Origin of the sequence: Brevibacterium sp. 50QC2O2, from assembly GCF_024580675.1 — a bacterium.
Lineage (GTDB): Bacteria > Actinomycetota > Actinomycetes > Actinomycetales > Brevibacteriaceae > Brevibacterium > Brevibacterium moorei.
On record NZ_JANIJZ010000016.1, the window covers coordinates 1 to 57,671 of the forward strand.

General features: G+C 67.3%; 50 protein-coding genes. 28 read left to right on the plus strand and 22 right to left on the minus strand.

The annotated features are described in order from the left end of the window. Window positions 1–1,124 (plus strand): HNH endonuclease signature motif containing protein (locus NQ038_RS12370; protein WP_257062700.1); only part of this gene is annotated, 1,124 nt, incomplete at its 5' end. Between the two features lie 228 nt (window positions 1,125–1,352). On the opposite strand, the gene NQ038_RS12375 is transcribed toward NQ038_RS12370, so the two are convergent. Beyond that, window positions 1,353–2,987 (minus strand): cation acetate symporter, encoded by a 1,635-nt coding sequence (locus tag NQ038_RS12375; RefSeq protein ID WP_257062702.1) that lies wholly within the window; start codon window positions 2,985–2,987, stop codon window positions 1,353–1,355. 1 nt (window position 2,988) lies between these two features. Next, window positions 2,989–3,366 (minus strand): DUF485 domain-containing protein, encoded by a 378-nt coding sequence (locus NQ038_RS12380; protein WP_257049145.1) that lies wholly within the window; start codon window positions 3,364–3,366, stop codon window positions 2,989–2,991. Between the two features lie 241 nt (window positions 3,367–3,607). Here NQ038_RS12380 and NQ038_RS12385 point away from each other — a divergent pair, with 241 nt between their 5' ends. The 4 genes from NQ038_RS12385 to gatB are packed head-to-tail and all read left to right on the plus strand — an operon-like array spanning window position 3,608 to window position 8,076. After that, the gene (locus NQ038_RS12385; protein ID WP_257062705.1) at window positions 3,608–4,696 is read left to right on the plus strand and encodes an LLM class flavin-dependent oxidoreductase; all 1,089 of its coding nucleotides are present in this window, start codon (window positions 3,608–3,610) and stop codon (window positions 4,694–4,696) included. 37 nt (window positions 4,697–4,733) lie between these two features. Beyond that, window positions 4,734–5,042, plus strand: coding sequence for an Asp-tRNA(Asn)/Glu-tRNA(Gln) amidotransferase subunit GatC (gatC, locus tag NQ038_RS12390; RefSeq protein ID WP_257057355.1), 309 nt, complete (start codon window positions 4,734–4,736; stop codon window positions 5,040–5,042). A 2-nt stretch (window positions 5,043–5,044) separates the two neighbouring features. Further along, entirely contained in the window at window positions 5,045–6,562 is a 1,518-nt protein-coding gene (gene gatA / locus NQ038_RS12395; protein WP_257062706.1) for an Asp-tRNA(Asn)/Glu-tRNA(Gln) amidotransferase subunit GatA, read from the plus strand. Window positions 6,563–6,594: 32 nt separating this feature from the next. Continuing rightward, window positions 6,595–8,076, plus strand: a complete 1,482-nt coding sequence (gene gatB, locus NQ038_RS12400; RefSeq protein WP_257062707.1) for an Asp-tRNA(Asn)/Glu-tRNA(Gln) amidotransferase subunit GatB — start codon at window positions 6,595–6,597, stop codon at window positions 8,074–8,076. Window positions 8,077–8,169: 93 nt separating this feature from the next. On the opposite strand, the gene NQ038_RS12405 is transcribed toward gatB, so the two are convergent. The 4 genes from NQ038_RS12405 to pdxS form a co-directional block, all read right to left on the minus strand. Beyond that, window positions 8,170–9,426 carry an ATP-binding protein gene (locus NQ038_RS12405; protein ID WP_257062708.1) on the minus strand — a complete coding sequence of 419 codons (1,257 nt, stop codon included), beginning with the start codon at window positions 9,424–9,426 and terminating at the stop codon, window positions 8,170–8,172. Window positions 9,427–9,639: 213 nt separating this feature from the next. Continuing rightward, a complete protein-coding gene (locus tag NQ038_RS12410) occupies window positions 9,640–10,029 on the minus strand; it encodes a DUF6069 family protein (protein WP_257062709.1) in 390 nt (129 codons plus the stop codon). Between the two features lie 134 nt (window positions 10,030–10,163). Continuing rightward, window positions 10,164–10,790 carry a pyridoxal 5'-phosphate synthase glutaminase subunit PdxT gene (pdxT, locus tag NQ038_RS12415; protein WP_257062710.1) on the minus strand — a complete coding sequence of 209 codons (627 nt, stop codon included), beginning with the start codon at window positions 10,788–10,790 and terminating at the stop codon, window positions 10,164–10,166. Next, on the minus strand, window positions 10,787–11,749 hold the full coding sequence (gene pdxS / locus NQ038_RS12420) for a pyridoxal 5'-phosphate synthase lyase subunit PdxS (protein ID WP_257049154.1): 963 nt from the start codon (window positions 11,747–11,749) through the stop codon (window positions 10,787–10,789). Before pdxS ends, pdxT begins: the two co-directional genes overlap by 4 nt. 95 nt (window positions 11,750–11,844) lie before the next feature. Between pdxS and NQ038_RS12425 the strand changes: the two genes are divergently transcribed. Beyond that, window positions 11,845–13,473: a PLP-dependent aminotransferase family protein gene (locus tag NQ038_RS12425; RefSeq protein WP_257062713.1), complete on the plus strand. Its 1,629-nt coding sequence runs from the start codon at window positions 11,845–11,847 to the stop codon at window positions 13,471–13,473. Between the two features lie 109 nt (window positions 13,474–13,582). Here the strand turns inward: NQ038_RS12425 and NQ038_RS12430 are convergent, their stop codons facing one another. Beyond that, on the minus strand, window positions 13,583–14,542 hold the full coding sequence (locus NQ038_RS12430; RefSeq protein ID WP_257062714.1) for a hypothetical protein: 960 nt from the start codon (window positions 14,540–14,542) through the stop codon (window positions 13,583–13,585). Between the two features lie 157 nt (window positions 14,543–14,699). Here NQ038_RS12430 and NQ038_RS12435 point away from each other — a divergent pair, with 157 nt between their 5' ends. Further along, window positions 14,700–15,785, plus strand: coding sequence for a hypothetical protein (locus NQ038_RS12435; protein WP_257062716.1), 1,086 nt, complete (start codon window positions 14,700–14,702; stop codon window positions 15,783–15,785). A 15-nt stretch (window positions 15,786–15,800) separates the two neighbouring features. Here NQ038_RS12435 and def read toward each other — a convergent pair whose 3' ends face one another. After that, complete coding sequence (def, locus tag NQ038_RS12440; RefSeq protein ID WP_257062717.1) at window positions 15,801–16,376, minus strand: peptide deformylase; 576 nt, start codon at window positions 16,374–16,376, stop codon at window positions 15,801–15,803. Between the two features lie 295 nt (window positions 16,377–16,671). On the opposite strand from def, the gene cysK reads away from it, so the two are divergent. The 7 genes from cysK (at window position 16,672) to NQ038_RS12475 (ending at window position 22,653) form a co-directional block, all read left to right on the plus strand. Continuing rightward, window positions 16,672–17,604, plus strand: a complete 933-nt coding sequence (gene cysK / locus NQ038_RS12445) for a cysteine synthase A (protein ID WP_257062719.1) — start codon at window positions 16,672–16,674, stop codon at window positions 17,602–17,604. 1 nt (window position 17,605) lies between these two features. Beyond that, on the plus strand, window positions 17,606–18,286 hold the full coding sequence (gene epsC, locus NQ038_RS12450; protein WP_257062720.1) for a serine O-acetyltransferase EpsC: 681 nt from the start codon (window positions 17,606–17,608) through the stop codon (window positions 18,284–18,286). Between the two features lie 195 nt (window positions 18,287–18,481). Beyond that, the gene (locus NQ038_RS12455) at window positions 18,482–19,684 is read left to right on the plus strand and encodes an LLM class flavin-dependent oxidoreductase (protein WP_257049163.1); all 1,203 of its coding nucleotides are present in this window, start codon (window positions 18,482–18,484) and stop codon (window positions 19,682–19,684) included. Continuing rightward, window positions 19,684–20,331 (plus strand): NAD(P)H-dependent oxidoreductase, encoded by a 648-nt coding sequence (locus NQ038_RS12460; protein WP_257049165.1) that lies wholly within the window; start codon window positions 19,684–19,686, stop codon window positions 20,329–20,331. Before NQ038_RS12455 ends, NQ038_RS12460 begins: the two co-directional genes overlap by 1 nt. Further along, window positions 20,309–20,845 (plus strand): MarR family winged helix-turn-helix transcriptional regulator, encoded by a 537-nt coding sequence (locus NQ038_RS12465; RefSeq protein WP_257049167.1) that lies wholly within the window; start codon window positions 20,309–20,311, stop codon window positions 20,843–20,845. The genes NQ038_RS12460 and NQ038_RS12465 overlap by 23 nt, the downstream gene beginning before the upstream one ends. Window positions 20,846–20,881: 36 nt before the next feature. Further along, the gene (locus NQ038_RS12470) at window positions 20,882–21,823 is read left to right on the plus strand and encodes a 2-hydroxyacid dehydrogenase (protein WP_257049169.1); all 942 of its coding nucleotides are present in this window, start codon (window positions 20,882–20,884) and stop codon (window positions 21,821–21,823) included. Window positions 21,824–21,861: 38 nt separating this feature from the next. Continuing rightward, window positions 21,862–22,653, plus strand: a complete 792-nt coding sequence (locus tag NQ038_RS12475) for a hypothetical protein (protein WP_257062721.1) — start codon at window positions 21,862–21,864, stop codon at window positions 22,651–22,653. Window positions 22,654–22,714: 61 nt separating this feature from the next. Here the strand turns inward: NQ038_RS12475 and NQ038_RS12480 are convergent, their stop codons facing one another. The 3 genes from NQ038_RS12480 to NQ038_RS12490 form a co-directional block, all read right to left on the minus strand. Beyond that, window positions 22,715–23,770, minus strand: a complete 1,056-nt coding sequence (locus NQ038_RS12480) for a 2,3-butanediol dehydrogenase (RefSeq protein WP_257049172.1) — start codon at window positions 23,768–23,770, stop codon at window positions 22,715–22,717. Between the two features lie 288 nt (window positions 23,771–24,058). Then, the gene (locus NQ038_RS12485) at window positions 24,059–25,330 is read right to left on the minus strand and encodes an NAD(P)/FAD-dependent oxidoreductase (protein ID WP_257049173.1); all 1,272 of its coding nucleotides are present in this window, start codon (window positions 25,328–25,330) and stop codon (window positions 24,059–24,061) included. After that, window positions 25,311–25,907 carry a hypothetical protein gene (locus tag NQ038_RS12490; RefSeq protein WP_257062722.1) on the minus strand — a complete coding sequence of 199 codons (597 nt, stop codon included), beginning with the start codon at window positions 25,905–25,907 and terminating at the stop codon, window positions 25,311–25,313. The genes NQ038_RS12485 and NQ038_RS12490 overlap by 20 nt, the downstream gene beginning before the upstream one ends. A 94-nt stretch (window positions 25,908–26,001) precedes the next feature. Between NQ038_RS12490 and NQ038_RS12495 the strand changes: the two genes are divergently transcribed. Next, entirely contained in the window at window positions 26,002–27,744 is a 1,743-nt protein-coding gene (locus tag NQ038_RS12495) for an ABC transporter ATP-binding protein (RefSeq protein WP_257049176.1), read from the plus strand. Further along, window positions 27,741–29,555 (plus strand): ABC transporter ATP-binding protein, encoded by a 1,815-nt coding sequence (locus NQ038_RS12500; RefSeq protein ID WP_257062723.1) that lies wholly within the window; start codon window positions 27,741–27,743, stop codon window positions 29,553–29,555. Before NQ038_RS12495 ends, NQ038_RS12500 begins: the two co-directional genes overlap by 4 nt. A 12-nt stretch (window positions 29,556–29,567) precedes the next feature. Here NQ038_RS12500 and NQ038_RS12505 read toward each other — a convergent pair whose 3' ends face one another. After that, complete coding sequence (locus NQ038_RS12505; protein WP_257049178.1) at window positions 29,568–30,812, minus strand: methyltransferase domain-containing protein; 1,245 nt, start codon at window positions 30,810–30,812, stop codon at window positions 29,568–29,570. Between the two features lie 306 nt (window positions 30,813–31,118). Here NQ038_RS12505 and NQ038_RS12510 point away from each other — a divergent pair, with 306 nt between their 5' ends. From NQ038_RS12510 to NQ038_RS12540, 7 genes are all read left to right on the plus strand, one after another. Beyond that, window positions 31,119–32,993: an acetolactate synthase large subunit gene (locus NQ038_RS12510; RefSeq protein WP_257062724.1), complete on the plus strand. Its 1,875-nt coding sequence runs from the start codon at window positions 31,119–31,121 to the stop codon at window positions 32,991–32,993. Further along, window positions 32,990–33,499 (plus strand): acetolactate synthase small subunit, encoded by a 510-nt coding sequence (gene ilvN, locus NQ038_RS12515; RefSeq protein ID WP_257049180.1) that lies wholly within the window; start codon window positions 32,990–32,992, stop codon window positions 33,497–33,499. Before NQ038_RS12510 ends, ilvN begins: the two co-directional genes overlap by 4 nt. Window positions 33,500–33,608: 109 nt before the next feature. Then, on the plus strand, window positions 33,609–34,640 hold the full coding sequence (gene ilvC, locus NQ038_RS12520) for a ketol-acid reductoisomerase (RefSeq protein WP_257049181.1): 1,032 nt from the start codon (window positions 33,609–33,611) through the stop codon (window positions 34,638–34,640). Window positions 34,641–34,782: 142 nt separating this feature from the next. Further along, entirely contained in the window at window positions 34,783–35,472 is a 690-nt protein-coding gene (locus NQ038_RS12525; RefSeq protein ID WP_257049182.1) for a cysteine hydrolase family protein, read from the plus strand. A gap of 171 nt (window positions 35,473–35,643) precedes the next feature. Beyond that, window positions 35,644–35,919, plus strand: coding sequence for a DUF3311 domain-containing protein (locus NQ038_RS12530; protein WP_257049183.1), 276 nt, complete (start codon window positions 35,644–35,646; stop codon window positions 35,917–35,919). Continuing rightward, complete coding sequence (locus NQ038_RS12535; protein ID WP_257062725.1) at window positions 35,916–37,484, plus strand: sodium:solute symporter; 1,569 nt, start codon at window positions 35,916–35,918, stop codon at window positions 37,482–37,484. The genes NQ038_RS12530 and NQ038_RS12535 overlap by 4 nt, the downstream gene beginning before the upstream one ends. Before the next feature lie 42 nt (window positions 37,485–37,526). Then, window positions 37,527–38,288 carry a hypothetical protein gene (locus NQ038_RS12540; RefSeq protein WP_257049185.1) on the plus strand — a complete coding sequence of 254 codons (762 nt, stop codon included), beginning with the start codon at window positions 37,527–37,529 and terminating at the stop codon, window positions 38,286–38,288. On the opposite strand, the gene NQ038_RS12545 is transcribed toward NQ038_RS12540, so the two are convergent. From NQ038_RS12545 to NQ038_RS12560, 4 genes are read right to left on the minus strand one after another with little or no spacing between them, the layout of a single operon-like run. Next, window positions 38,285–39,910, minus strand: a complete 1,626-nt coding sequence (locus NQ038_RS12545; protein WP_257057317.1) for an ABC transporter ATP-binding protein — start codon at window positions 39,908–39,910, stop codon at window positions 38,285–38,287. The two genes, NQ038_RS12540 and NQ038_RS12545, sit on opposite strands and share 4 nt — an antisense overlap. A 5-nt stretch (window positions 39,911–39,915) precedes the next feature. Continuing rightward, on the minus strand, window positions 39,916–41,604 hold the full coding sequence (locus tag NQ038_RS12550; RefSeq protein WP_257049187.1) for an ABC transporter substrate-binding protein: 1,689 nt from the start codon (window positions 41,602–41,604) through the stop codon (window positions 39,916–39,918). Further along, window positions 41,601–42,611 (minus strand): ABC transporter permease, encoded by a 1,011-nt coding sequence (locus tag NQ038_RS12555; protein WP_257049188.1) that lies wholly within the window; start codon window positions 42,609–42,611, stop codon window positions 41,601–41,603. The genes NQ038_RS12550 and NQ038_RS12555 overlap by 4 nt, the downstream gene beginning before the upstream one ends. Next, on the minus strand, window positions 42,608–43,660 hold the full coding sequence (locus NQ038_RS12560) for an ABC transporter permease (protein ID WP_257049189.1): 1,053 nt from the start codon (window positions 43,658–43,660) through the stop codon (window positions 42,608–42,610). Before NQ038_RS12560 ends, NQ038_RS12555 begins: the two co-directional genes overlap by 4 nt. A gap of 162 nt (window positions 43,661–43,822) precedes the next feature. Between NQ038_RS12560 and NQ038_RS12565 the strand changes: the two genes are divergently transcribed. Next, window positions 43,823–45,118, plus strand: a complete 1,296-nt coding sequence (locus NQ038_RS12565; protein ID WP_257062726.1) for a GNAT family N-acetyltransferase — start codon at window positions 43,823–43,825, stop codon at window positions 45,116–45,118. 111 nt (window positions 45,119–45,229) lie between these two features. Here the strand turns inward: NQ038_RS12565 and NQ038_RS12570 are convergent, their stop codons facing one another. The 3 genes from NQ038_RS12570 to NQ038_RS12580 form a co-directional block, all read right to left on the minus strand. After that, window positions 45,230–45,790, minus strand: a complete 561-nt coding sequence (locus NQ038_RS12570) for a hypothetical protein (protein ID WP_257062727.1) — start codon at window positions 45,788–45,790, stop codon at window positions 45,230–45,232. Between the two features lie 131 nt (window positions 45,791–45,921). Next, window positions 45,922–48,606: an ABC transporter permease gene (locus NQ038_RS12575; protein WP_257062728.1), complete on the minus strand. Its 2,685-nt coding sequence runs from the start codon at window positions 48,604–48,606 to the stop codon at window positions 45,922–45,924. Further along, window positions 48,603–49,364, minus strand: coding sequence for an ABC transporter ATP-binding protein (locus NQ038_RS12580; protein WP_373456823.1), 762 nt, complete (start codon window positions 49,362–49,364; stop codon window positions 48,603–48,605). Before NQ038_RS12580 ends, NQ038_RS12575 begins: the two co-directional genes overlap by 4 nt. A gap of 329 nt (window positions 49,365–49,693) precedes the next feature. Between NQ038_RS12580 and NQ038_RS12585 the strand changes: the two genes are divergently transcribed. Next, a complete protein-coding gene (locus NQ038_RS12585) occupies window positions 49,694–49,945 on the plus strand; it encodes a PLD nuclease N-terminal domain-containing protein (RefSeq protein ID WP_257062729.1) in 252 nt (83 codons plus the stop codon). Between the two features lie 132 nt (window positions 49,946–50,077). Here NQ038_RS12585 and NQ038_RS12590 read toward each other — a convergent pair whose 3' ends face one another. Both NQ038_RS12590 and NQ038_RS12595 read right to left on the minus strand, forming a co-directional pair. Further along, complete coding sequence (locus tag NQ038_RS12590; protein ID WP_257062730.1) at window positions 50,078–50,869, minus strand: response regulator transcription factor; 792 nt, start codon at window positions 50,867–50,869, stop codon at window positions 50,078–50,080. Continuing rightward, the gene (locus tag NQ038_RS12595) at window positions 50,866–52,287 is read right to left on the minus strand and encodes a sensor histidine kinase (protein ID WP_257049195.1); all 1,422 of its coding nucleotides are present in this window, start codon (window positions 52,285–52,287) and stop codon (window positions 50,866–50,868) included. The genes NQ038_RS12590 and NQ038_RS12595 overlap by 4 nt, the downstream gene beginning before the upstream one ends. A gap of 203 nt (window positions 52,288–52,490) precedes the next feature. Between NQ038_RS12595 and serA the strand changes: the two genes are divergently transcribed. Next, window positions 52,491–54,092 carry a phosphoglycerate dehydrogenase gene (gene serA / locus NQ038_RS12600; RefSeq protein ID WP_373456822.1) on the plus strand — a complete coding sequence of 534 codons (1,602 nt, stop codon included), beginning with the start codon at window positions 52,491–52,493 and terminating at the stop codon, window positions 54,090–54,092. 119 nt (window positions 54,093–54,211) lie between these two features. Next, window positions 54,212–54,598: a hypothetical protein gene (locus tag NQ038_RS12605; protein ID WP_257062732.1), complete on the plus strand. Its 387-nt coding sequence runs from the start codon at window positions 54,212–54,214 to the stop codon at window positions 54,596–54,598. Between the two features lie 51 nt (window positions 54,599–54,649). On the opposite strand, the gene NQ038_RS12610 is transcribed toward NQ038_RS12605, so the two are convergent. Then, a complete protein-coding gene (locus tag NQ038_RS12610) occupies window positions 54,650–54,862 on the minus strand; it encodes a ChaB family protein (protein ID WP_257049906.1) in 213 nt (70 codons plus the stop codon). Between the two features lie 173 nt (window positions 54,863–55,035). On the opposite strand from NQ038_RS12610, the gene NQ038_RS12615 reads away from it, so the two are divergent. After that, window positions 55,036–57,627, plus strand: coding sequence for an ATP-dependent Clp protease ATP-binding subunit (locus tag NQ038_RS12615; protein ID WP_257062733.1), 2,592 nt, complete (start codon window positions 55,036–55,038; stop codon window positions 57,625–57,627). Window positions 57,628–57,671: the final 44 nt, after the last annotated feature.

Genomic DNA, 57,671 nt, shown 5'->3' on the forward strand with positions numbered 1-57,671 from the left:
CGCCGTTGGTTGATGAGTTTCATGTGACGGTGACACCTAGGAGGAATGGTGCGTGGAATCTGACGGGCCTGTTGGATCCGGTGACGGGTGGGAAGTTGCATGGGCTCTTGACGAATCGGCAGGAGCCTGGACAGGACACGACTGAAGTGAACTCCGGGGAGGCTCAGCGAGCCGGCTCCGGTGTGCCCGACGGTGCGGAATCCGTTACAGCTGATGTGCCGCCCGGTGACCTGCCACCTCAGGATCCACCGGCGACGGCGGTGACGGTCGATGGGCAGCCTACGACGAAAGCCGACCACCCGTTCGGGTATCGGGATCGGCCCGATGGCGCGCGGCGGCATGACATGTTCGCCACGCTCATCGACCGGGCTGCCGCGTCGGGTCCGCAGGGTGCGGGGATGGCCCTGGTGGTCACGGCGACTGCTGAAGAGTATGCGCAGGGCAAGGCGGAGGTCGAGTCCACGGCAGGCCCGATCGGGTTGCAGGATCTGGAATCCCTGTCTCCGGGTGCGCTCGTGTATTTTCAGGCCCACCAGCCGGGTACCCGGGAAGTCACTGTCAGGAGTGCGGGCAGGTTTGCTACGCGGCGGCAGGTTGAGTTGATCGCCGCTCGTGATCGGGGGTGTACGTTCCCGGGGTGTGATATGCCGGTGGGGTGGTGCGATGCCCACCATATGATCCCCTGGTCCACTGGTGGACCCACCACCGTATCCAATCTGACCTTGGCGTGCCGGTTCCACCATACGTGGCATGACCAACACGGGTGGAGGGCCGAGTTGATCGGTGGTTTGCCGGCCTGGATTCCACCCAGACATGTCGATATCGACCAGCGGCCGGTGTTTCATTCCCGGTTCACTGCTGCCCTGATCGATATCAGTACGGCACGGAATGCTGAGGGTTTGCCGCCGGTGTGGGTGCCGGAGGATTTCTCCCCACCTGACTGGAACGCAGAATCGGACCTGCCCGACCCACCCGATCCACCAGGCCCGCCGAACTCCTCAGGACTATCCAGTACTGCGAGCAAAGACCCTGCGGGTTCTGGCGGCATGCCGTGGGGCACTCATGGGTCCTACGCAACGGATGCAGGCACCGACCCTGACGATACGGACGTCCCACCGTTCTAAACCACGGTAGGAGCCGTCCTAGTCGGTGTCCTCTCTGCACCTTCAAACCGGAAGCCCCGGCGAAAAGTACCCCGTGAAGAAGTACCCCGTGAATGAGTGCTCGCCGGGCGGCTGTGGTGTCAGCTGCCCGGCGATCACTTATCCGGTGGGCTTATAAATCAAGGCTCAGCGCTCAATGCCCAGTGTTCAAAGAACAGAGCTCGGGGCTCAGAACTCAGGGTTTAGAACTCAGTGCTCGGTGGCCTTCTCCGCGCCGTAGCCGGTGAGGGACCTGACCTCCATCTCGGATGCCTTCTGCGGATCCTCACCGCGCTTATCGGTCAACGAACCGATGATCGCAAGCAGGAAGCCCACGGGGATGGACACGATGCCCGGATTGCTCAGCGGGAACCAGGCGAAGTTCACGTCCGGACCGAACATCGAGGTCTCGGCCCCGGAGAACACAGGGGAGAAGAAGATGAGGATCAGGGCCGTGGCCAGCCCGCCGATCATCGACCACACCGCCCCGCGGGTGGTGAAGCGGCGCCAGAACAGGCTGAACAGGATGGTCGGCAAGTTCGCACTGGCGGCCACGGCGAAGGCCAGGGCGACCAGGAATGCGATGTTCTGACCCTGCACACCGATCCCGCCGACGATAGCGACGATGCCGATGACGACCACGGTGCGGTTGGCAACCTTGACCTCGGTCTTGGGGTCGGTCACCTGGCCGTGCTTGATCACGGAGACGTAGATGTCATGGGCGAAGGAGGCCGCAGCCGTAATGGTCAGGCCGGCGACGACCGCCAGGATCGTGGCGAAGGCGACCGCGGAGATGAAGCCCAGCAGCAGCGGTCCGCCCAGCGCGTTGGCCAGCAGCGGTGCTGCGGAGTTGACCCCGCCGGGGGCCTTGGCGATCGTATCCGCGCCGACCATGGCGGCCGCGCCGTAGCCCAGTACCAGGGTGAACAGGTAGAACCCGCCGATGAGGAAGATCGCCCAGACCACGGACTTCTGTGCTTCCTTCGCGGTGGGGACCGTGTAGAAGCGCATCAGCACGTGGGGCAGGCCCGCGGTGCCCAGCACCAGGGCCAGGGCCAGAGACACGAAGTCAATGGGCAGCTTGCCGTACTGTGCACCCGGCGCCAGCAGCGCCTCGCCGATCTTGTTCTCGGGGTGGTTGACCGCGGCCTCCAACACGGTGTTGAAGTTCATGCCGTGGGAGGCCAGCACCCACAGGGTCATCGCCAGAGCACCGCCGATCAGCAGGAACGCCTTGATGATCTGCACCCAGGTCGTGCCCTTCATACCGCCGATCAGAACGTAGACGATCATCAGCACGCCGACGACGGCGACGACCACCGACTGGCCGACTTTGGAGTCGATGCCCAGCAGCAGGGAGACCAGGCCACCGGCGCCTGCCATCTGGGCCAGCAGGTAGAAGAAGCACACTGCCAGGGTGGTGATGGCCGCTGCCACACGGACCGGCTTCTGCTTGAGCCGGAAGGACAGCACATCGGCCATCGTGAACTTGCCCGAGTTGCGGGTCAGCTCGGCGACCAGCAGCAGGGCGACGAGCCAGGCGACCAGGAAGCCGATCGAGTAGAGGAAACCGTCGTAGCCGTTGATCGCGATCGCGCCCACAATGCCCAGGAACGAGGCTGCGGACAGGTAGTCCCCGGAGATCGCGAAGCCGTTCTGCCAGCCCTTGAAGGAGCGGCCGCCGGCGAAGAAGTCATTTGCGTCCTTCTTCTGCCTGCCGGCCCGCAGCACGATGGTCAGCGTGACGATGACGAAGATAAGGAAGATGGAGATGTTGAGAACGGGGTTGTTCTTGGCCGTCTCGGCCGCCAGAAGTGTGACGTTGTCGGGAATCGGGGAAGTCATTTCAGTTTCCTTCGGTCGGGACCCGGGCTTCGAGCTCATTGCGCAGGGCGTGCGCCTGCGGCTCGATGCGGCGCTTGGACAGCTGCACGTAGACGATCGTGATGACGAACGTCGTGACGAACTGCCCCAGGCCCAGGACGATGCCCATATTGGTCAGGCCGAAGACGGGCTTGGCCATGAAGTCGTGGGCGTAGGCGCCCAGCAGTACGTAGACCAGGTACCAGACCATGAAGAGGGCGGTCAGGGGGAAGGCGATGGAACGATAGGTGCGGCGGAGCCGACCGAACTCCGGTGATCTGTCGACGGCGATGAAATCGATCTGCCCTGATCCAGGACCGGTCTGTGGGGCCGGCGAAGCCTGTGATGTTTCGTCAGTCATAGTGTGTTTTCCTGCTTCTTTGCGGGGATCCCCACTGTGGTGACAGGGCCTCAGGGTCCATGGGGTGCGGGAACCGTGGCACTGTACTTCAGGGGGATCGACACTGCTTCCTTGCGGTGTTGACGAACAGCATATGTGCGTCAAAGCACATTGCCAAGCGCAGGCGTTGCGTTGCCGTTGCATGATGACGAGGTGCGTCGAAACGCCGGCGCTGCGCCCAAAGGGAGAGTAGTGTTGGAATATGGTTGAAGCTTCTACTACTGACGAGAACCTGCCCCTGCGCCGCCTGGGCTTCCTGACCATCGGCCTGTTCGACCCTGCGGATCCGGCCGCCGGCCACGAGGACACCCTGCGGATCATCGCCCACGGCGAAGAGCTGGGATTCGACTCGGCCTGGGTCCGCCAACGGCACCTGCAGTTCGGGATATCCTCGCCCGTGGCCCTGTTGGCCGCTGCCACCCAGCGCACCAGCCGGATCGAACTGGGCACCGCGGTGATCCCGCTGGGTCCGGAGAACCCGCTGCGCCTGGCCGAGGACCTGGCCACCGTCGATGTGCTCTCGGCCGGCCGGCTCAACCCCGGCGTGTCCGTGGGCACTCCCATGCAGTGGGAGCACTGGAAGGATGCGCTCTACCCGGATACCCAGGATCAGGAGGACTTCTCCAAGAAGCGCGTTGAGCGCCTGCTCGATGCCCTGGCCGGCGAAGAGGTCAGCGACCTCGGCGGCAAACAGGGAGTGGTGGAGACGTATTCGCGGACCGTGCAGCCGCACGCCCCCGGCCTGGCCGGACGCGTCTGGTACGGAGCCGGGTCGCGGGCCTCGACCGAATGGGCGGCGGCCCACGGGATGAACCTGCTGACCAGCAGCGTGATCTCGGCCGAGGTCGCCGATGACTTCGACACCAATCAGCGCGCGCAGATCGACCTGTACCGCAAGGCCTTCGTCCCCGATCCGCGCTTCGGGGCCCCGGCACGGACCCCGCGGGTCTCCCAGGGCCTGTGCGTGGTGCCCACCGACCATGCGAAACCGGAGCAGATCCGCCGCTACACCGCCTGGCGGGCGGAGCGCAGCGTGCGCGACGGCAAACAGTTCGGGCCCAAGAAGACGATGTTCGCAGCCGACCTGGTGGGGTCCTCGGCGCAGATCGCCGAAACCCTGGTGTCCATGGCGGCCTTCCGCGCCGTGGACGAGGTTGCCTTCGCCCTGCCCTTCGACTTCGAGGCCGCCGACTATCTACAGATCCTCGACGATATCGCCGGCACCCTGGCACCCCAGCTGGGGTGGCGCCCCGGTACCCCTGCTGAGCCGGCGGCCGGGCGACTAGAATAGACGATTGGAGTATCGACCGATGTAGAAAGGGTGGCGGATGCCGTCGCAAACCCCAATCACAACCGAGGAGGTCGCCCACTTGGCCGACCTCGCCCGGATCGCCATGAGTGACACGGAACTGAACGGCCTGGCCGGTGACCTCAACACGATCCTCGCCAATGTGGCCCGCGTATCCGAGGTGGCCACCGACGACGTTCCGGCGACCAGCCACCCGATTCCCCTGGTCAACGTGATGCGCGAGGACGTCGTGTCCGACGCCGTGCTCAGCAGCGAACAGGCCCTGTCGAACGCACCGAAGCAGGCCGACGACAAGTTCCTCGTGCCGCAGATCCTGGGGGAGGAGTGAGCATGTCCAATGCCGAACTGACTAAGAGGACCGCGGTCGAACTGGCCGCCGGGCTGGCCGCGGGGGAATACTCCTCGACCGAACTGACCCAGGCGCACCTGGATAGGATCGCGGCGGTCGAACCCACCGTGCACTCCTTCATCACCGTCACCGCCGAATCCGCTCTGGAGACCGCTGCGCGGGTCGATCAGCAGCGCGCCGCCGGCGCCGAACTCCACCCCTTCGCCGGTGTCCCCGTGACGCATAAGGACCTGGTGTCCACCACGGGCATCAAGACCACCGCCGGGTCGAAGATGCTTGAGAACTGGGTGCCGCCGTACGACGCCACCGTGTTCAAGAAGACCCAGGAGGCGGGACTGCCGCTGCTGGGCAAGACGAACCTCGACGAATTCGCGATGGGCTCGACCACGGAGCACTCGGCCTTCGGCAACACCACCAACCCGTGGAATCCGGGGCACGTGCCCGGCGGTTCCTCCGGTGGCGCTGCGGCCTCGGTCGCCGCCTTCGAAGCGCCGTTCTCCGTCGGCACGGACACCGGCGGCTCCGTCCGCCAGCCCGCAGCCTTCACCGGAACGGTGGGCGTCAAGCCCACCTACGGTTCGGTTTCGCGCTATGGCGTGATCGCCATGGCCTCGAGCCTGGACCAGGTGGGCCCGCTGGCGCGCACCGTGGCCGATGCCGCCGCCCTGCACCAGATCCTGGCCGGGCACGACCCCTTCGACTCGACCAGCCTGCCGGATGCGGTGCCGGACTTCCTGTCCGCCGCCCAGACGGGCGCCACCGCGGGACTGAAGGGCAAGAAGCTGGGCGTCATCAAGCAGCTGCAGGGCGAGGGCTGGGATGCGGGCGTGCTCGCCACCTTCCAGGAGGCCCTGGCCACCGCAGAGGCCGCCGGCGCCGAGATCGTCGAGGTCGACCTGCCCAGCCTGTCGTATGCGCTCGACGCCTACTACCTGATCATGCCCAGTGAGGCGTCCTCGAACCTCTCGCGCTATGACGGCGTGCGCTTCGGGCTGCGCGAACTGCCCACCGACGGCCCCGTCACAGCGGAGACCATGATGAAGGCATCGCGCGCAGCGGGCTTCGGCGCCGAGGTCAAGCGCCGCATCATCCTGGGCACCTATGCGCTGTCCGCCGGCTACTACGACGCCTACTACGGTTCGGCGCAGAAGGTCCGCACGCTGGTGCAGCGGGACTTCGCCCGCGCCTTCGAGGTCGCCGATGTGCTGGTCTCGCCCACCGCCCCGACCACCGCGCTGAAGTTCGGCCAGGAGACCGAGGCCGACCCGATGGCCCTGTACCTGGGCGATGTCGCGACGATCCCGGCGAACCTGGCAGGCATCCCCGGTATGAGCCTGCCCGCCGGTGTGAGCGACGGTCTGCCCGTGGGCTTCCAGCTGCTGGCCCCGGCCCGTGAGGACATCCGCCTCTATGGGATCGGAGCAGGGCTGGAAGCCGCGCTGGACGACAAGCGCGGGTCCACCGTATTGGCCGGCATCCCCGAACTGACCGTGGCCTGAGGCTGCGGACTAGAGGAACGAAGGACGAATAAGTGAAGTACCAAGAGGCCATCGAAAAGTACGATCCGGTCCTGGGCATCGAGGTCCATGTCGAGCTGGGCACGACCACGAAGATGTTCGACGGCGCGCCCAACACCTTTGGCGGGGGTCCGAACTCAAACACCACCCCGGTGTCGCTGGGCCTGCCCGGCGCGCTGCCCGTGGTGAACAAGAAGGGCGTGGAATACGCGGTCAAGATCGGCCTGGCACTGGGCTGCTCGATCGCGGAATCCTGCCGCTTCGCCCGCAAGCAGTATTTCTACCCGGATCTGGCGAAGAACTTCCAGACCAGCCAGTACGACGAGCCGATCGCCTATGAGGGCCGGGTCGAGGTCGAGCTGGAGGATGGAACCCTGTTCGAGGTCCCCGTGGAGCGCGCGCACATGGAGGAGGACGCCGGTAAGAACACCCACGTGGGTGGCGCCGACGGCCGGATCCACGGCGCCGACCACTCCCTGGTCGACTTCAACCGGGCGGGCGTGCCGCTGGTGGAGATCGTGACCCACCCGATCGAGGGTGCGGGGGAACGCGCTCCCGAGGTCGCCTCGGCCTATGTCAAGACTCTGCGGGACATCTTCCGCGCCCTGGGCGTGTCCGAGGCCCGGATGGAGCAGGGCAATGTGCGCGCCGACATCAACGTGTCGCTGCGCAAGACCCCGGAATCGCCGCTGGGCACGCGCACGGAGACGAAGAACGTCAACTCCTTCCGCTCGATCGAGCGCGCGGTGCGCACCGAGATCATCCGCCAGGCGGAGATCTTGGACGCAGGCGGCACGATCACGCAGGAGACCCGTCACTTCAACGAGGCCACGGGCGACACCCGCTCGGGCCGGCCGAAGTCGGATGCCGACGACTACCGCTACTTCCCGGAGCCGGACCTGGTGCCGGTCGTGCCGGACCGCGCCTGGGTCGAGTCCCTGCGGGAGAACCTGCCGGAACTGCCTGCGGCCAAGCGGCGCAGGCTGCGCGGCGAGTGGGGCTTCAGCGAACTGGAGATGCGCGATATCGTCAACGCGGATCTGTTGGACCCGATCGAGGACACCGTCGCCGCCGGCGCCAAGCCCGCCGCCGCGCGTAAATGGTGGACCGGTGAGATCGCCCGACAGGCCAAGCAGCTGGAGCGTTCCGCCGCCGAACTGGTCACCCCGGCGCAGGTCGCCGAACTGGCCGGCCTGGTGGCCGATGGGAAGCTCAACGACAAGCTGGCCCGCAAGGTGCTCGACGGTGTTATCGCGGGCGAGGGCGACCCCGCCGCGGTGATGGCCGCCAAGGGCCTGGAGATCGTGCAGGACGACGGGGCCCTGGAGGCCGCAGTGGATGCCGCGATCGCGGACAATCCCGATGTGGTCGAGAAGATCAAGGGCGGCAAGCAGCAGGCCATCGGCGCGCTGATCGGCCCGATCATGAAGGCCACCCGCGGCCAGGCCGATGCCGGCGCCGCACGGAAGATGATCCTGGCCAAGCTGGGGCTCTAAGGCTCTAAGGCTCTTCGCCGAGTCGTCACAAAAGTCCGTTCAACCCCCGGGTTGGGCGGACTTTTGTCACGACTCGGCAGGCGATGATCGATTTCAGTGTTGCCAGAGCGTGGCGATCGGCAGGGCCCAGAGGTGATCTCCGAAGGGGAGGGCTTGGGTGCCGGTGTGCAAGACAGCACCCGCAATGAACCTGTCACCAGCCTTGTCGCGCAGGTATTCGAGGCCCTTGAAATGGCTTCTGGTTACGCTGGTGGTCGCCTTGACCTCGAGTCCAACGATTTGGCGTGCCCGGTTTTCCAACACCAGGTCCACTTCGCGGCCTTGACTGTCTCGGAAATGACGAAGGGTGAAGTCCACTTCGGACCAGCCCCGCTGGCGTTGTAGCTCACCGGCAACGAAGGCCTCGACGAGTCCGCCGGTCAGCGTGCTGGAGATCTGTTGTTCGAGTCCTTCAATGTCGACACCGCTGAGAAAGGCTGCAAGCCCCGGGTCCTGGAGGAAGGTCTTGGGCTTTGACACAGTACGGGCTGCGACGTTGTTACTCCACGCAGGTAGCCTGTCGACAAGGTATACATTCACCAGGGCTTGGAGATAGGCGGGCACGGTGCGGGCCGGGATGTCCAATGCTCGGGAATACCGTGCTGCGACGAACTCGGATGCGCTTTCGGTAGCAAGTAGCTGCAACAGGGGTCGAAGGCGGTCAGGGTGTTGGATGCCGACTGCTTCAGGGACGTCCTTTGAAATGATCCGCTCTACATAGGCGGAGAGCCAGCGATTCCGGGTCCTGTCGGTCTTGCCCTGGAGCTCTGGATAGCTACTGTGCGTTGCCATTTCGAGATAATCGCGCCGTGAATAATCGTTTAGATTGTGGACTGCTCCAGTCTGAGGTAGTTTCCAGGCGAAACTGGCGAAGTCTTCTGACCTTCCCATAAGCTCACCGCGGCTGAAGCCGCGTAGTTCCAGCGTCTGGGCTCTCCCGGCCAGACTCTCCTCGGTACCCTGGAGGGTGAGCAGATTGGACGAACCGGTGACGATGAACCTACCGGGGCGCCGATCGGTTTCCAATGCGTTCTTCATCGCTAGGAGGAGCTCGGGGACACGCTGGATCTCATCTATGGCCAGCGTGCCTTCTGGGTACTGCCGGACGAAGGCGTCGGGGTCGCTCTGAGCCGCGTTGCGGTTGATAGTGGCGTCGAGGTTGACGATTTGTGCATTCTCGTGTGCGACGAGCTGGCGCATCAGAGTGCTCTTGCCTACTTGCCTGGCGCCAGAGATCACGGTGATCGGCGACTCTGCGATGATCTCTCGTGCCAGCGGGGCGATATTGCGCTCGACAATGGGTTCACTCATGTCCTCAGCCTAGCTGAGCGTGCCGTTTTGCAGGGTAGTCGTTGCCGTTTTACACGATAGATGTTGCCGTTCTGCATGCTATGTGTTGCCGTTTTGCACCTAGACTGTTGCCGTTCTGCATGCTTTGCTCGTCAGTCTCCGCGGCATCGAGCCGGTCGGACCGTCCACCGATGAGTCACAAATGTACTGCGGGCGGTTGTAGCTCGGCGGATGCTAGGTCCGCTGGGGCTTGGCCCAGAGCTGGGCTGCGCACCAGCTGATGCCGACGATGCAGTGCATTGCGGCCAGACCCCACATGGTGCCGGCGTCGGTCGCCGCGGTCAGCGGGGCCACGGCACTGAGCACTCCCACAACCAGGCCGATCCAGGCCAACGGCGTGTGGACCTTCGGCGCTTTGCGCTCGATGAGCCAGACGATGACCGCTGCGATGAGCAGTGGGACGAATGACGCCAGCGCGGGCATGAACCCTGCAACGGTGATGATGGGACCGCCGAAGCCGGCTGTCATCGCGGCGCCGGCGGCGTGCGCGATGGCGTAGATGATCGAATTGATGATGGCAGCCGCAAGTCCTGCGGCGATGCCGGCGGTGATGGTGCGTGTCATGACGACCTCCTCCGATTACCCCATAGGTTCCTCCCGCTGTGCGAGGAGGTCAAGGGTTCCTCTCCGCCAGGGCGTCACAAATGTGCGGTGGTGCGCTGGTTCCGCGCACATCTGTGACGACTCGGCGGGAGGGGTCAGGTCAGCCGGAGGAGTTCGCGGTGGATCGCTGGGTCGCCGGTGAGCTCGGGGTGGAAGCTGATGCCCAGGATGTTGCCCTGCCGCACGCCGACGATGGCACCAGGTACATCGTGGTCCGCCTCGTGCACGCCGTCCGGGGTGGCCACGGCAGGCCGCCGGGCAATAACTTCCACCCCGGGCCCCACCTGTACGACCTGCGGGGCGCGGATGAAGGCGGTGCGCACGGGGACGAACTCGGTGTCCAGTGCGACCTCGGCCGAATCGATCTGCCGACCGAAGGCATTGCGCCGCACCGTCACGTCCAGCACACCCAGGCTCTGCTGCCCGGGCGCGGGATCCGCGATGCGCCTGGCCAACATGATGAGCCCCGCGCAGGTGCCCAGGGTGGGCAGCCCGCCGGCGATCACCTCGATCAGTCGTTCGCGCAGACCCAGGATCCGGGTCAGCCGGTCGATGGTCGAGGACTCGCCACCCGGCAGCACCAGGGCCGACAATCCTTCCAGCCCGCCGGCCCTGCGCACCAACCGGACCTCGGCTCCCAACCCGGCGAGCAGCTCGGCGTGCTCGCGCACCCCGCCCTGCAGGGCCAGGACCCCGACGGGGCCAGGCACCTTGACGCTCACCAGCCGCGTTCGGCCAGGCGGTGCGGTGCGGGCAGGTCGGCGACGTTGATGCCGACCATGGCCTCGCCCAGGCCCCGCGAGGCCTCCGCGATGGCGGCCGGGTCGTCGTACTGCGCAGTCGCCTTGACGATCGCGGCGGCGCGGGCTGCGGGATTGCCCGACTTGAAAATGCCCGAACCGACGAACACGCCGTCGGCGCCCAGCTGCATCATGAGCGCGGCATCGGCTGGAGTCGCCACGCCGCCGGCGGTGAACAGCACGACCGGCAGTTCCCCGCGGGCAGCGACCTCGCGGACGATCTCATAGGGCGCCTGGAGCTCCTTGGCAGCGACGTAGAGCTCCTCGGGATTGTTCTTGTACAGGGCGGACAGCTGCCCGATCTGCCCCCGGATGGTGCGGATGTGCTTGGTCGCCTCGGACACGTCGCCGGTCCCCGCCTCGCCCTTGGACCGGATCATGGCCGCGCCCTCGGCAATGCGGCGCAGGGCCTCGCCCAGGTTCGTCGCCCCGCACACGAAGGGCACGGTGAAGCGCTGCTTGTCGATGTGGTTGACGTAGTCGGCAGGGGACAGGACCTCGGACTCGTCGATGTAGTCCACCCCCAGGTGCTGAAGGACCTGGGCCTCGACCTGGTGGCCGATGCGGGCCTTGGCCATGACCGGGATGGAAACGGCCTCGATGATGGAGTCGATGAGGTCGGGGTCGCTCATCCGGGCCACGCCGCCCTGGGCGCGGATGTCGGCGGGCACGCGTTCGAGTGCCATCACGGCCACCGCGCCGGAATCCTCGGCGATGCGGGCCTGTTCGGCGGTGACGACGTCCATGATGACGCCGCCCTTGAGCATGTCTGCCAGGCCCCGCTTGACCAGCGGGCTGCCCAGCGTGGGGGTTGCGGGATCGGTGGTGGTCCGCGATGTGGTCGGTCTGGTGTTCTGCGGTGCTTCGTTCAAAAGGGTCATGTGATCATCCTGAACCCGACAAGTGGTCTGACACCAGATCCAGAAAATGCGAGTTGAATTGGACCACTTAGTGATTCGGGTGGATTATGGGTGGCATGGCCCGTACCGCCCGCGGCGTGGATCTGCCGCTGAACCTGCACCTGGAGCCCACCGCCGCGGGGGCACCTGGAACACATGTTCCCCTGCCGGAGCGCATCGCCTGGCAGATTCGCGATCTCATCACCCGGGGAGTCCTCTCACCTGGGCAGATGCTGCCGTCCACGCGCGCCCTGGGTGCTCGCCTGGGGGTGTCAAGGGGAACCGTTGTGACCGCCTTCGAACAGTTGGTGGCCGAGGGTTATCTGGATGCCGAACGAGGCAGTGGAACGGCGGTGAGCGAGGACTTGCGGCTGTTGCCCAAGCCGCTGCCTCAACCGCTGCCCGAACCCGTCCCGAAAACGGTGTCGGGAACCGGGCGGGAACCTCGGCGCAGGGGAGTCGGGCCCGACCCCCGTGTCTTGAGAAGCGAGACACACGAGGCGGGGGATCCTATCGACCTGCGGCCCGCGGCCAGCCGGGGCATCGCCCTGCCGACTCCGCAGTGGCGAGCTGCCTGGCGCGCCGCGGCGGCCGGTGGTGGCGACCAGCCGGAGCCACTGGGATCCTGGTCGCTGCGCGCAGCACTGGCCGAACGCACCCGGCGGGTCCGCGCGGTGGCCGGCACCCCCGCCGACTACATCATCACCGCAGGTGCCCGTGAGGGGCTGCAACTGCTGCTGACCGCACTGCGGGCCCGAATCGCCCGGCCCGCCGAGGCCGCCGGCCGGCCCGTCGGCCAGGCGCGGTCCAGTGCCGGCGCCGCCTGCCGGGACCGGCCCGCAGGCCGACTGCGCATCGCCTTCGAAAGCCCCGGCTACCCCAGCCTGCGCCAGGTCCCCCTGCTCACCGGCGACGAGGTCGTGCCCGCCCCGGTGGACGCCCACGGGGTCGATCCCGCGCTCCTGCCCGAGGGCATCGACGCGCTGGTCGTCACGCCCTCGCACCAGTATCCATCAGGCGGTTCCCTGCCGGTCGAACGGCGGTTGGCCCTGCTGGCCGCGGCCCGTGAGCGTGGTTTCCTGGTCGTCGAGGACGAACACACGGCGGAGTGGCGCTGGTCGGGCGCGCCGCTGCCCGCGCTGGCCGGACTGGACGATCCGGAACATCCGGTGACGGTGCTCTCGGGTTCCCTGTCCTCGCTCATCCATCCGGGGGTGGCGGTGGGTTACCTCAAGGTTCCGCCGTCTCTGTTGGAGCTCATGCGCCGGGTGCGCGAGGTCACCGCGAGTCCGGTGAACACCGTCGCGCAGGCGGCGCTGGCCACGTTCATCACCTCCGGTGCGCTGGAGAGGCACCTGCAGAGCGCGCGCAGTGCCAATCGGCGCAGGCTCGACGTGGTCCACCGAGGTCTGGAGGGTGCCCCCGGACTGCAGGTGCAGCCAGTGCCCGGCGGACTGCAGGCGGTGGTGAACATCGTGGGGCGTGCCGCGGGTGAGGCCGAATGGATCGCGGCGGCGCGCCGGTCAGGAGTGCTGGTCACGGGTCTGGGGGAGTATTGGCTGGGCGGATCGAGTGCGCAGTTGCCGCGGGCCCAGGGGATCGTGCTGGGCTTCGGCGTGGCCGATGCACAACTGCGCGAGGGGCTGGAGCGCCTGCGGGTGACGGCGCAGCATCTGAGCCGCTCCACTCCGACCCCCACCCCTTGAGTTCCACTACGTCCTGCATTGTCGATTGGGTGCGTTCCCGCACCGGATTTTCGACGATTCGAGACGTAGTGGAACCGGACGTAGAGGAACTGGGCGGGGCGGAAGCGGGTCAGTGGTGGGGATTCGGGTTGCGGGTGTCCGATTCCCAGGTCAGTGAAGTGTCTGCGGTGACCTCATAGGCCTCGAGGCGCTCATCGGTCAGGATCCGGTCGATGAGTGGCCGGGGTCCTGCGATGATCGTGGAATCCCAGTCGATCTCGCTGGCCAGCACCCACTGGTGGTCGTCGGGCCAGAGCATTTGCGGGGTATTGCCGCCCAATGGGGTGCACCATTCCGGCAGGTCCCATCCCGTCGGGTCGGGGTCGTCGGGCGGGCAGGGGACGGGCTGTTCGCTCAGTTCCTCCGCGCTCGCGGTGAAGAGGAAGAATTCGCGGCCGGGCCACTCCATCTTGGGCCCTGCGGCCCGCGCGACTACTCCCTGACCGGTGGCGCCCGCGGTGCGTCCGGCCTCGGCGAAGAGCCTGGCGTATTCTGCCCGCCACGAAGGCCCCCGTGTGACCGGTTTGCGCAGCGCCCAGAGCTCGGCCTGCATGGTCGAGGTGAACCCCAGTTCCGCGCTCCGCGGGTGACTGCTGAAGCCGTCCCAGACGGCTCCATAGAGCTGCTCGGCTGTCGAGGTGTGCTGAGCCAGGTGCTCGAGCAGTGTGGCGAGGCAGTCCAATTCCAGATCGCCCTCGGCCGGGTCGCTGACCACCCAGCCATCGGGGAATGCCGTGCAGGCCATCGACCCGTCGTCTGTCAACGCGGTCCACTGCACCTGCGGGTGCATGATCCGCCCATTGCGGCGCGCCACATCCGCCCAGCGCCAGACGGTGCGGTCGACTTCTCTGTGTTCGAAGTCGGGCGCATCCGACTCCGCCCATGGCGGATCGAAGCGTGTGGCAATCAGCGGATGGAGGATCCGAGCATAGGCCTCGAATCCGGTCCCGGCCACTCCACCGGCGGTCGCCCAGCTACCGGCCCGTGCCGTCAGCCAATCCCCGGCCTCGGCGGTTTGCAGAATCCTCATCTGGCAACGGTATCCCGTCCGGCGGAGCATCCGGTTCTGTGCGCAGGGCGTCCGGCGCCGTGCCCAGCACCATGTCAGGGGTCGGGACTAGAATCCAGCACAAACACGTTGGACCGGATACGGGCATCGGGCGTGAGCGACGTGAGCGGAGGCAGTGATGGCGAAGAGGTCGTGGAGGACCCTGTGGCGCAATGAGTGCGGGGGTCTGCGCCCGGACTACCGGATCCTGGTGCCCGACAGCGTCAGCCCCGGCGTCATCGACGCCTGGCGCGCTCGCGGATACCGCGTTTCGGCGGCGCCGAACAGCAAGGGCGGGGCCTTGGCCCTGCCGGGTGTGGCCGCGGTGCCGGTGAAGGACCTGGGAACCTTCTGGCCGGTGGACCGGCCGGGGATGCGTCGCAACCTGCTCAAGTCAAATGCGGCCTATCGGTTCACGGAGACGGCGGGCGCAGTGGCCACCGGCGCCACCGCGATACCGGCGACGGTGAGCACGCTGGCCACGGATCAATTCGCCGCCGGCGGCTTCCTGGCCACCGGCATCGTCGCCGCAGTGTCCCTTGCCGCGGCCGGTTATACGGGGGTCAAATACCACCGCGATCCCAAGCGGCTGCGGAACAAGGACAAGAAGTCCGCCGCCGGCGCCCGCTGGATCACCCCGGAGATGCTGGGCTACACTGGCGGCCGCGGTGGCCAGGACACCGACGAACAGCGCCTGTTCCAGGTCACCTGCCGGATCGCCCGCAAGATCGCGGCCACCACCGCGTGGACCCATCCACTGCTGACCGACCACGTCGCCAAGGTCGATCTGGATCATGCGGTCGCCTCGATCGGGCAGCGTCTGGTGGAGCTGTACCGGCTGCGCGCAGAACTGGAACGGGTGCGCGAACCGCAGCTGGCCGACCAGATCGACGCCTACCAGGACCAGCTGGCCACCGCGTTCAACTCCCTGTCCGGTCGTGTCCTGGCTATGTCGGACTACCTGCTGCAGCTGCAGGAATTGGATGTGCAGCTGCGGCTGCTGGAGCATTCGGAGACCGCCGGTCGGCTGGGCGAACGGGTGCTCGACGTGCTGGCGCGTACGGCAGCCGACGAGGACGCGGACTGGCGGTTCCGCGAACTGGGCGTGGAGACGCAGGCCCATGCCGAGGCGATCCACGGGATGCTCACGCACCTCGACGTCACCGCGGGCCGCTTCGACGACATCGACCGGCAGCTCGACGAGTCGCGGAAACAGGACGGGTGAACTCAGTAACCGAACTCAGTAACCGAAGGGGTCAGGATCGACCCCTGGCAGCCAGGTGTTGCCCGGAATGTTGAAGCCCTCGGCCTTCTGCGCGCGCTTCCAGCGCTTCGCCCACTTCTTGTCCAGCCGGTCGACGTAGAGCAGGCCCTGCAGGTGGTCGAACTCGTGCTGCATGATGCGGGCGAACCAGCCCTCCACCGTCAGCGACACCGTCTCGTTGTTCTCGTCCACCCCGGTGATCGTGACCTTGTGGGCCCGTTTGAGGGGGAAGTCCAAGCCGGGCACCGAAAGGCAGCCCTCGGACTCCTCGTCCGGGTCGGGCCGGCCGTCGGGCACCTTGGAGGCGACCAGGATGGGATTGATGAACACGCCCTTGCGGCGGACCCGGGCTGCCTCGTCGTCGGCGTCGTAGACGAAGATCTGCTTGCCCACTCCGATCTGCGGGGCAGCGAGGCCCACCCCGTTGGATTTGTCCAGGGTTTCGTACATATCGGCGACCAGCTGCTTGAGCTCGTCGTCGAATTCGGTGACCTTCTCGGCCTTGACGTGCAGGACGGGTTCGCCGTAGACGACGATGGGATGAACTGACATAATCTCCCATTCTAGTGCGCGCCCGGTGAGTGCGATCCAGCACGTGGGACCGCCGCCGGCCGGCACCCGTCCGGAGCAATTCCGGATGGTGACCGAAGATGCACCGCTGCCGGATCTCCGACATAATGGGAAGCGTGACCCCGGCCCCACCGGGGATGAAACAACAGCTGAAGCCATTGGCTGGTGTATGGGCGATGACGCCATGCGCCGTCGTGCATGCCGCGAGCATGTGGGCATTCGGCGCGAACCGGAATCCATCGCCTGGCATACCCAATCCAGAACAAAGGATTCAACAGTGAACATCTACTCCAATGTCACCGAACTCGTCGGCCGCACCCCGCTGGTGAGGCTGAACAGGGCCAGCGAGCGCAGTGGCGCTGAGATCGTCGGCAAGCTCGAATACTACAACCCCGCGAATTCGGTCAAGGACCGGATCGGCGTGGCCATGGTCGACGCTGCCGAGGCCTCCGGTGAGCTGCGCCCCGGCGGCACGATTGTGGAGGCCACCAGCGGCAACACCGGTATCGCCCTGGCGATGGTGGGCGCGGCCCGTGGCTACAAGGTCATCCTGACGATGCCGGAATCGATGTCGAAGGAACGCCGCGCCCTGCTGCGCGCCTTCGGCGCCGAACTGGTGCTCACCCCCAAGGGCGACGGCATGAAGGGCGCGGTCGACGAGGCCGAAGAACTGGGCAAGGCGGACAACGCCGTGCTGGCCCGCCAGTTCGACAATCCCGCGAACCCGGCGATCCACCGCGCCACCACGGCCCAGGAGATCCTGGTCGACACCGAGGGTCAGATCGACATCTTCGTCGCCGGCGTTGGCACTGGCGGCACGCTGACCGGTGTGGGCTCCGTGCTCAAGGAGAAGAACCCCGATGTGCGCGTTGTGGCAGTCGAGCCCTCGGCCTCCCCGCTGCTGAGCAAGGGCGAGGCAGGCCCGCACGCGATCCAGGGGATCGGCGCGAACTTCGTCCCCGGCGTGCTGGACACGAACCTGTTCGACGAGGTCGTGGCGATCGACAACGAGGCCGCGCTGGACTCGGCACGCCGCCTGGCCACCGATGAGGGCATCCTGGCCGGCATCTCCGCCGGCGCCGCGGTGCTGGCCGCCGAGGAACTGGGCGCGCGCCCGGAGAACCAGGGCAAGCGGATCGTGGCGATCATCCCCGACTTCGGCGAACGCTACCTGTCGACCCCGCTGTACGCGCAGTACATGGACGACTGAGATGGGCTTCAGGGGAATCATCACCGCGGCGGTGGTCACGTCTGTGGCCGCCGCCGCGGCGTCCGCTCTGCGCAAAGGCCGTCCGGCGGGGGCCTCGGCCCAGGGCTTCCGCGCCCGGCTACGGGAGGACCTGGACACGGTCAAGCGGCGCGATCCGGCTGCGCAGTCGGATTTCGTCACCGTGCTGAGCTATCCGGGGATGCACGCGATCTGGGCGTATCGGGGTCTGCACCGGCTGTGGGCGGTGCCCGGTGGGCGGGCGCCGGCGCGTTTGGGCTCGCAGCTGGTCCGCGCGGTCACCGGGGTGGAGATCCATCCCGGGGCCACGATCGGGCGCAGGTTCTTCATCGATCACGCCGACGGGATCGTGGTCGGGGAGACCGCGGAGATCGGCGATGACGTCATGCTGTACCACCAGGTCACCCTGGGCGGGACTTCGATGGCGAAGGTCAAGCGGCATCCGACCGTGGGCGACGATGTGCTGATCGGGGCCGGGGCGAAGGTGCTGGGCCCGGTGACGATCGGGGCGGGGGCCTCGGTCGGGGCGAATGCCGTGGTGATCAAGGACGTGCCCGCCGATGCGATCGCCGTGGGCATCCCCGCGGTCATCAAGCATCCGCGCGGGGTGGCCGAACCCCACGGTGGCAAGTGGGAGCTGACGGACCCCGCGATCTGGATCTAGTGCGATTTCGATCGAGTGTGGTCGGACCCGGTGGAACGGCCCGAGTGCCACTGCACAAGTCCCCACATGTGCGCGGGGAGTGTCCCCACATGTGCGCAGGGAGTGCGGAATCGCGGGGGGAATAGACCTCGGGGTGCGCATGTTAAAGTTTTAACAAACAAGTTGAAGCCTTAACTAGCACTCGAGGGGCACGTCATGGAGTTCGGCATCTTCACCATCGGCGACGTCACGGTCGATCCGCACACCGGCCGGGCGCCGAGCGAACACGAGCGGATCAAGAACACCGTTGAAATCGCCAAGCACGCCGATGCGGCCGGGCTGGACGTTTTCGCCACGGGGCAGCATCACAACCCGCCCTTCGCGGCACCCGGCAACCCGCCGGTCCTGCTGTCCTATCTGGCCGCGCAGACCGCACAGATCCGTCTGAGCACCGCGACGACGCTGATCACCACGATGGATCCGGTGCGCCTGGCCGAGGACTACTCCTACGCCCAGCACCTGGCCGATGGTCGCATCGACCTGATGCTGGGCCGCGGCAACACCGGACCCGTCTACCCCTGGTTCGGCCGAGACATCCGCCAGGGCATCGACCTGGCAGTGGAGAACTACAACCTGCTCCACCGTCTGTGGCACGAGAAGAACGTCGACTGGGAGGGCCGTTTCCGCACACCGCTGCAGTCCTTCACTGCGACGCCCCGGCCGCTGGACGATGTGGCGCCCTTCGTTTGGCACGGCTCCATCCGCAGCCCCGAAATAGCCGAACAGGCCGCCTACTACGGAGACGGCTTCTTCCACAACAACATCTTCTGGCCCATCCACCACACCGCCCGGATGGTCAACCTGTACCGCCAGCGCTACGCCTATTACGGTCACGGTACCGCCGAGCAGGCATTCGTCGGCCTGGGCGGACAGGTGTTCATGCGGAAGAACTCGCAGGCCGCCGTCGACGAATTCCGTCCCTACTTCGACGTCGCACCCGTCTACGGCCACGGGCCCAGCCTCGAGGACTTCACGGAACAGACGCCGCTGACCGTCGGCAGCCCGCAGCAGATCATCGAACGCTATGCCTCCTTCCGCGACTGGGCCGGGGACTACCAGCGCCAGCTGTTCCTCATCGACCACGCCGGCCTGCCGCAGAAGACCGTGTTGGAACAGATCGACATCCTGGCGGAGGAGGTCGTCCCCGCCCTGCGCAAGGAATTCTCCGCGCGCCACGATCCGGCCGTACCTGAGGCTCCGACGCACGAGTTCCTTCTTGCGCGCCACCTGGCGGGCGAGGATCCGGTGCCCGGCGGAAGTGCCGATTCGCAGGCCGCACAGGACCGGGCCGCGCGAGCCGCCCGCACGGCGGACAAAGCGGCCGAGACCTCGGCCCAGGACGGACAGGGGGAGAAGTGATGCGGGTCCTCGCGATCTCCGGTGGGATGTCCGCCGAATCCTCGACGGGGAAGCTGACCGACCGGCTGCTGGCGGAACTCGCGCAGTCGGCGGAGGCATCGACGAGCGGGCGGGGAGTGTTCGGCGGCGTCGAACCCATCATCGGCGAGCGGCTCGACCTGCGCCCGCTGGGCCACGACCTGGTCAACATGGTCACCACCGGCATGGCGTCACCGGCGCTGGAGGCTGCGCTCGACCGGGTGTCGGCCGCCGATGGCCTGATCCTGGCCGCACCCGTCTACAACGCGGCACCGGTCGGGCTGTTCACCCTATTCCTGCAGCTGTTGCCCCAGCGCGCACTGGCGGGCAAGCCGGTGCTGCTGGCCGGTACGGGCGGCAGCGTGCGCCACAGCATGGTGTTCGACGGACAGATGCGCCCGCTCATCGCCTATCTCAAGGGCCTGGCCCTGCCGACCGTCGTGTTCGCCGCGACCGAGGACTGGGGCGCGCCAGAATCGCGGTCCGGTTTGAGCCACCGGGTGCAGTCTGCGGCTGGGGAACTGCGCGCGGCGCTGGAAGCCGGCGGTTTCGGGCGGCAGCCCGGCGCTCTGGTCGACGAATTCGATCCCATGGAGGTGACCCCCTTTGAACAACTCCTCAACGGATAGTTCCCAGCCCGCAGCTTCACCGGCAGAGTCCATCCGTCCGCTGTCGGGGCCCATCGGCCCCTTGGCCGGCAATCTGCTGCGCGATCCCACGATGGACGCCTGGGGTGCCTGGTTCGTCACGGCGGCGCGCCTGCAGACGGAATTGGACGCCAGACTCAAACGCGATGCGGGGATCTCGCTGGTCGATTTCAATATGCTCATGGCCCTGGCCGAGGCGCCGGCCCACACCCTGCGGATGAGTGAACTGGCCTCGGCCATCGCCTTCTCCGCACCGCGCCTGAACTACCGCGTGGCCCAGGCCGTCGAAGCCGGCTGGGTGCTCAAAACCGCCTGCGCCGAAGACAAGCGCGCCCACAATGTGACACTGCGCCAGCCGGGGATGGAGGTCTTCGTGCGCGCCGGCCGGGTGCACCGCGAACAGATCCGGCAGGTCTTCGATCCGGCCCTGCACCCCGGCGACGCCGAGGTCCTGGTCCGGGTCAGCCGGGAAGTCGAGGGCCGGCTGGGGCGCTAGATCCGGGCCGCTGACCTGGGGCAGTAGGATGTGGCCATGACCACTTTGGATATCACGACGATCGCATTTCCCACCGAGGCGCTGAGGGACCGGATAGCCGAACTGGTGCCGGCATCCGACCGAGAGGACCTCGACCTGGTCGTCTGGTCGGCCGAGGAACCCGATGCGGATCCGCAGACGCTCGACGCAGTGGTGCTGAACTATCTGAGTGCACCGGCCACGGTGGCGCGCCTGGCCGAGGCCCCGAATCTCAAACTGCTCCAGGTCCAGACCACCGGCTACGATGTCGTCACCGGATATCTCGACGAACTGGCGGTGGCCTCGGGCGCCGGTGCCCATGCCGATGCCACGGCGGAACTGGCCGTCGGCTTGGCCCTGGCCCGGCTGCGCGGGATCGACGATGCCGCGCGCGATATGCTCACGGGTTCGTGGAACCACAGCCAGCACCGCTCCCTGGTCGACAGGAAGACCATGATCATCGGCGTGGGAGGGATCGGCGAGGGGATCCGCGCCCGACTGGAGCCCTTCGGCGTCGACATCACGCGAGTCGGCACGCGCGCCCGGACCGATGAACACGGTCCCATCCACGCGACCGCGGAACTCCCGGAGCTGCTGCCGGACACCGAGATCGTCATCCTCATCACGCCACTGACGGACTCGACCCGGCACCTGGTGGACAAGGACTTCCTGTCCCGGCTGCCCGATGGCGCACTCATCGTCAATGTGGCCCGCGGCCAGGTCGTCGACACGGATGCGCTGGTGGCCGAACTGGAATCCGGACGCCTGCAAGCCGCTCTGGACGTCGTCGATCCGGAACCCCTGCCGGCCGACCACCCGCTGTGGAAGACGCCGAACACCCTGGTGGTGCCCCATCTGGGCGGCAACACCGACGCGTTCACCCCGCGCATCGAGAAGATCCTGGCCGAACAGGTCCGACGGATCCAGCGCGGGGATGAACTGCTCAATCAGGTGAACTGAGCGATACAAGCGGATACGACGATCGAGAGGACACGACGATGACCGAGACCGAAAAGCCCCAGGCCTTCAATCTGTACTTCGGCGATGTGCCGGACCGCCCGGCGGATGCCAGGGAAGTCGGCTGGATCGGCACAGAGGGCCCCGGTATCGCGGCGGCTCAGTGGCCCCGTGGCCCACTGACCGGACTGCCCATGCTGCACGCCTTCACGCTGGAACTGCCCGAAGCCTACCGGCGCAAGGGCGCCGACTACCCCGCGATCGCATTCTTCCAGGGCGAGGGCCAATTCGCCGAGGAGTCCGAACCCGGGCCCAGCGCGGATTCCGAGGACCCCTTCCTGCAGGATTGGGCCCAGGCGGTCGAACACCCGATGCTGGCCCGCCGCGAGGACATCATCGACGGCCAGTTCGCGTTGATCTGGTTGACGGCCGAAGAATTCGCGGCCGGTCCGAGCGCCCCGCCGGAAGACACCCGGCGTCTCGGCGAGCACGGCCCCGAGGACGAGGGCCCCAATGCCTGGGACACGCACGTCGACCGGGCGCCGGTGTTCATCGCCGGGCGCGAGGACCCGAATGCCGGTCTGGCGCCCAATGAGTTGGGCGAGGGTGGCTACCAGGACATGTGGGACGAATCGGCCGGCGCCGTGCACGGCTGGGTCGACCAGCTGGGCTCAAGTGACCACCTGGGTGGGACCTCGCTGCCGGTGCAGGGGATGCCGGAGGGCCTGAGCCCCTGGTATGTGGAGTTCAACGAGTTCGGGGGACTGAACTTCGGCGGGGGATCGGCGCAGCTGGACCTGGAGACCGAGACCTTTGACTGGGCCTGCGACTGAAACCCACAGTGGCTCTCGCCAGTCGGGAACGACTGGCGAGAGCCACAGGTAAGGCGCGGGGTCAGGCCTTCGGGTCGACCAGGATCTTCACGGCGGTGTCCGCGTGGTTGATCAGGGTGTCGAAGCCCTTGTCGACGACTTCGTCGATCTTGATCCGGCCGGTGATGAACGGGGCCAGCTTGATGGCGCCGGACTCGACCAGCTTGATGGTGTCGGGGTGGTTGGACACGTAGCCGATGGTGCCGCGCAGGTCGATCTCACGGGTGACCAGGGCATGCATGTCCAGTTCGGCCTTCTTGCCCCAGATGGCCTCCATGACGATGACGCCACCGGGGCGCACAACGTTGAGCAGGGCGTTGATCGTGGCGTTGACACCGGCGGCGTCGAAGCCCACGTCGGCTCCCTTGCCACCGGTGATCTCGGTGACGCGCGCGGCCAGATCCTCCTGGCTGGGGTCGACCACGTAGTCGGCCAGATCCTTGACCTTGGCCTTGCGGGCCTCGGCGAGTTCGGACACGATGACGGTCACGCCGATGCCCTTGAGGACTGCGGTGGTCAGCTGGCCGATGGGGCCGGCGCCGGAGACGATCGCGGTTTCCCCGGCCTTGACACCCGAACGCTGCACGGCGTGGTAGGCGACGGTCAGCGGTTCGATGAGTGCGGCCTCGTCCAGCGGGACGGACTTGTCGATCTTGTGGATCCAGCGCTGTTCGACGACGGCGAACTTGGTCATGCCGCCGGAGCCGGCCAGGCCGATGAAGCCCATCTCATTGCACAGGTGGTAGTCGCCGCGCTCGCACTGCGGGCAGTGACCGCACACGTAGTAGGGCTCGACGACGACGTGGTCGCCGACCTCGAGGCCCTCGGTGCCCTCGCCGAGTTCGGAGATGACGCCGGAGAATTCGTGGCCCATGGTGATGGGGGCCTTCTCGCCGGACAGCGAATGAGGCGTGTCTTGGGTCGGGGTGAAGATCGGGCCGTCCAGGTATTCGTGCAGATCGGAACCGCAGATGCCGCAGTATGCGACCTCGATCTTGGCGGTGCCGGGGCGGACCTGGGGCTCGTCGATGTCTTCGACGCGGATGTCGTGGTTGTCGTAGAAGCGCAGTGCGCGCATGTCAATCTCCTCGATTTCGAGGGTTCTGGTCCGGACCCTCTGTTTTCAGGCAGTCGAGCGCTCCCGGCGGTAACCGTGTGCGCGCTCTCATGACCAACACTGTTCACACTAATAAGTCACGGCTAATAAGTAAACGCCGAACTGATGTATTCCCCTGTGATCTTCGTCTGCTAATCAAACGTTCACTCTGAATTCAGTACAGCTGGCAGGGGTGGGCGCGGAGGCGGAATCGCCGATTTGCCCCGGCCGGGGCAAATCGGGATAGGGGGTTCTGTTAGAACTCTCCTGTTAGAACTCGATGGCCCTGGCCAGTTCCGCATCGCCCAGGTGCTCCGCCTCCGTGCGGCGGATCAGCTCCTTGGCCTTATCGGTGGAGTCCCAGACGTTCCACAGCAGGACGCCGCGGACCCGGTCGTTCGCATCCAGGTAGTACACGGTGCCCTGGGTGAAATCGTCCTTGAGGTTCTCCACGGTGCGCAGCCGCGCATCCAGGTCGCCCACGGCCTCGTAGCCGAAGTCGAACAGATCGGACCAGAAGATCGGCGTGTAGTCGTAGACGTGGCGCTCGGTCGCCCGGCGGGCGGCGACCATATTGCGCCCGGCGATCCGCCCCGAATTCTCCGCCTGGTCCACGTGTTCCGCGCGGCGCCGCCCCAGCAGTGAATCGTAATAGTTCGCCACGTCACCGGCCGCGTAGACATCCGTCGTGTTCGTCTCCAGGCGTTGGTCGACGACAATCCCGTCGTCCACGGTGATGCCGGCCCGTTCTGCCAGCGAGTCGTTCGGACTCACGCCGAGGCCCAGCACCACCGCATCGCCGGTGAAGGTCTTCCCGTCGACGGATGTGACCGTCACGGTCCCGCCCTCGGCATCGGGGACGATGGTGTCCACCCGGGTGCTGCCCACCACGTCGACGCCGCGGTCGACGAAGGTCTTGGTCACGGCGGCGGCCAGGTCCTCGGGGAACATGGCCTGCTGGATCAGCTCTGTGGGCATCACCAAGGTCACGTGTATATCGTTTTGCGCCAGGGCCGAGGCGATCTCCCCGCCGATGTACCCTCCGCCGACCACGATCACATGGGAGCCGGGGCCGGCCAGGCGGCGCAGCCTGCGGTAGGTCTCCACCGTGCGGTAGTAGATGATGCGCTCGCTGCCGGGGGCCTGCGCGTCGGCGGGCGACTCGGAGCCCAGCCGGTTGGGGGCGGCGCCAGTGGCCAGCAGGAGTTGCGAATAGGCCACGGTGGCGCCTGTCGAGGTGGTCAGCGTGTGGTCGCCAGGGTCCAGCGAGGTGACCGTTGTATCGGTCAACAGCGTGACATCTGTTTCGTTCGGATCGAGCAGCCAGCCGGCGCCGGGGACCGCCTTGGGATCGAGCCACAGGGTCTTGGACAGATCAGGCCGGTAGTAGGGACCGTCGGGATCGGCTCCGAAGACGGCGATCGTGCCATCCGGGTCGTCGGCGCGGATCGCCTTGGCCGCCGAGGCCGCAGCCACACCTGCCCCCACGATCACATAGTCGTATTCCTGGTCGTACTCACGTTCATCGTCCTGTTCCGTCATGACCTACCTCCGTTGAGTTCGCTTCTTCGGACGGTCGGTGTCGCCGATCGTCCTCTTCTTCAGACATAACACGATCAGCGCGTGCCGTGTTCCGAAGGTTCGTCCCGGGCGCGGATGTCGGCCGCGACGCTGCGGTTCGCTTTGCCCTGCGCCATTGCAGACAGAACACCCAGCCGGTGATGAGGATGAATCCGCTGCAGGACATGAGGATCTGCTCCAGCCCGACTGCGTCGGGATCCGGGTCGTGATGGACGATCAGTCCCGTGTCCAGCAGGGGCCGCCCCGTGCCCTTCTCGGAACACCAACTCCCCATGAAAGCCAGGTAATAGAGCCAGCAGACCACGAACTGGACCACCATCTGGGCCGGGCTGGAGGGCCGTTCGAGCTTCCGCGGATCCAGGCCCTGGGAGCGCGCTCCGCTGTTGAAGGCGAGGGCCACGATCATCAGCAGGACTACGGGGACGATGGACCACAGCCGGAGCCCGATGGCCGCGGCCAGAACGGATACCAGCCCCATCGTGATCATGGCCAGTCGGTATCCCAGCCGGTACCCCCGCAGCAGCGCGTCCTCGTCCATGACGTCGGTGTCCATAACCCCACCCTGCCGGGCGATACCGGAAGACGCAAGGCCCCTGGAATCGGGTGCCGGAACTGATATAAGCTGAAAGGCTATGCGCGCAATCCTCCGGTTCTGGCCCGACATCAGAGAACGCCTCTGGGTCTACGGTGTCATCATCTTCCTCAGCCTGTTCGCCAACGGGCTGCAATTGGTCGTCCCGCTGCTCACCGGCCGCATCATCGACGGGCCGATCGCCCACCATGACCCGGCCGGTCTGGTGGTGCCCGTTCTGGTGATCTGCGGCCTCGGCGTGCTCGAAGCCGCGGCGCTGTTCGGCCGCCGCTATCTGGCGGCCCCTGTCACCTCGTTCTGGGAAGTGCTGTGGCGCGGCCGGCTGTACGACAAACTGCAGTACGTCCAGGTCGCCACCCACGATGCCTGGGACTCCGGACAGCTGCTGTCCCGCGGGGTTCAGGACCTCTCCCAGATGCGCCGCTTCTTCGCCTTCGGGGCCCCGTTCCTGCTGGTCAACCCGGTCATCATCGTGGCCGGCGCGATCATCCTGACCGTCATGCAGCCGCTGTTCGGACTGATCTTCCTGGTCATGGCCGTGCCCACGGTGGCGATCGTCGCCGTGTTCGAACGCAAGTACCGCCTGGCCGCGCGCGCCGCCCAGGACCAGATGGGGGCCATCACCACCAATGTCGAGGAATCCATCCAGGGCATCCGCATCATTCGCGCCTTCGGCCGCACCCCGTGGATCCGCGGCCGGTTCCGCGAACTCTCCGGCGGCCTGGCCCGCCTGGAAGTCCGCAAGGCCCGCCTGGATTCCTGGCTGTGGGGCACTCTGATGATGCTGCCGACCATCGCGCAGGCCGCAATCGTGGGTCTGGGCGCCTGGGGCGTGGTCCACGGCTGGATGAGCGTGGGAACGGTGGTCGCCGCGGTAACGGTGACGATGATTCTGCGGATCCCCATCGAGATGTTCGGCTTCCTGCTCTCCGACGCCCTCATGGCCGCCACCGCAGCAGCCCGCTACTGGGAGGTGATGGACCTGCCGCTGGGCATCACCGACACCTCCGGCGACGTCGCCGACGACCCCGCCCCGGTCCTGGACCCGGCAGGCGTGCGCGGGGAACTGCGCTTCGAGCACGTCGGCTTCCGCTTCGCCGACGCGGACACCCCACTGTTGGACGGCCTCGACCTCACCGTGCAGCCGGGGGAGACCCTGGCGATCGTCGGGGCGACCGGATCGGGCAAGTCCACCCTGGCCGCCCTGGTGCCGCGCCTGGCCGATGTCACCTCCGGCCGGATGAGCATCGACGGGACGGATGTCCGCGAGCTGCCCCTGACCGAGCTGCGCCGTCTGGTGTCCGTGGCCTTCGAGGACCCCATCCTGTTCTCCTCCAGCGTCCGCGACAACGTAGCCCTCGGCGTGCCACACGCCACCGACGCCGAGGTCCGCCGCGCCCTGGACATCGCCCAGGCCGCCGATTTCGTCGCGGCCCTGCCCGAGGGTCTGGACACCCAGGTGGGGGAGCAGGGCTTGGCCCTGTCCGGTGGCCAGCGCCAGCGCCTCGCCCTGGCCCGTGCCATCCTTGGCACCCCGCGCATCCTGGTGCTCGACGACCCGCTGTCAGCCGTGGACGTCGACACCGAGGACCGGGTCCAGCGCCGCCTGCGCGAAGTCCTGCCCGATTCCACCACCCTCGTGATCGCCCACCGGCCGTCCACCGCCGCGCTCGCCGACCGGGTGGCCGTGCTCCACGGCGGTGGCATCGCCGCCCTGGGCACGCACGAAGAACTCCTGGAGACCTCGACCATGTACCGCGATCTGATGGGGGCGCACGTATGAGCGCGCCCGCGAACCAGAAATCCGCAACCGCCGTGGACGAACTCGACCAGTTGCCACCGGGCGTGGCCCGCAGCGCCCGGCGCCTGCTCATGAGCCTGGTGCGGCCCCGGCTGCTCAGCGTCATCGTCCTGGCACTGCTCATCGTCTTGACCAGTGCCGGCGCGGTGATCGGACCGGTGTTCGTCCAGCGCGCCCTGGACGACGGCCTGCCGGCGGCCCAGGCCGGTGACTTCGCGCCCCTGGCTTGGGCGATCGGTGCCTTTATGGCCTCGGCCCTGGTCGCCGGGGTCTGTTCCTGGGCATCGGTGCGGCTGATGGGCAAAACCGCCCAGCGGATCCTGTTCGATCTGCGCGGGCGCCTGTTCAAGCACGTGCAGCGACTGGACCTGGGGTATCACGAGAAGTCCACCTCGGGTCGGCTGGTCGCCCGGCAGACCTCGGATATGGAATCGGTGCAGGAGTTCCTGTCCTTCGCGCTCATCGACACGGCGCTGGGACTACTGCAGATGGCCGCGATCGCGGTGCTGCTGGTGTTCCTGGACGTGCCGATGGCCCTGATCGCCTTCGCCGGGTTCATCCCGCTGTTCTTCGTCACCGTCTACGCCGCCCGGACCCAGCGCGGGGCCTACCGGCGCACCCGCACGTGGATCGGCAAGTCGATCGTGCACTTCACGGAGACGATGGGCGGGATCCGCGCGGTGCAGGCCTTCCGCCGGCAGCCCGCCGGACGGGCGCGCCTGCACCAGAGCGACGACGCCTACCGGCAGGCCAACCGCGATGCGCTGACCGGCGTGGCCTGGTTCGCCGGCTGGACGCGGCTGATCGGCGATCTGACCCAGGTCGCCATCATCCTCGCCGGCGCCTATCTGGTGATGACCGGACACACGCAGATCGGCGTGCTCACAGCATTCATCCTGTACCTGCGCCGCTTCTACGGCCCGCTGGACGAACTGGTCAACTCCTTCAACCTGTATCAGTCAGCCTCGGCGGCGCTGGAGAAGATCACGGCGATCCTCGACACCGAACCCGCCATCGAGGACCCCGCCGCGGCCCGCGCCCTGCCCACCGGAGCCGGCGGGCGCGAGCTGAGCTTCGAGCAGGTGCGCTTCGCCTACGAGGACGGCCCGGACATCCTGCCCGACTTCGACCTGGAGGTCCCCGCCGGCCAGACCGTCGCCCTGGTCGGCACCACGGGCGCCGGCAAATCGACCCTGGTCAAACTGGCCACCCGGTTCTACGATCCGCTGGCGGGAAGCGTCCGGTTGGACGGAGTGGATCTGCGCGAGATCGACGATGCCGCGCTGCGCCGGGCGATCGTCATGGTCACCCAGGAGTCCTTCCTGTTCTCCGGCACGATCGCCGACAACATCCGCATCGGCAACCCCGAGGCCACAGATGAGCAGGTGCGCGCGGCGGCCCGGGCGGTCGGTTTGGACCGGTTCATCGCGCGATTGCCCGAGGGCTACGGGACCGATGTGAAGAAGCGCGGCGGCCGGCTCAGCTCGGGGCAGCGCCAGCTAGTGTCCTTCGCCCGCGTGTTCCTGGCCGATCCGGGCGTGATCGTGCTCGACGAGGCCACTGCCCACTTGGACATCCCCTCGGAGCGGGCGGTGCAGCAGGCCCTGGAGACCGTGCTGCGCGGGCGCACCGCGATCATCATCGCCCACCGCCTGTCAACGGTGGAGATCGCCGATCGGGTACTGGTGATGGAACACGGGCGGATCGTCGAGGACGGCACCCCGCAACGGCTGCTGGCAGACGGCGGCCGGTTCGCGCACCTGCACGCGGCGTGGGAGGAGTCCCTGGCCTGACCGCCCCTCGGGTCAGCGGGAGAGGCGCACCAGGACCTCGGCGTGGCGGGTGTGGGGGAACATGTCGAGCAGGCGGGCGGCGGTGATCCGGTAGGCCGACATGGCCTCTAGATCGCGGGCCAGGGTCGCGGGATTGCAGCTGGAGTAGACGACATCGGGAATGCCGGAGTCCTGGATCCATGCGGCCATCTCGCGCCCCACCCCGCGCCGGGGCGGGTTGACGATGAGCGCATCGGGTCGTCGGCCGGCCGCGGTCCGCTCGCGGAACCAGGCCGCGGCATCGCCCGCGTAGAAGTCCGCGTCCAGTCCGTATTCCGCGGCGCTCTGTTTGGCGGACTCGATCGCAGCCGGCGAGATCTCCACCCCGGTGACCCTGCGTCGGCGCGGCTCGAGCACGATGGCGCCGGGTTCCAGCGTCCTCGCGCCAGGGTCGGCGCCAGGAGCGGTGCCGGCCGGGCGCGGCTCCGCGGGCTGGGCGCAGTGCAGCGCGAAGCCGCCCACGCCGCAGAACAGGTCCCAGACCTCGCCAGGGTCGATCTCGTCTACCCAGTTCGAGACCTGCCGGTACAGACCCGAGGCCACCGTCGTGTTGGTTTGCAGGAAGGACTGCGGGCGCAGCAGCAGGCGGATCCGTCCCTGTGTCACAGAGAGGGTGTCGGGGCCCGCCAGGTGGACTTCGGTGGGGCCCTCGATGATGGCCTTGGGCTCGGGTTGGATGTTCGCGGTGACCACGGAGCCCGGAGCCAGGGACTCCACCAGCAGGTGGAGGTGTTCGCGCAGGCGCTCCACCGGCTTCTCGGTGCGTAGCACGAAGCGCACCAGGACCGCGGGATCGCCCGCGCCAGCCGGGACGTCGCCGGCGGTGATGAGCACGTATTTGAGCTCGCCCCTGCGCCGGGCGATCGAATAGGGAGAGACCTGGGCGCGCTTGATCAGGGCGGGCAGCAGGTCGAGCACCTTCATGATGACCGGAGGATAGAGCGGGCAGTCGCGCAGGTCCACGCCGTTGCCGGCGGGATCGACGATGCCGAACACCGGTGCGTCGGCGGTGCCGGTGACCACCATCTTGGCCTTATTGCGGAAACCGGCTTCGGGTCCGGTGATGGGCGCCCGCCAGATCCGTGCAGCCGCGTCCCGGGTGAACGGCGCCAGCAACTCCTCCAAATCCGCCTGGGCACGGTCGACTCTGGTGCCGAAGGGCACCGGAAGCAGGGTGCAGGAGCGGCAGGTACCGGCCTCGTAGTGTGCACATCTCACCGGACGATTCTACCGGCGGTACTGCAGACCGACCATGAGAACCGCAATCTCATCATGCGGACTCCGGTGGCCTGTGGTTTGACACCCCGCGAGCGGCGGGCGTTAGATGATGACATGCACAAGCTCGTACTCGTCCTCGTTATCGGCAGCGCGCGGTGAACCCGTAAGCGTCACGAAGACGAACGCCGCGCGCCCCACCGGAAACCGGATGGGGCTTTTTTTATGAGCGGGTCCGGCCGGACACCACGGCCCCACCGATCATGAGCGGCACACCAGGCGCGGCTTGGACACATTTAAGGAGACACAGTGGCAGCGACGACGAAGAACGCTGAACCCAAGGCGGAAGCGGGGGCCCAGGAGGGCGCCCGGTCCGTCCCCAAACCAGGGCCGCGCAAGCGACCGGACAATGCGCCGGAGGTGCTCACCGGCGCCCAGGCGATCGTCCGCAGCCTCGAGCTGCTGGGGGTCACGGACGTCTTCGGCCTGCCCGGCGGCACGATCCTGCCGACCTATGACCCGCTGATGGACTCGGAGCGGATCCGCCACATCCTGGTCCGCCACGAGCAGGGTGCCGGTCATGCGGCCGAGGGCTATGCGGCGGCCACCGGCAAACTGGGCGTGTGCATCGCGACCTCGGGCCCCGGCGCCACGAACCTCATCACGGCGATCGCCGATGCGAATATGGACTCGGTGCCCCTGCTGGCCATCACCGGTCAGCAGGCATCCACCCTGCTGGGCACGGACGCCTTCCAGGAAGCCGACATCGTCGGCATGACCCTGCCGGTGTCCAAGCACAGCTTCCTGGTCACCCGGACCGAGGACATTCCGCAGGCCATCATGTCGGCCCACTACATCGCGACGACGGGTCGCCCCGGCCCCGTGCTGGTCGACATCACGAAGGACGTACAGGCCGGCAAGGCCCCGTTCGAATGGCCCCAGGCCCCGCAGCTGCCCGGCTACAAGCCCACGGTCAAACCGCACCTCAAGCAGATCCGGGAAGCGGCCTCGCTCATCGAGAAGGCCAAGCGGCCGGTGTTCTACATCGGCGGCGGCGTGATCCGCAGCGGCGCCCACGAACAGCTCAAGGCCCTGGCCGAGGCCACCCACATCCCGGTGGCGACGACCCTGATGGCCCGCGGCGCATTCCCCGACTCGCACCCGCAGCACATCGGGATGCCGGGGATGCACGGAACCGTCTCGGCGGTCGCGGCCTTCCAGAAGTCCGATCTGCTGATCGCGGTGGGCTCCCGGTTCGACGACCGCGTCACCGGCGACCTGGACAGCTTCGCGCCCAAGGCCAAGATCATCCACGCCGACATCGACCCGGCGGAGATCGGGAAGAACCGTCCGGTGGACGTGCCGATCGTCGGCGACGCCGGCGAGGTGCTGACCGAACTGCTGCGCGAACTGGAGGCCAACCACGCCCAGGCGCTGGAGAACGACCGACCGCGCTGGTGGAAGACACTCAACGCCTGGAAGGAGACCTACCCGCTGGGCTACGAGCCCAATGAGATCGGACTGTGCGATCCGCAGTACGTGATCGGGCGGATTTCCGCACTGTCCGGGCCCGAGGCCGTCTATGTGGCGGGCGTGGGCCAGCACCAGATGTGGGCCAGCCAGTTCGTCGACTACGAGCGCCCCAACTCCTGGGTCAACTCAGGTGGCCTGGGCACCATGGGCTACTCGGTTCCGGCTGCGATGGGCGCGAAGGTCGGTGAACCGGACCGCACGGTCTGGGCGATCGACGGCGACGGCTGCTTCCAGATGACGAATCAGGAACTGGCCACCTGCATGATCAACAACATTCCGATCAAGGTCGCCATCATCAACAACTCCTCGCTGGGCATGGTGCGCCAGTGGCAGACCCTGTTCTACGACGGCCGCTACTCCAATACGGAGCTCAACACCGGCCATGATTCGATCCGGGTGCCCGACTTCGTCAAACTGGGCGAGGCCTACGGCTGCCTGGCGCTGCGCGTGGAGCGCAACGAGGACGTGGACGCGGCGATCGAGCAGGCCCTGGCGACGAACGACCGGCCCGTGGTGATCGACTTCACCGTGCCGGCCGACGCCATGGTGTGGCCGATGGTCGCCGCCGGCGTGAGCAACGATGAGATCCAGTACGCTCGGAATCTGCGGCCCGACTTCGCCGGAGAAGAGGAAGAGGAGGGCCAGGAATGAGCCGTCACACCCTGTCCGTTCTGGTCGAGGACAAGCCCGGTGTGCTCACGCGCTTCGCGGGTCTGATCTCCCGGCGCGGCTTCAATATCCACTCCCTGGCCGTGGGCAACACCGAGGCCGCGGGGTATTCGCGGATCACAGTGGTCGTCGACGTCGGCGAGGCGCCCCTGGAACAGGTGACGAAGCAGCTGAACAAGTTGGTCAACGTCATCAAGATCGTGGAACTCGACGCGGCCACAGCCGTGCGCCGGGCCCATATGATCTTCAAGGTCAAGGCGGATGCGGCGACCCGGCCGCAGGTCCTGGCCGCCGTCGAGATGTTCCGCGCACAGATCGTGGACGTCAGCACCGAATCCGTCAGCGTCGAGGCCACCGGCGAACAGGCCAAGCTCGATGCCCTGCAGACGGTGCTCGAACCCTTCGGCATCAAGGAGATCGTGCAGTCGGGCACCGTGGCGATCGGCCGTGGCGCCAAATCGATCACCGACAAGGCCCCGCGGGTCTGACCGCCCGCATGGCGGACGTGTTGTCCCGCCTTATAAGACACCCATACAATGGAACCGTACGGGTTCCAGACGTGTGAAGCACACGTGACATATGAAGGAGAAAACCCCCATGGCAGCAGAGCGCTTTTACGAGGACGATGCAGACCTGTCCGTCATCCAGGGCAAGAAGGTCGGCGTCATCGGCTTCGGCAGCCAGGGCCACGCCCACGCGCTGAGCCTGCGTGATTCCGGCGCAGAGGTCCGCATCGGTCTGAAGGAGGGCTCGAAGTCCCGCGACAAGGCCGAGGCGCAGGGCCTGACCGTCGGCTCGAACGCCGAGATCGCCAAGTGGGCCGACGTCGTCGTCATCGCCGTGCCGGACCAGGTCCAGGCGCAGGTCTACGCCGACGACATCAAGGACAATCTGGCCGAGGGCAACGCCCTGGTCTTCACCCACGGCTTCAACATCCGCTTCGGCTACATCACCGCCCCGCAGGGCGTCGATGTCATCATGATCGCCCCGAAGGGCCCGGGCCACGTGGTCCGCCGCGAATACGTCGACGGCCGCGGCGTGCCCGTCGTCATCGCCGTCGAGGTCGATGCCACCAACACCGCCTGGGCGACCGCGCTGTCCTACGCCAAGGGCATCGGCGGCCTGCGCGCCGGCGGCATCAAGACCACCTTCACCGAAGAGACCGAAACCGACCTGTTCGGTGAACAGACCGTGCTGTGCGGTGGCGTCTCCCACCTCATCCAGTACGGCTTCGAGGTCCTGACGGAAGCCGGCTATCAGCCGGAGATCGCCTACTTCGAGGTCTGCCACGAGCTGAAGCTGATCGTCGACCTGATCAACGAGGGCGGCATCTCCAAGCAGCGCTGGTCCTGCTCCGACACCGCGGAATACGGCGACTACGTCTCCGGCCCGCGCGTCATCACCCCCGACGTCAAGGAGCACATGAAGGAGGTCCTGTCCGATATCCAGGATGGTTCCTTCGCCAAGCGCTTCATGGACGACCAGGCCAACGGCGCCAAGGAGTTCAAGGAACTGCGCGCCAAGGAAGAGGTCCACCCGATCGAGACCGTCGGTCGCGAACTGCGTGGTATGTTCTCCTGGCTGAAGCCGGCCGACTCGGACTACACCGAGGGTTCCGCCGCGCGCTGAACCGCGTAACCGAGAACCACACACGAGGGGCCCGGGCGATCGATTTCGATTGCCCGGGCCCCGCGTGACGTCGCCGCGTAGTATTGCCGGGGACCCAGAACAGTCGGAAAGATCTGCTGGAAGAGCAGGGAAGAGGAATGCCATGTCGGAGCTGACAGTCGATGAGTTCGCGGATATGTTCGTGCGCAGGGCCGAACGGGAGCCGCTCCCGCTGGACCCCGCCAATACGGTCCTGCTGCTCATCGACATGCAGAAGTGCATCCTGCCCGATCACTTCTGGGAGTTCGCCAGGAGCCGGGGTATCCCCGAGGCAGACTGCGCCGAGGCCATCGGCCGGATCGAGCAGGACTGCCAGGCAACCGTGGCCGCCGGAACCCGGGTCCTGCAGGCCGCGCGGGCCGCGGGCATCCGCCCGATCCACGTGCGCATCCAGGAGCTGCTGGAAGACGGTGCGGACGTGGGCCTGTCGCACCGGCGCAAGAACTTCAAGGTGCTGCCCGGGTCCGAGGCCGCGCAGTTCCTGCCGGGCGTGGAACCCATCGCCGGTGAGATCGTCTTGGACAAGTCCTGTTCCGGCGCGGTGCTGGGGACGAACCTGGACCGTATTCTGCGGAACCTGGGGATCGAGAATGTGGTGACGATCGGTTTCTACACCGATCAGTGCGTGAGCTCCACGGTGCGCGACCTCTCCGACTCCGGCTATTCGGTCGGCATCGTCGCCGACGCCTGTGGGGCGATCACGCCCAAGCACCACGAAACCGCGCTGTGGCATCTGCGCAATGTCTACGCCGCCATCGAGTCCAGCGAGGAGTTCCTGGCCCGACTGGGCTGAGTCCCGCGGCGGGCTGCGCCCCCGGACCGAGCTCCCGGTCGGCCCCCATCGCTGGGATTCCTGCTGGGATTCTGACCCATGGCCGTGGGACCGGTGCGCGGTCGATAACCCGTGTATGGAAACATGGCGTTCGTCACCCATCCGCACCGACCGACCCGAATGGAGCCGTGCATGCCGCGCAGATCTCGCTGGTCACTTCTCATCCTGCCAGTGCCCGTCGTTCTCTATCTGTTGACACCCGTGGTCGCGAACTCGATCCAGCCGGTGGTGCTGGGGCTGCCGTTCGCCTTCGCCTACGTCCTCATCGTCACCGTGATCACGCCGCTGCTGGTCTGGCTGGTGGCCCGCCTGGACCCCTTCTACCGGGAGAACCGCGGAGAGTACATTCCGGTGGATGCGGCGTTCGAGGACACGTACCACGCCGATTTCGTGGAGGAGGACGCATGAGCTCGTCGGCGATCATCGCCATCATCATCTTCGCCCTGGCCATGGTCGCCACCGTGGCGATCGGGGTCTACTCCGGCCGTGGCCGGGAGAAGTCCATGGACGAATGGTCGGTCTCCAGCCGCGGCCTGGGCTTCATCTTCGTGCTCCTGCTCATGGCCGGCGAGTCCTACACCAGTTTCTCCTTCCTGGGAGCGGCCGGGTGGTCGTACAAGTACGGGGTCCCGATCCTCTACCTGATCGGCTACCTGAGCGTGGGCCTGATCATCGCCTACGTCCTGGCTCCCACCCTGTGGACCTATGCCGCCAGGCACAAGCTGGTGGGTCTGACCGACATCATCGAGTACCGGTTCAAGTCCCGGCCCCTGGCCATCTTCGTGGCGATCGCGGCGACCATCTTCATGCTGCCCTACATCCAGCTGCAGATCCAGGGCATGGGCACGGTCGTCAACGCCATGTCCTACGGGGCCATCGACCTGAAGGTCGCGGCGATCATCTCCTTCATCGTCGCGGAGCTGTTCATCCTGGTCTCGGGCCTGCGCGGCTCCGCCTGGGTCAGCGTGCTCAAGGACGGTCTGACGGTGGCGGCCATCGCCTTCCTGGCGATCTACGTCCCCCTGCACTACTTCGACGGGGTGGGCGAACTCGTCGGCCGGATGATCCAGGAGAAGCCGCAGTGGCTGACCTTCCCCGGCGCCGGCGGCGGCGAGTACGGAGCGGCCTGGTTCATCTCCACGATCCTGCTCAACACCTTCACCACGGCCATCTTCCCGACGACCCTGGCCGGCTACATCAGCGCCGACAGCGCCAATTCGCTGCGCCGGAACTCGATCATCCTGCCCTGGTACCAGGTGCTGCTGCTGGTGCCCGTGATGATCGGGATGGCCGCGTTGTTCGTCGTGCCGGCTCTGGCCAATGGCGATCTGGCCCTGTTCTCCGTGGTCATCGACTCGCTCCCAGCACCCCTGGTGGCGATCATCGGAGTCGCCGGGGCGCTGAGCGCAATCGTGCCGATGAGCGTCTTCATGCTGGCGATCGGCACCATGTGGGGCCGCACCGTGCTCGGCGGCGGATTGACCAGGGCCCACGCGCCTGCGGATTCTGCGGCGGCGGCCCAGGACCCGGCCGGAGCGCGGCAGCGGAAGCTCTCCCAGGTAGTGTGCCTGATAGCCGGCCTGGTCGCGCTGGCCGGCAGCCTGTTCATGCCCAATGCCCTGGTCTCCCTGTCAGTGCTCAGCTACGAGGGCATGGCCCAGCTGGTGCCCGCTGCCCTGCTGGGACTGTTCTGGCCGCGCATGAGCAAGCACGCTGCGGCCGCCGGCATCGTGGTCGGCGGCATCGCGATGCTGACCCTGTACTTCACCGGCAACGACCCGCTCTGGGGCGTCAACGGCGGGGTATGGGCTCTGGCACTGAACTTCCTGGTCGTGGTCGTGCTCAGCCTGGTGTCGCCGGATCCGCGCTGGCGCAAGACCTGGCGCAGCGAGGCCAGGGCGACGGCCCGGGCCGCCGCCTCGGCCCGCCCCGCCCAGGTGGTGGAATCGTCCCGGACGGACGCCCAGGGCTGAGCCGGGAGAGAACCCGGTCATGGGCGGACTAGGCTGGGCTGCATGCCGCGCTACCTGTACGCACTCGATCAGACCCGTGACGGGACGCGCATCGCAGTGCCCAGCCGGATGTTCCCCTGGACGGGGTTCGGCTACTGCCTGACCCTGCTCGTGTGCTCCGTGCTGTGGTTGCTCACTGCCGCGCTGAGTGCGCAGGACGAGACGGCCCGGGCCGGCGGGGACGCCGTCCTGTGGGCCCTGGCCGGGCTCGAGGCCCTCATGCTGGGGTGGATCATCGCCCACCTCTGCCGGGTCGGCGCGCTGCGGCACCGCCTGGCGCGCGGCCTGCGGGGGATCGAGCCGCCGCCGCGGCCCTATCTCGAAGGCGTCATCGCCCGCGATGTGGCCCTGGCCGGGCGCGACGACCGGCTTCCGGCCATCCGCTTCCTCACCGGCGTCCAGGCGTGGAGCGGCCTGCTGCTGGACTGGATCGGCTCGATTCTCAGCCTGCAGGCGCCCACCGACGACGGTTCGATGTTCTCCGCTGCACGCAGTCCGCGCACGGCTCTGCTGACCTCGGCGGTGTGGGTGGGCCTGTGGTGGTTGGTGCTCGGCGGGATCGGGGTGATCGGCGCCGGGTCCCAGTCCGCCGGTGATGCGGCTCTGTCGCCGGCGGCCTGGGTGGCCCTGGTGACGGGGTGTGCCGATGTGATCTGCCTGTTCTGGCTGGCCTTCGTCCGCTACAGCATCGACAACCAGCTGGTGAGACGGTTGCGGGCCCTGCACACCCTGCTTTCGCCCGAGCCCTCCCAGGTCTATCCCTAGCCCGCGACCACGGGTTCGGGGACGGCGGCGATGAGTTCGCGGGTGTAATCGTCCTGCGGTCTGCGCAGCACGTCCAGCGTCGCACCCCGTTCGACGACCCGGCCGTGGCGCAGCACCACCACCTGCTCGGCGATCTGTTCGACCACCGCCAGATCATGGCTGATGAACAGCGAGGCGAAACCGTACTCCGCGTGCAGGTCCCGCAGTAGGTCCAACACGCCTGCCTGCACGGAGACGTCCAGCGCACTGGTCGGCTCATCGGCGATGAGTAGCCGGGGCCGCAGGGCCAGGGCCCTGGCGATCGCCACCCGCTGCTTCTGCCCACCGGAGAGCTCATGGGGCATCCGCGCGGCGAACCCGGCCGGCAGCTGGACATCATCGAGCAGCGTGTTCACCCGCCGATCGATCTCCGTCCGACCCAAGTCCGTGTGGACCTGCAGCGGCTGGGCCAACTGGGCCGCGACCGTGCGGCGCGGGTTGAGCGAACCGGCGGGGTCCTGGAACACGGTGCCGATGCGTGCGCGCAGCCTGCGCTGGTCCCGGCCATTGCCCGTGCGGACCTCGGAACCGGCGATCCGCGCGGTCCCCGCGGTCAGCCGCTGGGCGCCGATGAGCACATTGGCGATCGTCGACTTGCCGGAACCCGATTCGCCCACCAGCGCCACCACGGTCCCCGCGGGCACGCACAGATCGACATCGTCGACGGCCACGGTGGTGCGCTTGCCGCGGAACTCCACCCGTCCGCCCACGAGCTCGGCGGCGGGCGCCTCGTCACTGGTGTTCGGGTCGGTCCCGGAGCCGGCTACGGCCGAGGCCGCGGCGGCCACCGCGCCCAGCCGGGGTACCGCGTCGAGCAGCTTGCGGGTGTAGGCGTGCCGGGGCCGGTTGAAGACCTCGGCCGCAGCACCGGTTTCGACGATCCGTCCGTCCTTCATCACGGAGATCTCATCGGCGACCTGCGCGACAACGCCCATATCGTGCGTGATGAGCAGGACGGCGCGCTCGGTCGCGATGTGCCGCAGCAGATCGAGGATATCGGCCTGCACGGTGACGTCCAGGGCCGTGGTCGGCTCATCGGCGATGAGCAGTTCGGGATCGTGGATGGTCGCCAGGGCGATCATCGCGCGCTGCAACTGCCCGCCGGAGAGCTCGTGCGGATAGGACGCGAGGATGCGCTCGGGGGCAGCCAGGCCCGCGGCTCGCAGGGCGGCCGCGGACCGCCCGGCCGCCTGCTCCCGGGTGACCCGCTCACCGTGGGCGCGCAGGGCCTCGGCCAGGGTGTGGCCGATCCGGTACATCGGGTCGAAGGCGTTCATCGGCTGTTGGAAGACCACGCCGATCCGCTTGCCGCGGACCCTGCGCAGCAGCTGCGCCTCGGCGCCGATCAACTCGGTGCCGTCGGCCAGGCGGGCAGAACCCGTCGCACGGGAGCCGGTGCCGGCCAGGCCCAGCAGGCTCAGCGCGGTCACCGACTTGCCGGACCCGGACTCGCCGACCAGCGCCATGACGGTGCGCGGACGCACCAGCAGGTCGATGCCGTGGGTGATCTCGGTGGTGCCGAAGGACACGCGCTGTCCGGCGATGCGCAGGGCCGGCGCGCCCGGTGCTGGGGTGTGCTCCACTGGTATCAGCCCTGCTTGAGCGAGGCCTTGAAGTACACGGGGTAGGCCGGGAACTTGCCGATGACGAAGTTCTCCACGCCCGAGCCGTGGATGAAGGTGTTCTTCGTGTAGATCAGCGGGACGATGGGAGCGTCTTCCATGATCAGCTTGTCCGCCTGTGCCCAGACCTGCCCGGCCTTGGTGCGGTCGACCTCTTCGGTCGCCTGCTTGATCAGCGCGTCGACCTTCTTATTGGAGTAGCGGGAGATGTTGTAGTTGCCCCCGCCGATCTGCGAGGAGTCGAACAGCGGCTGGATATTGCCATTGGCCGAGGGGAAGTCTGGCTGCCAGGAGCCCAGGTACAGGTCGTAGTCGCCCTTGGCATCGGTCGCATCGGCCTGCAGGGACTGCTGGTCCTCCGACTTGATCGACACCTCGATGCCCGCGCGGCCCAGCGACTGCTGGATCGATTCGGCCTGCGCGACGTTCGTCTGGTCGTTCTTCACCAGCAGCCGCAGCTTGCCCGGCTTCTGCCCGGATTCGGCCAGCAGGGACTTCGCCTTGTCCACGTCACCGGCGGCATCGGCCTGGTACAGGTCGTAGTCGGCGCGTCCGGGGATCCCCGGGGTGATGAGCGTCGAGGCGAAGTCGCCGGCGATCTCACCGCCGGCGGCCACCCGGAAGGCGTTCTTGTCCACCGCGTAGTTGATGGCCTGGCGCACCTTGAGGTCCTTCAGCGCCCCGCGCTTCGTGTTCATCGCCAGATAGGCCAGCGCCCCGTCGCCACTGGTGACCAGACGGTCCTTGGCCGCCGGGTTCTGCTGGGCCTGGGCCAGCTGCGAGGCGGGCACGAAGTCCGCGGAGAAGCCGTTCTTGGCATCCCCGGAATCGGAGATCAGCGACTGGGCCGACACAGTGATGTCCTGGCCCAGTTTGAAGGTCACGGTGTCGGGACCGGCGGTGCGCACGGGGTCGGTGTCCTTGTCCCAGTGCTCATTGCGCTCCAGCACCGCCTGATTGCCTGCGGTGTACTTCGCGACCCGGTACGGTCCCGATGCCACGGGCTTCTTGGTATAGGCCTTGATATCGTCCTTGGCCTTGGGCACCGGGGCGAAGGCCGGCATCGAGGCGATCCACGGGAAGTCGCCAAAGGCGGACTTCAGCGTGAAGACGATCGTCTTGTCGTCCGGGGTCTTGATCGAGTCGAGGTGCTTGCCGCTGTAGGGGCCGCGGTAGTCGTCCCCACCCACCAGCAGCGACTTGTGATATCCCAGGCCGCCGGAGAGCTCGGTGGAGAAGGAGCGCTCCAGCCCGTACTTGATGTCCTGGGCGGTGATCGTGGAGCCGTCCTCGTACTTCAGCCCGTCTTTGAGCTTGAAGGTCCAGGTCTTGCCGTCCTTGGACGGGGTGCCGGTGTCCTTGGCCAGATCGGGCACGACCTTGGTCTCCTTGCCGGGTTCGGCATCCCAGGTGGTCAGCCGGCGTTCGACCAGGCCCAGTGTGGTGATGGCCAGGTTCTGGCTCTTCGCGGGGTCCCATTCGATATCGGTGGCGCCCTGCATGATGGTCAGGTTGCCGCCGGACTGGGTTTCGCCCAGGTCCTGCCCGGCGTCGGAATCGCCGGAGAGGTCGTTGGCGTTGCAGCCGGTGAGCAGCAGGGCGGCAGCGGCCACCAGGGACGTCAGGCTCAGGCCGGTTCTGGTTGATTTCTTCATGCGTGTGCTCCGATTCTTGGGTCGAGGACGCTGTAGAGGATGTCGATGAGGAAGTTGGCCACGATGACGGCGGCCGCGGCGAACAGGGTCACGCCCACGACCACCTGCAGGTCGAGGTTGTTCACGGCGTCCAACAGCAGGGATCCCACACCTGCCAGGTTGAACACCTTCTCCGTGATGACGGTGCCGCCCAGCAGCGACCCGAAGTCCAGGGCGATGAGGGTGGCGATGGGCACGACCATATTGCGCAGGCCGTGGCGCACCACCACCGCGGATTCCCGCAGGCCGATGGCCCTGGCGGTGCGCACGAAGTCCTGTCCCAGGGTCTCCAGCAGGGTGCCGCGGGTCAGGCGGGTGTAGATGGCGGCGTTGATGATCGCCAGGGCCACCCACGGCATGATCAGGTGGTAGGCCCAGCCGGCCGGATTCTCCGTGAAGGCGACGTAGCCGCCGATCGGCAGGACGTTGAGGGTGAAGCCGAACAGCAGGATCAGCAGCAGCGCCACCAGGTAGCTCGGCGCGGACACTCCGAACACGGAGGCCCCCATGAGCAGCCTGTCTGTGGGCTTGCCGCGTTTGAGGGCGGCCCAGACACCTGCGCCCACGCCGGCGATGGTCCACAGCACGATCGCGCCGATCGCGATCGACAGGGTCACCGGCAGCCGTTCGCCCAACAGTCCGGTGACATCGGACTGGAGCCGGAAGGAGTAGCCGAAGCAGGGTGCCGCGCAGTGGATCGCGGTGGCGCCCGCCCCGAAGGTGCGGCCGGCGACGATGCCCAGCAGGAAGGCTCCCAATTGCGCGTACCAGGGCTTGTCCAGGCCCATATAGGTCTGGACCTCGGCCAGCCGGTCCGGCGTGCAGGGCTTACCGCAGGACAGCTGTGCCGGGTTGTTCGGCAGCAGGTAGAAGATCGCGAAACTGATGGTGGCGATGATGAGCAGCACCAGCACCGCCCCGCCTGCCCGGGCGGCCAGGAAGCGCAGGATCGACAGGGCGCGGTTCACTCTCTGCTCCCGTCCGCCGCCGAGGTGCCGGTCGGCTGGTCGCAGGAACCCGCCTCGGCCGCACCGGGCACCGCGGCGGGTGCGGCGGCGTCGCCGGCGGCCGCGGCCTCGGGAGCGCGGGCGGTGCGCTGGGGGTCGAGCGCATCGCGCAGCCCATCGCCCAGCAGGGTGAAGCCGAGGGTGACGCCGAACAGCGCCAGGCCCGGCAGTACCAGGTACATGGGATCGACCTGGACCCAGGAGATCGCGTCGGAGATCGACCGGCCCCAGCTGGGGGTGGGCGGGGCGATGCCCACGCCCAGGAAGCTCAGCGCGGCCTCGGACCCGATCTTGCCCGGGATCGAGGTCGTGGTGAACACGATGATGGTCGCCGCCAGATTGGGCAGCAGTTCGCGGGTCAGCACCCGCCAGGGGCCGATCCCGGCGGCGTTGGCCGCGCGTACGAAACCGCGCTCGCGCAGGCTCAGCGTTTCGGACCTGACGACCCGGGCGATCTGCGGCCAGCCGAACAGCCCGATGACCAGGATCAGCATGAGGGGACGGGGGAAGGAGTCGGGGACGACGGCGGCCAGTGCGATCGCGAAGATGAGGAAGGGGAAGCCGAAGACCACATCGGTGAACCGGCCCAGCAGCTTGTCCGTCCAGCCGCCGAAGTAGCCGGCGAACAGGCCGACGGCCACACCGATGACCACCGAGACCAGGGTCGAGGCGATGCCGATGAGCAGCGACACCTGGGAGCCCCAGGTGACGATGGCGAACAGGTCCCGGCCGGTGCGCGGCTCCAGACCGAACCAGTGGCCGCCTGAGGCCCCGCCCAGGGCACCCGCCGGCGCGGTGTCGGCTCCGAGCAGGTCCGTGTTGTAGGTGTAGGGGTCGTTACCGGTGAGCCAGGTGAACAGGGGAGCAGCCGGCATCATGAGCACGAAGAGCGCTACGAGGACCAGACCGGTCATCGCCGCATGGTCGTGCCGCAGCCGGGACCACAGGTCGCGCCATGCGGACCGTCCGGCCGCGGGCGCCTGTGGTGCAGTGGTGGTGGCGGCGTGCATGGTTCCCTTCATCGATGGTGTGCAAAGTCTGTGCGCCCGGTGTATGTGAGCGTAAACAGAAGACTATAACGGGTGGTATGAGGCGGATATTCCTTTATGTCATGCGGATCGGAAAGCTGTCATGGAGCTCACGCGCGCCGGGATCCGCGTTAGGCTGAGAACATGGCCGATTATCGCTTTGAGACATTTGAACCGGGGCTGGCCGATGGCGCCCCCGATGCCCAGACCACCGCGTACCTGCAGGCCGTTCAGGCGGGGTTCCACGAACCCCGGCTGGAAGAGGAGCCGCTGGGCGACAAGGTGCGCAGGTCGATGCTGGACGGCCGGAAGTTCACCGCCGCCTATGTCGACCGCCAGCCCGAATACGCCCTGGATCCGGCGGTTCCGGTGGCGACCTTCGCGCACTTCGAGAAGGAGTTCAACGTCGGCGGGGGGAACCTCGTCGACGCCCACCTGATCACCTGGGTGACGGTGCGGCCGACGCACCGGCGCCGGGGCCTGCTGCGCGCGCTGATGACACAGAACCTGGCCCACGCCGCCACCGCTGGTTATCCGTTCGCCGTGCTCACCGCGACCGAGGGCGGAATCTACCGGCGCTTCGGTTTCGGCCGGGCCACCTGGATCCAGCGGGTCGAGGTGGATACCTCACCCGGATTCGCCCTTGCGGTGGAACCGGACCGGCGGGTCGAAATGTGCGATCCGCAGGTGCTGCGCGAGCTGGCACCACAGATCTACGCGCAGTACATGCGCAAGTTCCCCGGGGCAGCCGGACGCCAACAGAGTTACGTCGAACGGGCCGCCGGCAGCCTCGATCTGGACACCGGCAAGCCGGATCCCAAGGTCCGGGCGGCCCTGCACTTCGATGAGGCCGGCGCTCCCGACGGTTTCGTCAGCTACAAGATCTCCGGGTGGGACGACTGGACGGCCACGATCGACATCATCGACCTGGTCGCCGTGTCCGATGCTGCCTACTCCGCCCTGTGGGGCTATCTGGGTGCGATCGACCTGGTCAACCGGGTCCGGTATCCGGCGGCGGCCACGGACTCGCCCCTGTCCTGGTTGCTGGCAGATCCGCGGCGGATGACGGTCAAGGCCGTGGAGGACTCCGAATGGCTGCGCATCCTCGACGTGCCCCAGGCTCTGGAGGCCCGGCCCTGGGGGCTGATGGGCAAGTTGACCCTGTCGGTCACGGATTCCCTGGGCTTCGGCGCGGGCGTCTTCGAGCTGACCGCGGCCGACGGTCGTGGCACCGTGGTCCGGCTGGCCGATGAACCCGATGATGCCAGGGCGGATCTGTCCCTGGACATCGCCGAATTGGGTTCGCTGTACCTGGGCGGGGCGGATCCCGCAGTGCTCTCGCGCGCCGGGCGGATCCGCGCGGCCCGGCCCGAGGTCGTGGCCCAGGCCCGCGCGATGTTCGCCCTGGAACGCCTGCCGTACAGCCCGAACGACTTCTGAGCCTGTTCGCGCGAACTCGGGCTCGTACGAACGCCGACCCGTCGATCTTCTCCGGTCTTCCTGCGTGGGGACGGAGATCATCGACGGGTCGGCGTCGTTTTATCTGCTGCCTCAGCCCGGATGCCCGGTCCCGAGCAGTGCCTCCCGGTAGGCGGCGGGCCGTTCACGCACCCAATCGGAGATGATCAGTCTTGCGGTGGAGGGCCGGCTGACATACGGTGCGGACAGCGGCAACACGATGATGGCGCGCAGGCCCTTTCCGGATTCGTGCGCAATGGCCTCGCGGACTCCGTCTGCTTTCTCCCGGTCAAAGGATTTGCCCGCTTCGCGCAGTGGCCACGACCAGGAGAAGAACGCCCGTTCGAAGGCCTCGGAGGCGATGGCCTCGACCGACCACGGAACGTCCTCGGCAGGGGGTTCGGGTAGCGGTGGTGCTGCGGTCGCCTTGCCGATCGCGTCCTCGGCGTAGGCGAGCTCGCGGGCTGCCCATAAGCCGTCCCAGCGTTCGGCTACGTTCTTCGGCGTGTGCGGCGGGGCGAGTCCCTCGATCGGAGTGATGCCGCGGGGATGGGGAATGCTGTGTCCCGAGTCCAGGTCGAAGACCTCGCGGGCGAATAGAAGTCGTAGCAGCCCGGTGGGCTTGGTGTCCAGAGCCGGATACAGCACCTTCATCTCTCCCTCCTCCATCTACGCCGACCTTTTCCAAAGCGGGTGCAGATAAACGCCGACCCGTCGATCTTCTCCGATTTCCTCAATGGAAACGAAAAAGATCGACGGGTCGGCGTGTTTCGATGCCGGGGTGATCAGGCGGACAGGCCCTCGGCCGGTTTGGTCCGGCTGACCGCGCGGGCCGGGATCAGGGATGCCAGCAGCGATGCCAGGATAGCGGCGACGATGACCGCGCCGATCTGCCCCCAGGGGATGCCGACGGTGATCGCGATCCTGTTCGTCTGGATGAGCGAGGAGATGCCCGCCCAGCTGAAGAGCAGGCCCAGTACCAGGCCCAGGATGATGGCGACCAACGCCATCAGCAGAGCCTCGACGGCGACCATCCAGGACACCTGCGAACGGGTCATGCCCATGGCACGCAGCAGTGCGGTCTCCCGCCTGCGCTCCATCACCGACAGCGACAGGGTGTTGGCCACCCCGACCACCGCGACCACCAGGGACGCGGCCAGCAGCACCAGGACGATCGCCAGGACCACGTTGATGATGTTGGACATGGTCACGCGCATAATGGCGCCTTCCTGATCCACCCGGTCATCGGCGTTCAGGGCGCTCGTCAGCTTCTGCACATCCGAGCTGGTGGCCTGGTCGGAGATCTCCGTCCACATCGCACCCTCGGACGCAGTGGGCTGCAGCTGGGAGAGGTCCGAAGTGTCCATTACGGCCTCGGCCCGGGGGATTCCATGGCCGGCCACGGCCTTGAGCTTGACTGTTCCGCGCTCGCCTTTGAAGGTGAACGTGCCCACGGGATCGCCTGTGGTGTACGAATCCGAATCACTCTTGAGTTCCCTTGCTTGGTCGTCGTTGATATAGACGGTGCCGGCCTGGGGAGTCAGATCCTTGCCTCTGGCCGCTTTGAGCGCTTGGGAATCCGGTGCCAGCGCTGTCAGCGCAAGGTCCTTGGACTGCCCTGCGGACTCTGCCGAGTCGTCTCCAGCCGGATTCTCGTCCGCGTCGGCGGCAGTCGGATCGGCGGTACCGGGCACTGTGACCTTGGCCCCGTCGAGGTGGGCGTGCGCTGAGACGATATCGGAGCCCTGGATGACCGACTGTTCGTGCTCGCTGGGCTGGGCGATCGACATATCGACCGCATTGCTCTCAGCCAGCGCGGCCTGCGATGTGGTCTTCATCGTCTGCGCGCCGATCATCATGGTCGAGACCAGGGTGACGCCGATCAGCAGCGCGGTGGTCGTCGACGCGGTGCGGCGCGGGGCCATCTTGATATTGCGGGCCACCAGGCCGATCGCTGGGGACCGGGTGATGGCGGAGAACAGATGCCCCAGCACCTGGACGAACGGTGGGACGATCACCCGGGTCAGCAGCAGGACACCGCAGAACAGCACGATGGCGCCGGGCAGGGCCAGCAGGATCTGGTGGGCGATGCCGCCGAAGACAGTGGCCACGAGGCCCACCAGGCTGACGATGCCGCCCAGAATCGCGCGGATCCAGGGGAATCCGGCATTGGGAGCGGGGATGTCCACGGGTGCCAGTGCCTGGATCGGCGTGACCTTGGTGGCCTTGCGGGCCGGGGTCAGGCAGGCCAGCACTGTCACGACCACACCCAGCACGGGACCGGCGATGGCCGCGGACACGGGCAGGGTGGCGATCTCGAATTCGCCCATCCAACTGCGGGCGAGGTACGAGAAGCCCACTGCCAGGCCCCAACCCAGCAATACGCCCAGGACGGAGCCGACCAGGCCCAGGACAAAGGCCTCGGCCAGGGTGGCGGCGCGGATCTGGCCGCGGGTAGCGCCGATGGCGCGCAGCAGGGCCAGGGTGCGGGTGCGCGATGCCACCAGAACCTGGAAGGTGTTCGCGATGACCAGGGCCGCGACGAACAGGGCGACGGCGCCGAAGGCCAAGACGATCGAGGTCAGGATGTTGGTGCCGCCGGAGAGCGTCTTGAGGTATTGGTCGACGACCTGTTCATTGGTCTGGACGGTGAAGCCCGCCGCCTGCAATCCCTCGAGGTCCTTGTCGACGACCTTGCCGCCGCGCTGCTTGGCCAGCAGATCGGCGAAGTCCTGGGCGACCTGAGATTGTGCTGTGGTGTCACCCGGGGTCTTGAGCACAATGCGCAGGGATTCGTAGTAGGAATCCCCACCCAGGGCGTCGAGGCCCGCGTCGTCGGTGTACACGGTGGGGTCGCCGCCGTCGCTGCCGCGCAGAATGCCGGTGACGGTCACGGTGGACTTCTTGCCCGTGTCCTTGGCCGTCTTGCCGGAGTCATCGGTTTCGGAGGCGAATCCGGTGGTGTCCAGGTTCACCTGCTGGCCCTGGGACAGGCCCAGGGATTTGCCCGTGTCCTGATACAGCATCACCTGGCCGGGCCCCTGAGGCGCCTTGCCGGAAACGAACTCATAGTGTCGTCCGATCGGGGTGGTGGCAGCCGTAATGTACTGTTCGACCCCGTCCATCTTCGTCAGCGCAGCGATTCTGCGGTCCGCCTGGGTCTGGGAGATCTGCGGGATCTGCTGCGCGTCGGTGGCGAGTTTCTTGGCCACCTTGGCGTCGAATTCGACCGGTTCGCCGGAGTCCGCCGCGTCGTCACCCGAGGACTCGGACATCATCGATTCGCTCGAGCTGATGATGACGTCGGAGCCGGCATAACTGCCCTGGGCGGTGGTGCGCATGGTCCGGTTGAAGGCATCGGACAGGGACAGGACGGTGGCGATGAACGCTACGGACACGAGGATCGCGATGCCGGCGGCCACCAACCGGCCGGCGCCCGTGCGCAGGAATGATTTGAGGATGTCGGTCATCGGGTGACCTCCATCATCGCCGCGGAGACCTGGTCGGCGCTGGGCCGGGCCATATCGCCGACCAGTCGGCCGTCGGCCAATAGGACCACTCGGTCGCCGGTCGCGGCCGCCGCCGGGTCGTGGGTGACCATGACGACCGTCTGCCCGAACTCGTCGACCGAGGCGCGCAGCAGTTCGAGGACCTCGGTACCGGTTGCGGAGTCGAGGTTGCCGGTGGGTTCGTCGGCGAAGATGACATCGGGGCGGGTCACCAGGGCACGGGCCACGGCGACGCGCTGCTGCTGGCCGCCGGAGAGCTCATGGGGTCGGTGTTTCAGGCGCTCGGTCAATCCCAGCATGCCGGTGATGCCGTTGAACAGTTCGCGGTCGACCGAGGTCTTGGCCAGGCGGCTGGGCAGCAGGATGTTCTCCTCGGCCGTCATCGCCGGAACCAGGTTGAAGGCCTGGAAGATGAAGCCCACGTGATTGCGGCGGACCTGGGTCAGCTGCTTCTCATTCAGGCTGGTGAGTTCGCGCCGACCCAGGAACACCTGGCCGGCGGTGGGGGAGTCCAGTCCGGCCAGGATGTGCATGAGCGTCGACTTGCCAGAACCGGACGGCCCCATGATGGTGGTGAACTGGCCGGCTGTGATGTCCAGGTTCAGGCCGCCCAGCGGTTGCACGGCCGCATCGCCGGTGCCGTAGGTCTTCGTCAGGCCGACCGCACGGGCGGCGGGGGCGTCGAAATTTTGTGTCGTGGTCACGGATGCTCCTCGGATCGGGGTGAGCCGGGTGGCTCATAGCGTTGGTCTCAACGCTATGCGGGGGACCGGGTGGGACACATCCTCTTGCAGGATGATTTTGTGCGTGTCGTGGCTCACCGGATATCCCCCGTGGGGAGTAGGGGAATCCCCACATGGGGCCGTCCGGTTGGGGGTGTCCGGGGTTCTTGGGTAGTGCGACGTCCCGTGCAGGCTCCGGCACTCATTCCATGGGCTGACATGCGTAGCCGGATTTCATCCTGTGGGTCGATGTGCGCTGCGGGCCGGCTGAGTAGCGTCGAAGATGACGAATCACACGACGTATATGAAGCGGAGGACTTCTTGTGATGATGTATCTGGCAAGTTCAGCAGGCGCCACTGATAATTCGGGCCTGGGGTTCCTGGTCTTGGTGTTCATGGGCCTGGCCGTGATCGCCTGGCTGGCATTGTTCATTGCGGCACTCATCAGCATCGTGATGTCGCCCAACCTGACCCTGGGCGGCAAGCTCCTCTGGGTCATAGCGGTCTTCGCTTTCCCATTCCTGGGTTCCCTGGTCTGGTTCATCTGGGGCCGGAGTGCTCAGTTGAACAGGAGTTAGCGGAAACGAGCAGGCGCTTTGGTCTGAATGTACCGTCTCGGAACGGACTAAAGTGCCTGCGCAACAAGAGGGAATACGGTTTAACATACCGGAGTCGATGCGTCCCATGTCATAATGACATGCTCATGTCATTCAGTCGGCGATTCCGGCCCGGTAGGCGAAGACCACCGCCTGGACCCGGTCGCGGGCACCCAGCTTGGAGAACACCCGGCCCACATGGGTCTTCACCGTCGCTTCCGACACTGACAGCGCATCGGCGATCTCCTTGTTCGACCGGCCAGTGGCGATCTGCTTGAACACATCCAGTTCGCGTTCGGTCAGCGTCCCCACCGCCTCGCGCAGCCGGACCGTTTCGGCATCCTCGGCGGTTTCATCTGCAGCGCCGCTGCCGCTCGCCCCGGCAATCTGTGCGCCCGTCTGAGATGCTGCACCGCTCGACCCGGTGGGGGCCTCGGCCTGCGCGGGCCCGCCACCACTGAGCCCACCCGCGTCCAGCAATCTGCGCGTGGTGGTGGGCGCGATGACCGCGCCGCCGCGCACCACGGTGCGGATCGCATCCAACAACACCTCCGGCTGGGTGTCCTTGAGGAGGAAGCCCGAGGCCCCCGCCTGCAAAGCGCGCAGCGCGTAGTCGTCCGTGTCGAAGGTCGTGAGCACGATGATCTTCGGCCGGTAGCCATCGGGCCCGGCTGGCAGGCCCAGGATCTCGCGGGTCGCCTGGATGCCGTCGCCCGAGGGCATCCGGATGTCCATGAGCACCACCCGTGGGCGATACCGCAGGGTCGCGGCGATCGCCTCGGCGCCGGTGCCGGCCTGGGCGATCACCTGCAGGTCCGGCTGCGAATCGATGACCATCTGGAAACCCGTGCGCAGCAGCGCCTGGTCATCGGCCAACAGCACGGTGATGGGTTCGGTCTCGCTCATGCGCGGGTCCTTTCGATCGAGGCCAGGGGCAGCAGAGCCGTGATGTGGAAGCCGGAGGGGTCGGCGGTGTGCGCGACGGTGCCGCCATAGAGTCTGGCCCTCTCATCCATGCCCCGCAAACCGGAGCCCCGGCCGTCGTCGTGGGCCACGGCGGACAAGCCGGTCACAGCATCCCCGGTGGAAGGGTCGGAGTGTGGTCCGGGGGCCGCGGCGCCGCCGGTCTCGGCCTCGGCTACCGCCTCGGCGCCGGCCCGACCGGCTGTCGGCTCGGCAGGCCCCGAATCGTCGACGCGGATCAGCAGGGCGTCCTCGGCCCGGTCGACCGTCAAACGGACCGCGGCGTGGGCGCCGGGGCCGGCGTGCTTGAGCGTATTCGTCAAGGCCTCCTGCACGATCCGGTAGACCGCCAGGCCCGCACCGGACGTCAGCTCCGGCAGGGAGCCGAGGTCGGCCAAGAGGTCCACATCGACCCCGGCCGCCCGCACATCGCCCACCAGATCGGGCAGATCCGCGACCTGGGGCAGCGGTGCACTCTGGGATTCGGCATCGGCCGAACGCAGTACCCCGAGCATCTGGCGCATCTGGGTCAGCGCCTCGCGGCCGGTGTCGCCGATGGTCCTGAAAGCCTCCTGGGCACGTGCCGGGTCGACGGCCGCCACGAAGCGACCGCCATCGGACTGCGCGATCATCACCGACATGGAATGGGACACGATATCGTGCATCTCCCTGGCGATCCGCAGCCTCTCGGCATCGGCGGCCAGCCGCGCCTCGTGTTCGCGTTCGCGCTCCAAGAGGTCATTGCGCTCGCGGATCGAGGTGGCTTCGTTCCGGCGGCGCCGCCGGATATCGCCCAGCAGCCAGGCGACCGAGACGATAGCCGCGCACAGCCCGCAGGCCAGGCCGGCCAGGACGAACGCTCCCATGCGGTCGGTGTCATCGGAGATGGCCGGCGGGAGGAAAAGGAGCGCGAGGGTGAGACCTCCCAACAGCAGGGCCCCGAGATAGCCGAGGCAGGCGAAGACCGTGCCCCAGCGCCGGGGCGCGTAGACCACAGTCGTGTAGACCGTGATGGGAACGGCCACATAGTGCAGATCGGGCGTCGCTCCGAACGTCAGTGAGCACAGCGCCAGAGCCACCATCGTCCAGGCGATGAGCACCGGCCAGATCCGGCGCACGGCCAGGATCGCGCACATCGCCACGGTCACCCAGAAGCGCAGCACGGACAGGGTGGGACCGAAGGATTCCGGCCACCAGATCGGTGCGCCTCGCACGCTGCTCAGGTAGAGATCTCCAGAGATCAGCAGCTGCACCAGGGTCAGCGGTAGCGCGATGAACAGGGCGTCGAAGGCCCACGGATACCGGTCCAGCCCGCGCGCCACCTTGATATGCCAGGGGGTGCGCCCGAGGAACTCGCTCATGGCCCCAACTGTACGTGGGAGAGCGGGCCGGGCCGGACCTCGGTCGCGGGCAGATCTGCCCAGCCGGGACTCCGGCCGCCCGAATCCTGAACCGGTCGGAGCCGGCCGGCAGGGGATCGCTAGACTTGGGAACGGCCCCGCCGTGGCCCACACGCGCACGCCCGGCCATGCTCACCCAGCATCACACTGTAAAAGGAGACACAGTGGCCAAGCCCGTTGTGCTGATCGCAGACAACCTCTCACCTGCCACCATCGACGCCTTAGGGCCCGATTTCGACATCCGCACGTGCAAGGGTTCGGACCGCGGCGAACTCATCCCCGCACTGGCCGGAGTCGACGCCGTGCTGATCCGGTCCGCCACCCAGATGGACGCCGAGGCCATCGCCGCCGCGGATTCCCTCAAGGTCATCGCCCGCGCCGGCGTGGGCCTGGACAATGTCAACGTCCCCGCCGCCACCAAGGCCGGCGTGATGGTCGTCAACGCCCCGACCTCGAACATCCTGTCCGCCGCGGAACTGACCATGGCGCACATCCTGGCCGCCGCCCGCAACCTGGGCGCCGGCAACTCCTCGCTCAAGGCCGGGGAGTGGAACCGCTCCAAGCTGACCGGCGTCGAACTGTTCGAGAAGACCCTGGGCATCATCGGCCTGGGCCGGATCGGCGGACTCATCGCCGAACGCGCCAAGGCCTTCGGGATGAAGCTGGTCGGCTACGACCCCTACATCTCGCAGCAGCGCGCCGCACAGATGGGTGTGACGGTGCTGAGCCTGGACGAACTGCTGGCGCAGTCGGACTTCATCACGGTGCACATGCCCAAGACCCCGGAGACCATCGGCATGATCTCCGATGAGCAGTTCAAGCTGCTCAAGCCCACCGCGCGCATCGTCAACGTGGCCCGCGGCGGCATCATCGACGAGGCAGCACTGGCCCGCGCCCTGTCCGAGGGGCGCGTGGGCGGCGCCGGGATCGACGTGTGGGACCAGGAGCCGCCGCAGGACTCGCCGCTGCTGGCCGGGGACTTCCCGAACCTCAACGTCACCCCGCACCTGGGCGCCTCGACCGTGGAGGCACAGGAGAAGGCCGGCATCGCAGTCGCCAAGTCGGTCCGCCGCGCGCTGGCCGGGGAACTCGTCCCCGACGCCGTCAACGTCGCCGGTGGTGCGATCGACCCCGATGTGCGCCCCGGCGTGCCGCTGGCCGAGCGCCTGGGCCGGACCCTGACCGCGCTGGCCGGTGGCGACGCCATCACGCACCTGCGCGTGGAGATCCACGGCGAGATCGCGGACAAGGACGTGTCCGTGCTCAAGCTCTCGGCCCTCAAGGGCGTGTTCATGGACCTGGTCTCGACGCCGGTGTCCTATGTCAACGCCCCCGTGCTGGCCGAGGAGCGCGGCGTGACAGTGGAACTGGTGCAGGACAAGGAGGTCGAGTACTTCCGCAATGAGACCGTGCTGATCGCCACGACCTCGGCCGGGCGCCGGGTCCGCGTGTCCGGCACCGTGACCGGTCCCAAGCTGGTGCAGAAGCTCACGGGCGTGTCCGACTACGAACTGGAGATGCCGCTGAGCGACCACCTGGTGGTCTTCGAATACACCGACCGTCCCGGCATCATCGGCCAGCTGGGCCAGGCCCTGGGCCGCGTGAACATCAACATCGCCGGCATGCAGGTCTCGCCCTCGGCCGATGAGACGAAGGCCCTGGCCGTGCTGGCCGTGGACTCCATCGTCGAGGACGCGGTCGTGTCCGCCGTGGCCGGCGCAGTGGATGCCGCGTACTTCGCGCTGGTGGACCTGACGGAGGACTGAGCCGCACGGCCACTTCGGCCCTTCGGGTTCTCCGAGCCTTGACACCGCGGATGCGGCTGGTATCGTGCGGGGCACATAGGAGACGTCGTCGATTTCGAATCCACTGAGGAGGGATGACGATGACCATCCAGAAGAAACTCCGCAACGCAGTCGGCGCGGTCGAGGACACACTCGACAAGTACATTGCCGGACCGGACGTGACCACAGGTCAGCGTCCCGGCTATGTCGAGGACGACTCGGAGAAGCACCTGCGGGAAGTCGCAGACGCCCACGGGGACCGGCTGCTCGAACAGCCCGACGGTTCGCACATCGTCGAAGAGGTCTCTGCGGAACCCGGACCGGAGATCGTCCGCGAGTACCCTGCCGGCGATCAGCTGACGGCCGAAGCCGAAGAGGCCGAGGAAGCCGCCGAAGTCTGGGAGCACGATGATGCGGTCGTCGACGAATGGGAAGTCGAGTCCTTCCCGGCCAGTGATCCACCGGCGAGTGATCCCCGGATCGGCTGAATGCCATCCGATAGCTCTGGCGCATAGCCCTCTCGCAGCGGCGGGCCGTTTTCAGTCCTTGGGCTCCCAATGGTCGCCGACCTTGTGGTGCGTGTGTTCCAGGGCAGCATAGGCGACCTTATGGGCCTGTTCCTCGTTGCCGTATTCGGCCAGGGCCGAATCGTGGGCCTTCGCGAATGTCCGCTGCGCCTTCTCATCGGAGCGCAGCAGAGTATCCGGCAGCTCGGATTTCCTGGGCCGTCCCGACCCTGTGGTCTTGGGCATCCTCATCATCTCCTGAATGCGTCATTGCCGTTGGGCGTCGTGCGGGGAGTTGTCCGGGAAGTAGTGCCACCAACCGTACCGCGGATCCGGCGGGAATAGAACACCCGTCCTGCGGTGTTAGTTGAGTCGTACGCACTCAAGTCTAGGTTTTCACCATAGAAAAGGGAGGAAACATGGCCACATTCTATGGACCCCAGGGCAGCGGCGGCGACTCGTTCGAGGAGTTCCTCGCCCGCATCTTCCAGGGCCAGGGACAGAATCGCCAGGGCCGCGCGATCGACATCTCGCGGCAGCTGAGCAAGAAGACCAGGGAACTCATCGACGCCGCCGGCCGTTATGCGGTCGACCATGGCCACGCCGAGGTCGACACCCTGCACATCCTGCACACCATGCTGGGAGACGATCCGGCGGCTGGATCCGTCCGGGCCGCGGGCGCGGATCCGGCCGCACTGGCCGAGGCCGTGGAGGAACGGCTGCCGGCCGCCTCGGACAAGGAGGTCGAGGGCAAACCCACGCTGACCGGCGCAGCCCAGCGCGCGCTGCTCGACGCCTTCCAGGTGGCACGCGCCTTCGGGTCGACCTATATCGATCCCGAACACCTGTTCTTCGCCCTCGTGCTCAACCAGGACATGCCCGCCGGGCGCATCCTGGCAGCCGCCGGCGTCACCCAGTCGTCCCTGCAGGCCGCGGCCGCGGGCGCCCGGCAGTCCGCCGAGCAGCAGGGGCAGCAGTCCGGGGGACAGCAGGGCACGGCCCCTGACGACGAGGGCTCTCTGTTGCAGAAATACGGCACGGACCTGACTGCGCTGGCGGCCGAGGACGGGCTGGACCCGGTGATCGGCCGGTCCGAGGAGATCGAACAGACCATCGAGATCCTGGCGCGGCGAACCAAGAACAACCCTGTGCTCATCGGTGAACCCGGCGTGGGCAAGACCGCGATCGTCGAGGGCCTGGCCCAGGCGATCACCGAGGGCTCGGTCCCGGCCCAGCTGGCGGGCAAGCGCGTGGTGGCACTCGATCTGCCCGGCATGATCGCCGGCACCCGGTACCGCGGCGACTTCGAGGAGCGCCTGACCGGGGTGCTCGAGGAGATCGCCCAGTCCGGAGATGCGATCGTCTTCATCGACGAGTTGCACACCGTGGTGGGCGCCGGCGGCTCCGGCGAGTCGAACTCGATGGATGCCGGTAATATCCTCAAGCCGCGCTTGGCCAGGGGCGAACTGCACCTGGTCGGGGCGACGACCCTGCAGGAGTTCCGCACGATCGAGAAGGACGGCGCGCTGGCACGTCGCTTCCAGCCGGTGACGGTCGGGGAGCCCTCGGTCGAGGACGCGGTGCAGATCCTGAGCGGACTGGCAGACAAGTACGCGCAACACCACGGGGTGGTCTATACGCCCGAGGCGATCCGCGCGGCCGTCGAACTGTCCCACCGCTACATCACCGACCGCTACCTGCCGGACAAGGCGATCGACCTGATCGACCAGGCCGGTGCGCGCTTGTCCCTGCGGCGCGGGCCGAAGGTCGACACCGCCGCCCTGCGGGCCCGCCTGGGGGAGCTGGAGGCGGAGAAGAACTCCGCCATCAGCTCGGAGCACTTCGAGCGGGCCGGCGAGATCCGCGACGAGATGGCGGAGCTGACCCGCGAACTCGACGCGGCGACGACGGGCGCCAAGCCGGGTACGGCCTCGGCGCCGGGGTCCGCGGCCGGAGAGCCGCAGACGGTCGACGCGCAGCAGATCGCCGAGGTCGTGGCCAGGGCCACCGGCATCCCCGCCGCCCGCATGACGCAGGAGAAGAAGACACGCCTGGCGCATCTGGAGGACGAACTGCACGAGCGTGTGATCGGGCAGGACGACGCCGTCGCGGTGGTCTCGCGTGCGATCCGGCGCAATCAGACCGGCCTGGGGGATCCCGCGCGGCCGATCGGCAGCTTCCTGTTCCTGGGCCCCACGGGCGTGGGCAAGACGGAGCTGGCCAAGGCGCTGGCCGGGTCGCTGTTCGACGATGAGTCCGCGCTGATCCGCTTCGATATGAGCGAGTTCGGCGAGCGCCACACCGTCTCCCGTCTGGTCGGCGCGCCCCCGGGATACGTCGGCTACGACGAGGCCGGGCAGTTGACCGAACGGGTGCGGCGCAATCCGTACTCGATCGTGTTGCTCGACGAGGTGGAGAAGGCACACCCGGACGTGTTCAACATGCTGTTGCAGGTCCTCGACGACGGGCGGCTGACCGACGGGCAGGGGCGCACGGTGGACTTCAGGAACACTGTGGTCATCATGACGAGCAACCTGGGCAGTGAGTTCATCGCGGCATCGGGTGCGCCGTTGGGGTTCAGCTCTGCGGCGGCGGGCGCGGGTGATTCCGAGTTGCGCGCCAAGGTGATGGGCCGGCTCAAGGAGGTCATGCGCCCTGAGTTCCTCAACCGGATCGACGACACGGTGATGTTCACCAAGCTGGACCGGTCGCAGCTGCGCCGCATCGTCGACCTGCAGCTGGCCGAGGTCCGCGAGCGCCTGGCCGCGCAGGACATCGCCTTGGAGATCGACGGATCCGCGCTGGACCTCTTGGCCGATCATGGCTACGAGCCGGAGTACGGTGCCCGGCCGCTGCGCCGGGTGATCCAGCGCGAGCTCGACGACGCGATCGCCGATCTGCTGGTGACCGAGGCCGCGGACGCCGGGTCGACCGTGCGGGCCACCGCGGTGGATGGTCGCCTGGTCGTCACAGCGGATGAGCCGGCCGGGTCTGCGCCCGTCGCAGGCTGAGCCCCCAGCCGGACACACAAAGCCCCCTGTGTTGTGGATATCCA

Coding starts and splice junctions, on each gene's coding strand:
- NQ038_RS12375 (WP_257062702.1), bottom strand. CDS start 2,987: ATGACTTCCCCGATTCCCGACAACGTCACACTTCTGGCGGCCGAGACG.
- NQ038_RS12380 (WP_257049145.1), bottom strand. CDS start 3,366: ATGACTGACGAAACATCACAGGCTTCGCCGGCCCCACAGACCGGTCCT.
- NQ038_RS12385 (WP_257062705.1), top strand. CDS start 3,608: ATGGTTGAAGCTTCTACTACTGACGAGAACCTGCCCCTGCGCCGCCTG.
- gatC (WP_257057355.1), top strand. CDS start 4,734: ATGCCGTCGCAAACCCCAATCACAACCGAGGAGGTCGCCCACTTGGCC.
- gatA (WP_257062706.1), top strand. CDS start 5,045: ATGTCCAATGCCGAACTGACTAAGAGGACCGCGGTCGAACTGGCCGCC.
- NQ038_RS12405 (WP_257062708.1), bottom strand. CDS start 9,426: ATGAGTGAACCCATTGTCGAGCGCAATATCGCCCCGCTGGCACGAGAG.
- NQ038_RS12410 (WP_257062709.1), bottom strand. CDS start 10,029: ATGACACGCACCATCACCGCCGGCATCGCCGCAGGACTTGCGGCTGCC.
- pdxS (WP_257049154.1), bottom strand. CDS start 11,749: ATGACCCTTTTGAACGAAGCACCGCAGAACACCAGACCGACCACATCG.
- NQ038_RS12425 (WP_257062713.1), top strand. CDS start 11,845: ATGGCCCGTACCGCCCGCGGCGTGGATCTGCCGCTGAACCTGCACCTG.
- NQ038_RS12430 (WP_257062714.1), bottom strand. CDS start 14,542: ATGAGGATTCTGCAAACCGCCGAGGCCGGGGATTGGCTGACGGCACGG.
- NQ038_RS12435 (WP_257062716.1), top strand. CDS start 14,700: ATGGCGAAGAGGTCGTGGAGGACCCTGTGGCGCAATGAGTGCGGGGGT.
- def (WP_257062717.1), bottom strand. CDS start 16,376: ATGTCAGTTCATCCCATCGTCGTCTACGGCGAACCCGTCCTGCACGTC.
- epsC (WP_257062720.1), top strand. CDS start 17,606: ATGGGCTTCAGGGGAATCATCACCGCGGCGGTGGTCACGTCTGTGGCC.
- NQ038_RS12455 (WP_257049163.1), top strand. CDS start 18,482: ATGGAGTTCGGCATCTTCACCATCGGCGACGTCACGGTCGATCCGCAC.
- NQ038_RS12460 (WP_257049165.1), top strand. CDS start 19,684: ATGCGGGTCCTCGCGATCTCCGGTGGGATGTCCGCCGAATCCTCGACG.
- NQ038_RS12470 (WP_257049169.1), top strand. CDS start 20,882: ATGACCACTTTGGATATCACGACGATCGCATTTCCCACCGAGGCGCTG.
- NQ038_RS12475 (WP_257062721.1), top strand. CDS start 21,862: ATGACCGAGACCGAAAAGCCCCAGGCCTTCAATCTGTACTTCGGCGAT.
- NQ038_RS12480 (WP_257049172.1), bottom strand. CDS start 23,770: ATGCGCGCACTGCGCTTCTACGACAACCACGACATCCGCGTCGAAGAC.
- NQ038_RS12485 (WP_257049173.1), bottom strand. CDS start 25,330: ATGACGGAACAGGACGATGAACGTGAGTACGACCAGGAATACGACTAT.
- NQ038_RS12490 (WP_257062722.1), bottom strand. CDS start 25,907: ATGGACGAGGACGCGCTGCTGCGGGGGTACCGGCTGGGATACCGACTG.
- NQ038_RS12495 (WP_257049176.1), top strand. CDS start 26,002: ATGCGCGCAATCCTCCGGTTCTGGCCCGACATCAGAGAACGCCTCTGG.
- NQ038_RS12500 (WP_257062723.1), top strand. CDS start 27,741: ATGAGCGCGCCCGCGAACCAGAAATCCGCAACCGCCGTGGACGAACTC.
- ilvN (WP_257049180.1), top strand. CDS start 32,990: ATGAGCCGTCACACCCTGTCCGTTCTGGTCGAGGACAAGCCCGGTGTG.
- ilvC (WP_257049181.1), top strand. CDS start 33,609: ATGGCAGCAGAGCGCTTTTACGAGGACGATGCAGACCTGTCCGTCATC.
- NQ038_RS12525 (WP_257049182.1), top strand. CDS start 34,783: ATGTCGGAGCTGACAGTCGATGAGTTCGCGGATATGTTCGTGCGCAGG.
- NQ038_RS12530 (WP_257049183.1), top strand. CDS start 35,644: ATGCCGCGCAGATCTCGCTGGTCACTTCTCATCCTGCCAGTGCCCGTC.
- NQ038_RS12535 (WP_257062725.1), top strand. CDS start 35,916: ATGAGCTCGTCGGCGATCATCGCCATCATCATCTTCGCCCTGGCCATG.
- NQ038_RS12540 (WP_257049185.1), top strand. CDS start 37,527: ATGCCGCGCTACCTGTACGCACTCGATCAGACCCGTGACGGGACGCGC.
- NQ038_RS12550 (WP_257049187.1), bottom strand. CDS start 41,604: ATGAAGAAATCAACCAGAACCGGCCTGAGCCTGACGTCCCTGGTGGCC.
- NQ038_RS12560 (WP_257049189.1), bottom strand. CDS start 43,660: ATGCACGCCGCCACCACCACTGCACCACAGGCGCCCGCGGCCGGACGG.
- NQ038_RS12565 (WP_257062726.1), top strand. CDS start 43,823: ATGGCCGATTATCGCTTTGAGACATTTGAACCGGGGCTGGCCGATGGC.
- NQ038_RS12570 (WP_257062727.1), bottom strand. CDS start 45,790: ATGAAGGTGCTGTATCCGGCTCTGGACACCAAGCCCACCGGGCTGCTA.
- NQ038_RS12575 (WP_257062728.1), bottom strand. CDS start 48,606: ATGACCGACATCCTCAAATCATTCCTGCGCACGGGCGCCGGCCGGTTG.
- NQ038_RS12585 (WP_257062729.1), top strand. CDS start 49,694: ATGATGTATCTGGCAAGTTCAGCAGGCGCCACTGATAATTCGGGCCTG.
- NQ038_RS12590 (WP_257062730.1), bottom strand. CDS start 50,869: ATGAGCGAGACCGAACCCATCACCGTGCTGTTGGCCGATGACCAGGCG.
- NQ038_RS12595 (WP_257049195.1), bottom strand. CDS start 52,287: ATGAGCGAGTTCCTCGGGCGCACCCCCTGGCATATCAAGGTGGCGCGC.
- NQ038_RS12605 (WP_257062732.1), top strand. CDS start 54,212: ATGACCATCCAGAAGAAACTCCGCAACGCAGTCGGCGCGGTCGAGGAC.
- NQ038_RS12610 (WP_257049906.1), bottom strand. CDS start 54,862: ATGCCCAAGACCACAGGGTCGGGACGGCCCAGGAAATCCGAGCTGCCG.
- NQ038_RS12615 (WP_257062733.1), top strand. CDS start 55,036: ATGGCCACATTCTATGGACCCCAGGGCAGCGGCGGCGACTCGTTCGAG.